The sequence below is a fragment of the Actinoplanes utahensis genome (genome assembly GCF_016862455.1).
In the GTDB taxonomy this organism is placed as follows: domain Bacteria; phylum Actinomycetota; class Actinomycetes; order Mycobacteriales; family Micromonosporaceae; genus Actinoplanes; species Actinoplanes utahensis.
Map to the genome: position 1 here is coordinate 54,609 of NZ_BOMZ01000047.1, position 46,674 is coordinate 101,282.

The 46,674-nt window shown below is 71.0% G+C and carries 40 protein-coding genes (1 of these 40 cut by a window edge); 17 read left to right on the forward strand and 23 right to left on the reverse strand.

What is annotated here, in order from left to right:
- On the reverse strand, positions 1 to 159 hold the 5' end (the start) of the coding sequence (locus Aut01nite_RS17740) for a CGNR zinc finger domain-containing protein (RefSeq protein WP_083998543.1). Its footprint begins 396 nt before the window's first position; the window shows 159 of its 555 coding nt (coding positions 1-159); the start codon lies at positions 157 to 159; its stop codon lies beyond the left edge, outside the window.
- A 69-nt stretch (positions 160 to 228) separates the two neighbouring features.
- On the opposite strand from Aut01nite_RS17740, the gene Aut01nite_RS17745 reads away from it, so the two are divergent.
- Positions 229 to 1,185, forward strand: coding sequence for an EamA family transporter (locus Aut01nite_RS17745; RefSeq protein ID WP_043523183.1), 957 nt, complete (start codon positions 229 to 231; stop codon positions 1,183 to 1,185).
- A gap of 41 nt (positions 1,186 to 1,226) precedes the next feature.
- On the opposite strand, the gene Aut01nite_RS17750 is transcribed toward Aut01nite_RS17745, so the two are convergent.
- On the reverse strand, positions 1,227 to 1,847 hold the full coding sequence (locus tag Aut01nite_RS17750) for a TetR/AcrR family transcriptional regulator (protein WP_043523184.1): 621 nt from the start codon (positions 1,845 to 1,847) through the stop codon (positions 1,227 to 1,229).
- 67 nt (positions 1,848 to 1,914) lie between these two features.
- Here Aut01nite_RS17750 and Aut01nite_RS17755 point away from each other — a divergent pair, with 67 nt between their 5' ends.
- The 3 genes from Aut01nite_RS17755 (at position 1,915) to Aut01nite_RS17765 (ending at position 5,609) form a co-directional block, all read left to right on the forward strand.
- The gene (locus tag Aut01nite_RS17755) at positions 1,915 to 2,394 is read left to right on the forward strand and encodes a hypothetical protein (RefSeq protein WP_043523186.1); all 480 of its coding nucleotides are present in this window, start codon (positions 1,915 to 1,917) and stop codon (positions 2,392 to 2,394) included.
- Between the two features lie 200 nt (positions 2,395 to 2,594).
- Complete coding sequence (locus Aut01nite_RS45125; RefSeq protein WP_507762681.1) at positions 2,595 to 4,670, forward strand: AAA family ATPase; 2,076 nt, start codon at positions 2,595 to 2,597, stop codon at positions 4,668 to 4,670.
- Positions 4,671 to 4,949: 279 nt separating this feature from the next.
- Positions 4,950 to 5,609, forward strand: coding sequence for a sensor domain-containing protein (locus Aut01nite_RS17765; protein WP_052163297.1), 660 nt, complete (start codon positions 4,950 to 4,952; stop codon positions 5,607 to 5,609).
- A 415-nt stretch (positions 5,610 to 6,024) separates the two neighbouring features.
- Here Aut01nite_RS17765 and Aut01nite_RS17770 read toward each other — a convergent pair whose 3' ends face one another.
- Together Aut01nite_RS17770 and Aut01nite_RS17775 are read right to left on the reverse strand one after the other, a co-directional pair.
- Positions 6,025 to 7,224, reverse strand: a complete 1,200-nt coding sequence (locus tag Aut01nite_RS17770; protein ID WP_043523187.1) for an RNA polymerase sigma factor — start codon at positions 7,222 to 7,224, stop codon at positions 6,025 to 6,027.
- A 3-nt stretch (positions 7,225 to 7,227) separates the two neighbouring features.
- The gene (locus Aut01nite_RS17775; protein WP_043523189.1) at positions 7,228 to 7,569 is read right to left on the reverse strand and encodes a YciI family protein; all 342 of its coding nucleotides are present in this window, start codon (positions 7,567 to 7,569) and stop codon (positions 7,228 to 7,230) included.
- A 638-nt stretch (positions 7,570 to 8,207) separates the two neighbouring features.
- On the opposite strand from Aut01nite_RS17775, the gene Aut01nite_RS17780 reads away from it, so the two are divergent.
- Positions 8,208 to 8,663, forward strand: a complete 456-nt coding sequence (locus Aut01nite_RS17780; RefSeq protein WP_236642556.1) for a GNAT family N-acetyltransferase — start codon at positions 8,208 to 8,210, stop codon at positions 8,661 to 8,663.
- Positions 8,664 to 9,030: 367 nt separating this feature from the next.
- Here the strand turns inward: Aut01nite_RS17780 and Aut01nite_RS17785 are convergent, their stop codons facing one another.
- From Aut01nite_RS17785 to Aut01nite_RS17835, 11 genes are all read right to left on the reverse strand, one after another.
- Positions 9,031 to 9,510: a cupin domain-containing protein gene (locus Aut01nite_RS17785; protein WP_043523191.1), complete on the reverse strand. Its 480-nt coding sequence runs from the start codon at positions 9,508 to 9,510 to the stop codon at positions 9,031 to 9,033.
- Positions 9,511 to 9,520: 10 nt separating this feature from the next.
- Entirely contained in the window at positions 9,521 to 10,561 is a 1,041-nt protein-coding gene (locus tag Aut01nite_RS17790; protein ID WP_043523341.1) for an NAD(P)-dependent alcohol dehydrogenase, read from the reverse strand.
- A 5-nt stretch (positions 10,562 to 10,566) separates the two neighbouring features.
- Positions 10,567 to 11,034, reverse strand: coding sequence for a DUF4334 domain-containing protein (locus Aut01nite_RS17795; protein WP_043523192.1), 468 nt, complete (start codon positions 11,032 to 11,034; stop codon positions 10,567 to 10,569).
- 72 nt (positions 11,035 to 11,106) lie between these two features.
- Positions 11,107 to 13,191, reverse strand: coding sequence for a rhamnogalacturonan lyase (locus Aut01nite_RS44325; protein WP_161790585.1), 2,085 nt, complete (start codon positions 13,189 to 13,191; stop codon positions 11,107 to 11,109).
- A 169-nt stretch (positions 13,192 to 13,360) separates the two neighbouring features.
- A complete protein-coding gene (locus Aut01nite_RS17805; RefSeq protein WP_043523194.1) occupies positions 13,361 to 14,671 on the reverse strand; it encodes an ABC transporter substrate-binding protein in 1,311 nt (436 codons plus the stop codon).
- A 17-nt stretch (positions 14,672 to 14,688) separates the two neighbouring features.
- Positions 14,689 to 15,585: a carbohydrate ABC transporter permease gene (locus Aut01nite_RS17810; protein ID WP_083998547.1), complete on the reverse strand. Its 897-nt coding sequence runs from the start codon at positions 15,583 to 15,585 to the stop codon at positions 14,689 to 14,691.
- Positions 15,578 to 16,504 (reverse strand): carbohydrate ABC transporter permease, encoded by a 927-nt coding sequence (locus Aut01nite_RS17815; protein WP_043523195.1) that lies wholly within the window; start codon positions 16,502 to 16,504, stop codon positions 15,578 to 15,580. The genes Aut01nite_RS17810 and Aut01nite_RS17815 overlap by 8 nt, the downstream gene beginning before the upstream one ends.
- Positions 16,505 to 16,904: 400 nt before the next feature.
- On the reverse strand, positions 16,905 to 17,936 hold the full coding sequence (locus tag Aut01nite_RS17820) for a maleylpyruvate isomerase family mycothiol-dependent enzyme (protein ID WP_043523196.1): 1,032 nt from the start codon (positions 17,934 to 17,936) through the stop codon (positions 16,905 to 16,907).
- Positions 17,933 to 18,529, reverse strand: a complete 597-nt coding sequence (locus Aut01nite_RS17825; RefSeq protein ID WP_063958723.1) for a sigma-70 family RNA polymerase sigma factor — start codon at positions 18,527 to 18,529, stop codon at positions 17,933 to 17,935. Before Aut01nite_RS17825 ends, Aut01nite_RS17820 begins: the two co-directional genes overlap by 4 nt.
- Positions 18,530 to 18,559: 30 nt before the next feature.
- Positions 18,560 to 18,994 (reverse strand): hypothetical protein, encoded by a 435-nt coding sequence (locus tag Aut01nite_RS17830; RefSeq protein WP_043523197.1) that lies wholly within the window; start codon positions 18,992 to 18,994, stop codon positions 18,560 to 18,562.
- Between the two features lie 52 nt (positions 18,995 to 19,046).
- Positions 19,047 to 20,456, reverse strand: coding sequence for a DUF4331 domain-containing protein (locus Aut01nite_RS17835; protein ID WP_236642557.1), 1,410 nt, complete (start codon positions 20,454 to 20,456; stop codon positions 19,047 to 19,049).
- 149 nt (positions 20,457 to 20,605) lie between these two features.
- Between Aut01nite_RS17835 and Aut01nite_RS17840 the strand changes: the two genes are divergently transcribed.
- The gene (locus Aut01nite_RS17840) at positions 20,606 to 21,877 is read left to right on the forward strand and encodes a tetratricopeptide repeat protein (RefSeq protein ID WP_063958717.1); all 1,272 of its coding nucleotides are present in this window, start codon (positions 20,606 to 20,608) and stop codon (positions 21,875 to 21,877) included.
- A gap of 224 nt (positions 21,878 to 22,101) precedes the next feature.
- Here Aut01nite_RS17840 and Aut01nite_RS17845 read toward each other — a convergent pair whose 3' ends face one another.
- Positions 22,102 to 23,118 (reverse strand): hypothetical protein, encoded by a 1,017-nt coding sequence (locus Aut01nite_RS17845; protein WP_052163300.1) that lies wholly within the window; start codon positions 23,116 to 23,118, stop codon positions 22,102 to 22,104.
- A 378-nt stretch (positions 23,119 to 23,496) separates the two neighbouring features.
- On the opposite strand from Aut01nite_RS17845, the gene Aut01nite_RS17850 reads away from it, so the two are divergent.
- Positions 23,497 to 24,030, forward strand: a complete 534-nt coding sequence (locus tag Aut01nite_RS17850) for a hypothetical protein (protein WP_052163301.1) — start codon at positions 23,497 to 23,499, stop codon at positions 24,028 to 24,030.
- A 678-nt stretch (positions 24,031 to 24,708) separates the two neighbouring features.
- Positions 24,709 to 26,721, forward strand: a complete 2,013-nt coding sequence (gene ligA, locus Aut01nite_RS17855) for an NAD-dependent DNA ligase LigA (RefSeq protein WP_052163302.1) — start codon at positions 24,709 to 24,711, stop codon at positions 26,719 to 26,721.
- Positions 26,722 to 27,808: 1,087 nt separating this feature from the next.
- Here the strand turns inward: ligA and Aut01nite_RS44330 are convergent.
- On the reverse strand, positions 27,809 to 28,870 hold the full coding sequence (locus Aut01nite_RS44330) for a DUF2867 domain-containing protein (protein WP_063958718.1): 1,062 nt from the start codon (positions 28,868 to 28,870) through the stop codon (positions 27,809 to 27,811).
- A gap of 54 nt (positions 28,871 to 28,924) precedes the next feature.
- On the opposite strand from Aut01nite_RS44330, the gene Aut01nite_RS17865 reads away from it, so the two are divergent.
- A complete protein-coding gene (locus tag Aut01nite_RS17865; protein ID WP_236642558.1) occupies positions 28,925 to 29,521 on the forward strand; it encodes a TetR/AcrR family transcriptional regulator in 597 nt (198 codons plus the stop codon).
- Positions 29,522 to 29,603: 82 nt separating this feature from the next.
- A complete protein-coding gene (locus Aut01nite_RS17870; protein WP_043523199.1) occupies positions 29,604 to 29,837 on the forward strand; it encodes a hypothetical protein in 234 nt (77 codons plus the stop codon).
- Positions 29,838 to 30,263: 426 nt separating this feature from the next.
- Here the strand turns inward: Aut01nite_RS17870 and Aut01nite_RS43570 are convergent, their stop codons facing one another.
- Positions 30,264 to 30,494 (reverse strand): hypothetical protein, encoded by a 231-nt coding sequence (locus Aut01nite_RS43570; RefSeq protein WP_236642559.1) that lies wholly within the window; start codon positions 30,492 to 30,494, stop codon positions 30,264 to 30,266.
- A 132-nt stretch (positions 30,495 to 30,626) separates the two neighbouring features.
- Here Aut01nite_RS43570 and Aut01nite_RS43575 point away from each other — a divergent pair, with 132 nt between their 5' ends.
- Complete coding sequence (locus Aut01nite_RS43575; RefSeq protein WP_052163304.1) at positions 30,627 to 31,241, forward strand: phosphotransferase; 615 nt, start codon at positions 30,627 to 30,629, stop codon at positions 31,239 to 31,241.
- Here the strand turns inward: Aut01nite_RS43575 and Aut01nite_RS43580 are convergent.
- From Aut01nite_RS43580 to Aut01nite_RS17890, 3 genes are all read right to left on the reverse strand, one after another.
- A complete protein-coding gene (locus tag Aut01nite_RS43580; protein ID WP_043523201.1) occupies positions 31,230 to 31,886 on the reverse strand; it encodes a hypothetical protein in 657 nt (218 codons plus the stop codon). The genes Aut01nite_RS43575 and Aut01nite_RS43580 overlap by 12 nt on opposite strands.
- Positions 31,887 to 31,888: 2 nt before the next feature.
- Complete coding sequence (locus tag Aut01nite_RS17885; RefSeq protein WP_043523202.1) at positions 31,889 to 32,377, reverse strand: SigE family RNA polymerase sigma factor; 489 nt, start codon at positions 32,375 to 32,377, stop codon at positions 31,889 to 31,891.
- A 110-nt stretch (positions 32,378 to 32,487) separates the two neighbouring features.
- Positions 32,488 to 33,540 carry an alpha/beta hydrolase gene (locus tag Aut01nite_RS17890; RefSeq protein ID WP_236642560.1) on the reverse strand — a complete coding sequence of 351 codons (1,053 nt, stop codon included), beginning with the start codon at positions 33,538 to 33,540 and terminating at the stop codon, positions 32,488 to 32,490.
- 133 nt (positions 33,541 to 33,673) lie between these two features.
- Between Aut01nite_RS17890 and Aut01nite_RS17895 the strand changes: the two genes are divergently transcribed.
- Together Aut01nite_RS17895 and Aut01nite_RS17900 are read left to right on the forward strand one after the other, a co-directional pair.
- Positions 33,674 to 34,891 carry a sensor histidine kinase gene (locus Aut01nite_RS17895; RefSeq protein ID WP_043523353.1) on the forward strand — a complete coding sequence of 406 codons (1,218 nt, stop codon included), beginning with the start codon at positions 33,674 to 33,676 and terminating at the stop codon, positions 34,889 to 34,891.
- A gap of 7 nt (positions 34,892 to 34,898) precedes the next feature.
- Positions 34,899 to 35,543: a response regulator transcription factor gene (locus Aut01nite_RS17900; protein ID WP_043523204.1), complete on the forward strand. Its 645-nt coding sequence runs from the start codon at positions 34,899 to 34,901 to the stop codon at positions 35,541 to 35,543.
- A gap of 57 nt (positions 35,544 to 35,600) precedes the next feature.
- Here the strand turns inward: Aut01nite_RS17900 and Aut01nite_RS17905 are convergent, their stop codons facing one another.
- Entirely contained in the window at positions 35,601 to 37,367 is a 1,767-nt protein-coding gene (locus tag Aut01nite_RS17905) for a hypothetical protein (RefSeq protein ID WP_043523205.1), read from the reverse strand.
- Positions 37,368 to 37,554: 187 nt separating this feature from the next.
- On the opposite strand from Aut01nite_RS17905, the gene Aut01nite_RS17910 reads away from it, so the two are divergent.
- From Aut01nite_RS17910 to Aut01nite_RS17920, 3 genes are all read left to right on the forward strand, one after another.
- Positions 37,555 to 38,403, forward strand: a complete 849-nt coding sequence (locus Aut01nite_RS17910) for an SAM-dependent methyltransferase (protein WP_052163306.1) — start codon at positions 37,555 to 37,557, stop codon at positions 38,401 to 38,403.
- A gap of 312 nt (positions 38,404 to 38,715) precedes the next feature.
- The gene (locus tag Aut01nite_RS17915; RefSeq protein WP_043523206.1) at positions 38,716 to 39,489 is read left to right on the forward strand and encodes a GGDEF domain-containing protein; all 774 of its coding nucleotides are present in this window, start codon (positions 38,716 to 38,718) and stop codon (positions 39,487 to 39,489) included.
- A complete protein-coding gene (locus tag Aut01nite_RS17920; protein ID WP_043523208.1) occupies positions 39,389 to 40,609 on the forward strand; it encodes a putative bifunctional diguanylate cyclase/phosphodiesterase in 1,221 nt (406 codons plus the stop codon). Before Aut01nite_RS17915 ends, Aut01nite_RS17920 begins: the two co-directional genes overlap by 101 nt.
- Before the next feature lie 57 nt (positions 40,610 to 40,666).
- Here Aut01nite_RS17920 and Aut01nite_RS17925 read toward each other — a convergent pair whose 3' ends face one another.
- Positions 40,667 to 46,069, reverse strand: coding sequence for an ATP-binding protein (locus tag Aut01nite_RS17925; RefSeq protein ID WP_043523210.1), 5,403 nt, complete (start codon positions 46,067 to 46,069; stop codon positions 40,667 to 40,669).
- A 335-nt stretch (positions 46,070 to 46,404) separates the two neighbouring features.
- Here Aut01nite_RS17925 and Aut01nite_RS17930 point away from each other — a divergent pair.
- Positions 46,405 to 46,674: MOSC N-terminal beta barrel domain-containing protein (locus Aut01nite_RS17930; protein WP_204037573.1), on the forward strand; the 270-nt coding region annotated here is incomplete at its 3' end.

Below are 46,674 nucleotides of genomic sequence, written 5' to 3' on the forward strand. Positions count from 1 at the left end.
GTGGTCGATGCGCCCGGAGTACGTGTACCCCCGGAGGAATTCGCCCAGGTCGGCGACGGTGGCCAGCTCGTCGTCGCCGGACCGGGAGGCGCCGGGGGCGGTGTTGGCGAGGGCGACGACGAAGTCCAGCGCCTCCTCCGTGTCAGGGGCAAAAAGCAAGTTGACTCCTTATCCGAGCCCGCCTAGCGTCAGGACTGTTCGGAGTTTAACCCCTGACTGGAGGATGTCGTGAAGTCGCTCTACACCGGGCTGGGCGCCGCGGTGACGTCGGCCGCGACGTTCGCCACGTCCGGCGCCTTCATCAAACCGCTGCTCGAAGCCGGCTGGTCGCCCGCTGCCGCGGTCACCGCCCGCGCCCTCACCGCCGGGATCCTGCTGCTGCCCTTCGTGCTGTTCTCGCTGCGCGGCCGCTGGGACGCGCTGTGGCGGGGCCGCTGGCGGGTGGTCGGGATGGGCGTCATCGCGGTCGCGTTCACCCAGCTCGCCTACTTCGCGGCGATCCGGCGCATCCCGGTGTCCACGGCCCTCCTGGTGGAATACCTGGCCCCGCTGCTGCTGGTCATCTGGGTCGCGGTGACCACCCGGCGGCTGCCCCGCCCGGCCGTGCTCGCCGGATCGGTGCTCGCCATCGGCGGCCTCGTGCTGGTCATCGGGCCGGGCGCGCTGAACGCCGTCGACCCGGTCGGCATCATGCTGGCCTTCGCGGCCGCGGTCGGCTGCGCCGTCTACTTCGTGGTCGCGGCCCGGCCCTCCGACGGCCTGCCGCCGGTGGCGCTCGCCGGTTTCGGGCTGCTGCTCGGCGGCCTCGCCCTGGCCGTCGCCGGGCTGACCGGGATCGTGCCGGTCAGCATGACGTTCGGTGACGTTGCCCTGCTCGGAACGCCGGTGCCGTGGTGGGTTCCACTGACGGTGGTGGCCGTTTTCGGGACCGCGATCGCGTACGCCGCAGGCATTTATGGTTCGGGCAAGCTCGGTTCCCGCCTGGCGTCCTTCGTCGGTCTCCTGGAAGTGGTGTTCGCCTCGATCCTGGCCTGGATCGTGGTGGGCGAGTCCCTGACCGTGCTGCAGATGGCCGGCGGAGTCCTGATCCTCGCCGGCATCGCCGCCATCCCCGCCGAGCCGCCCGCCCCGGCGGTCCCCGCCGAGCCGCCAGTGCCCGTCGAACCTGTTCCGGCCGACCGCTGAGGGTCAGTCGCCTTTCGCTTCGCTGCCGGGGGTCGGGGCGGTCAGGTCAGGGTTTCGATGTGGTAGCGGAGGATTCGCCGGAGATCGTCAGGGGCCGGCGGCTCGGCGGCGGTGACGGCGTGCAGGGCCAGGCCGTCCAGGAGGGCGCAGAGGCGGCGGGTCTCCTGATCGACCTCGACCTCCGGAGCCAGGCCGCCCGCGTTCCGCGCCTCGGACAGCACCCGGTGGACGATGCCGGCCATCGAGTCCCGCAGCGCGCGCGTCGGTGACCGCAGCTCGGGCCGGGTGCGGGCGGCGATCGCGAACGTGTGCCGCAACACCGCCTCCCGATGCCGCGCCTCGTCCAGCGGCAGCCACTCGGCCAGCAGATCCTCGCTCAGCCGCCGCCGCTCCGCCCGCCCACCGCCGGCGTCGAACGTCGCGATGATCGACTCCGCGTACGACCGGACCCGTTCGATCACCCGGCGATTCAGCTCCTGGGCAGCGAAGATGATCAGCTCTTCGTGCCCGTCGAAATAGTGCCGGACCGAACCGATCGCCAGCTTCGCCTCGTCCGCGACGTTGCGCAGGCTGGCCGCCTCGAGGCCGTGCCGGGCCACCACGGCGAGCACCGCGTCCGCGATCGCCGCCCGCCGCTGTCGCGGATCCACCACCTTGGGCATGTGGACTTTTTTAGCACGCGCATGCGACATTGATTTGGCAGGCTCGTGCTAAAAAACGGAGGTTCACATGACCCTGAGCGTGATCATCATCGTGGCGGTGCTCGCCGTGCTGGTCCGGCGCGTCATCGGCGAACCGCTCAACGCCCGCGACCTCTGGATCCCACCGATCGTCCTGACCGGAATCGGACTCTGGTCGCTGGTCGGAATCGACGGCCTCCGCCCTGCCGACTACGCCTGGCTCGCCGGCGGGTCACTGCTCGGCGTCGCCCTGGGCTACCTGCGCGGTCACTACGTCACCGTCTTCGAGAAGAGCGGCCACCTGTGGCAGCGATACACCGGACGGACCTTCGCCGCGGTCGGCCTGTCACTTGCGGTCATGCTGGGGTTCGGGCTGCTTGCGGCAAAACTGGGGGTACGCCCGGACGCCAGCCCGATCCAACTCGGCATCGGGCTGAGCTTCCTCGGCGAATCGCTCGCCGTCACCCGCCACGCCCTCACCCTGAACGCCCCCTTCGCCCCCGAACGCTCCAGCATCCTCCGGCGTTGACCTCCGGCGTTGACCTCCGGCGTTGACGAAGATCGATGACCCCGGGACGGCGGTGGTGACCGGCGGTCACCTAGAGTGGCCGAGTGGAACGGGGATGGCCTGGTCGGGGGCCGTGGGTGATCGCGGCCGTCTCGGCCGACGTCGACGGCAGATTCGCGGCGGCGGCGCTGGCGGCGGCATCCGAGGTGCCGGTGGCCGCGGTGCTGCTCGGCGGGACCGTCGGTGCCGGCGCCCCGATCCGGGCACACACCGCGGGCCTGCTCGAAGGCGCCGGCGAACTGGAACTCGACCGGGCGATACCGGTCATCGGGGCGCTGACCCGGGCGTACGACCTGGTGCTCGTCTCCGGCGCAGCCGGTCTCCTCGTCCCGGTCGGGCCGGCCGGCTGGACACTCGTCGACCTCGCGGTCGCCTTGAAAGCCCCGGTCGTGATCGTCACCGGCCCTGGCGACGATGCGGCGAACCACACCACGCTCGCCCTCGACGCCCTGGACGGCCGCGGCCTCACCGGCGCCGTCGTCACTATCGGCGACGTCGACCTCCCGGTTCCGGTCGCCGGCCGCATCCCCCTCGAGGCCCTGAACGGCACCGCACCCGCCGCAACCGCACCTGCTGCACCCGCCGCACCCGCACCTGCTGCGCCCGCGGCACCCGCACCCTCCGCGCCCGCGCCTGCCGCGTCCGAGGTGCCTGGCGTGCCTGCCGGGCCGGACGCGTCTGCCGCACCTGCCGGGCCCGCCGAGCCCGCGCCTGCCGCGCCCACTGGGCCCGCCGGGCCCGCCGGGCCCGCGCCCGCGCCTGCCGCGTCGAATGTGCCCGAAGTGCCTGAGGCGCCGGACGTGTCGTCCGCGCCCGCATCTCACGTACCCGCCGCGCCCGGAGGGTCATCAGCGCCTGAGGCGTCGCTTTCACCCGACAGGTCACCACCAGTCGGGGGGTCACTCTCACCCGAAGCCCTGCCGTCAGTTGAGACCGCACCGTCCACGGACTCCGCACCCTCGACCGGCGTCGCACCCTCGACCGGCGTCGCACCCTCGACCACCGCCGAATCCGAGGCGGCGCTTGAAAACGACGCTGAACCCGAGACGACATCCGGCAGGGATGCCATCTCGAAAACCGGCGAGTCGCCGGCGACAGCCGCGGGCGAGGCGGACGCGGATTCGAGGGCGGCCGGGACCACTGCGGCGTCTGCGGCCTCTGCGGCCGGAGGAGACGCGGGTGCTGGCGAGTCGACTGCGGCATCCGCGGCCGGCGGAGACGCAGAAGCGGGCGCGGTCCGGGCCGCGGCAGGGGCAGGCGGCGATACGGAAGGGGGCGAACCGCGGGCGGCGGCCGCGGCAGGGGATCGTCTTGCCGGTGCTGCGGGATGGTTCGACCCGATGCTGCGGGTCACGGCGACCCGGGTGCAGGCGGCGGCCGTGCCCGAGGCTGCTGACGCGGGTTCACGGCCGAGGCCCGTCGAGGGGAGACGGGTCGTCGGCGCGTTGCTCGGAATCTTCCTGATCATGGTGGTGATGGCCTGCGGGCTCGCCTGGTGCGACGGCGGCAGCACCGGCTACCACAGTTTCACGACGCTGGAGAAGGAGCCGGTCACACCCCGTTCGGAGCGGTCGTCGGCCTACGTCGCACCAGCTCCGACTCGTCCGGCGCGGCCGTCCACCGATGTCTGCCCGGAGTCGCGGGGCGCGTTCGCTCCGGTCCGGTCGAACGCCGCCACCACCGCCCGGGTCAACGCGGCCTGGCAGCGGATCGAGAAGTGGCTGGCCCGGAACGCCCCGAAGTCCGCCGCCTCACTGGGGCCGCCGGCGCCCGTACAAAAACTCGATGATCTTCAGCGGCGCATGTCGGTGCCCTTTCCGCCCGACCTGGTGGCCTCGCTGCGCCGGCATGACGGGGTGACCGGCATGCGGGGTTTCGCGTTCCCGCCGTTCTACAAGCCGATGTCGCTGACCGAGATCTTCTCGGATTGGCAGGGCAACTGCGATGTGATGGCCGACTTCGAGTTCTGGGGCGGCGAGGACGACTGGTGGCACCGGCAGTACGTGCCGTTCGGAATGGACGGCAGCGGCGGTGATCTGATCGTCGACCAGCGGCCCGGCCACCACGGGCGCGTCGGTGACACCGATCCGGAGGTCGGCGCCGACTTCGTGGAGTGGCCCGCCTCGGTCGCTGAACTGCTGGAGCAGACCGCGTCCGCGCTGGAGACCGGCCGTCCGTTCCAGGGCCACGCCTGGCCGGTGGTACGGGACGGGCTGCTCGACTGGGACTACCGTTGACCTCCTCGCCGGGCCGGCAGGTTCTGGTCCGGCTCGTCCTTCGCCGCGTCCGTCGGCGCCGCACCGCTGACGTCAGTACATCGAGTGGCAGAACCGTCCCGGCCAAGGCACTGCCCGGTCCTGGCACCCTCCCAGCGCGGGTCTTCACTCCGGCCGGAAGACTGGAGCACTGGCCGCATGCCGGAGCGGCGATCGCGCTCGAAGGGTAGTGCCAGCACCACCAAAAGAGTGGTGCTCGCCGTATCGGCAGGCCCGCTTTCCTTCAATAGCGTCGTGGGTATGACGACGACGCAGCTCGAACCGGCGACCTTCCTCGAGCCGGTTCTGACTCCCGCGCCCGCGGCCCGCATCCTGCCGAGGCTCGTCGCCGACAGCCGCTACGTCCTGACCGGCCTCCCGCTGGCCGTCGCCGCGATCCTGGTGCCGGTCACCGGTCTGGCCATCGGCCTCGGCCTGGCGGTTCTCTGGGTGGGTGTGCCGATCATGATGTTCGCCCTGATGCAGGCCCGTGGCTTCGCCGCCGCCGAACGCGAGCGGATCGCGGAGGTTCTGGGCCACGAGATCCAAAGCCCTTCTTATCGTACGGTGGAAGCCTCCCGTCTCCCCGCCAAGCTGATCGCCGTCCTGATCGACGCGCAGACCTGGCGGGACGTGGCACACGCGACCGTCCGATGGATCCCGAGCACGATCTCGTTCTCCCTCGTCGCGACCTGGTGGGCCGCCGTGATCGGTGGGCTGAGCTGGGGGCTGTGGGGCTGGGCGCTCCCGTCCGACGACATCGAGCTGCCCGAGCTGTTCGGCTTCGGCGACGCCTATCTGACCAATGTGGTCTTCAACGGCGCGCTGGCCCTCGTGTTCGCCCTCACCCTGCCGGTCGTCGCCCGTAAGGCGGCTCTCTTCGAGGCCCGTTTCGCCGCCAAGCTCCTGGCCGCCCACTGACCCGCCGACTCCACCCACCAGCGCTTTACCAATCCGCGCGTTGCGCCCGGTCTGCGTTTGGCCGCTCCGTGCGCTGGGCCCGGTCTGTGTTTGGCCGCTCCGTGCGTTGCGCCCGGCCAGCGCTTGGCCGCTCCGTGCGTTGCGCCCGGCCAGCGCTTGGCCGCTCCGCGCGTTGCGCCCGGCCAGTGCCTCGCCGCTCCGTTGCGCGTGCCGCGTCCGGCTACGGCTCGCCGCTCCGTTCCGCCTGCCGCGCTCGGCTACTGCTTGGCCGTTCCGTTCCGCGCGCCGCGTCGGCGCATGGCTGCTCCGCTGATCGGTGCCTGGCCGTTCCGCCAGCCGCGCTCGCCATCGCCTGGCCGTTCCGCCGTGCCTCTTCATCGGCCATCTCTCCCACTGTGTCGGGTGGCAGCGCGGTTCAATCGGCGTCGGTGAGGTCGTGGAGACGGCCCGTGAGGAAGTGCCGTTCCGCCTCGGTGGGGGCGAGTTCGAGGGCCTTGCGATAGCTGTCGGCTGCCTCAGGACCGCGACCGGCGCGTCGTAGCAGGTCGGCGCGGGTCGCGTGGAACAGGTGGTAGCCGTCGAGCCCGCTGATCTCCGCCACCAGAGGGAGTGCCGCCTCCGGTCCGGACGCCATGCTGACGGCGACGGCCCGGTTGAGGTCGACGATCGGACCGGGTGCGACCTGCCGCAGGTGGGTGTAGAGACCGACGATCTCCGGCCAGTCGGTGTCGTCGAGACCGGCCGCGCTCGCATGACAGGCCGCGATCGCTGCCTGGAGCTGGAACGGCCCGGCCCGGCCCCGGCGCAGGGCCCGCTCGCAGAGTGCCGCCCCCGCCTCGATCTGCTGCCGGTCCCACCGGGAACGGTCCTGCTCGTCCAGGGGCACCAGCGCACCGGAGGAATCGGTGCGGGAATCGCGGCGCGCGTCCTGCAGCAGCATCAGGGCGAGCAGTCCCAGCACCTCCGGTTCGTCCGGCATCAGTTCCGCCAGCACCCGCGCGATCCGGACCGCTTCCCGGCACAGCCGTGGATCACCCGAGTAGCCTTCGTTGAACAGCAGGTACAGCACGTGCAGCACGGCCGAGACCCGGTCCGGCAGCAGGTGCGCGGCGGGCATCCGGAGCGGGATGCCCGCCTGCTTGATCCGCTGCTTCGCCCGGAACAGGCGCTGCCCCATCGTCTTCTCCGGCACCAGGAAAGCCCGTGCGATCTCCGCGGTGCTCAGCCCGGCCACACTACGCAGTGTCAGCGCCACCTGGGATTCCTGGTTCAGCGCGGGATGACAGCAGGCGAAGATCAGTTCCAGGCGGTCGTCGGGGATCTCGCTGTCCCCGCTGTACGGCGGCGGCGCCGGTTCCATGGCCACCTCCCGCAGCCTGCTCTGTTCCACCCCGGCCCGGCGGATCACGTCGATCGCCCGGCGGCGGGCCGTCGTCGTCAGCCAGGCCAGCGGCTGATCGGGCACACCCACCTCCGGCCAGGTCCGCAGTGCCTGCGCGAACGCGTCCTGCGTGCTTTCCTCGGCCAGGCTCCAGTCACCGCCGGTGAACCGGATCATCGTGGCGACGATCCGGCTCCACCCGTCGGCGTAGATCTCCGCGATCCGGTCGTTCAAGTCCTAGTCCTCGCCCCACGGCCACACCGGCCGCAACTCGATCACACCGGCCCAGGCCATCGGATGTTTGGCCGCCACCTCGATCGCCTGGTCCAGGTCCTCGCACTCCAGCACGTCGAACCCGGCGATCAGATCCTTGGTCTCGGTGTACGGCCCATCGGTCACCAGCACTTCCCGGTTCCGTACCCGAACCGTCGTCGCCGCACTGCCCGGCCGGGTCCGGTCCCCGATCAGCCGGATTCCCTTGGCGTCCATCGTCGCCGCCCAGTCATCGGTCTCCGGCGAGCCGTTGTCCGCACCCGGGGTGTACTCCGGGTCCACACAGACCAGCATCAGATACTTCATCAGGCCACCTCGTCCTTCGTCATCGCACTGATCATCGTCATCGTGCCGCCGCGTTGTCCGCCCGGACACGCCCCGGAAAGAACCGGAACCGCAGCGCCCCGACATCCCGATGACGAACGGCCGACCCCTTCTACTACCGACCTCCCAGAAATTTTCCGGCCGATCTCCCGACGACCACGGCCACCAGCCACAAAACCCAGTTCACGACCCACCCGGCGGGCTGGTCGAACGGGAACTATCCGCGCGCAGCGGTGGATCTGCCCGGCTGGCTCTCAATGTTGTCTCCCGCCGCTTGAGACAGCGGTGACAGCCAGCCGGGGTTTTCCGGCTGGTCGTCACGGCTGTCTCGCCGACTCGGAGACAGCCGTGAGAGCCAGCCGGAAGTAACCCGGTGCCCGGCTTGCCCGCAGGCCGGCAGACAGTCCCGTCGAACGTGGTGACCTGGGGTGCGGATTGAACCGCGGGTCACCACAGTCCGGGTGGTCAGGGTCGGCTCGTTCCGGGCAAGACGGGAGAGACGGGCGAGCCGGGAGAGACGGGCGAGCCGGGAGAGACGGGCGAGCCGGGAGAGGCGGGTGGGCCGGGAGAGCCGCGGCCGGTGTGAGAATCGGCGTATGGCGGAGGTGACGGTTCGGCCGATGACCGAGGAGGAGTTCGAGGGCTGGCAGCACACGACGGCCGTGGACTTCGCGAACGCGCTGGTCGACGCCAGGGGCTGGGACTTCGGCGAGGCGTATGCCACGACGCGCCAGGGCAACGCTGAGCTTCTGCCGTACGGGCTGGACACGCCGGGCATGTTCCTGCTGGTCGGGCTGGCGGACGGCGGGGTGCCCATCGGGCGGCTCTGGATCGGTCTGGAGCATCCGCGTGGGGTTCCGAACTGCGCTTTCCTCTACGACATCGAGGTCGACGCGGCCCATCGTGGGCAGGGGCTGGGCCGGGAGCTGCTGGCGGCGGGCGAAGCGGTCGCGGCCGGGCACGGTGCGCGGGCCATCGAGTTGAACGTGTTCGGGTCGAACGCCACGGCGATCAGCCTCTACCAGCGTTCGGGTTATCGGGTCTCGACCCAGCAGATGATCAAGGATCTCGGCTGAGCCGGTCGGCGACCGCTCGGGTGTACAGCGGGCCAGGACCGAGAGGCGGCGTGGGGACAGAGCGGTGTGGGCCCGTGGACGGGCGGCGGGGCAGCAGGTCCGGGGGCGAGGTGCCGGAGGTCCTCGTCGATGCGGCGCGCGACGACCGTACCGAAGCGGCGGTTGATCTCGGAGAAGTCGAGATCAACCGCGACGTCGGCGGCGGAGCAGGCGCCGCGCCGATCGCCGGCCAGGCGGCGCCCGGTCGCCTGGTGGATCAGCGGGGCCGGCGCCGCCTAGCGGCGGACGATGTGCCGGCCCCGCACGGCGGCCTCGGTGCGGATCATCGGGACAAACTACCCCCGGGGTACGACAGGACCGGAGGAGATCAGAGCCAGATGTTGTCGTGTTCGAGGTAGAAGGCGGTGCGTTCGGCATCGGTCATCTCGCCGAGGTGGGCGAGACCCTCGAAGTAGGCCTCACGCGGGGCGCCGGGGGAGAAGTGCAGCAGCATCGACGCGGGTTCGCCGGAGCGGTTCTTGAAGCCGTGGATGCCGCCGATCGGCACGTGCACCCAGTCGCCCGGTTCGGTTTCGATCCACCGGTCGCCGTTGTAGATCGACATGACGCCAGACAGGATGTAGAACGACTCGCTGATCGTACGGTGGAAATGGGGGTCCGGTCCGGTCTCCCCGGGTCCGCACTCCCAGCGGTAGAGGCCGAAGAGGCCGCCGGTGGAGGCCCCGGTCGACAGGTAATGGACCTTGGTCCCGTTGGGGTAGACCAGCTCGGGTTCGGTGCCGGCCGGACGGTAGAGGGCGCTCTTCTCGCCGGAGTCCCCGTGATACAGCGGCGGTGGATAACTCATGGATACGTGTCTACCCGAAGGTCAGGACCGGTTTCACCACTTTTCCGCCGGCGGCGTCCCGGGCGGCCTGTTCGATGTCGGCGAACGGGTACTCGGTGATCAGTTTCTCGATCGGCAGCCGGCCGAGCCGGTGCAGGTCGACGAGCTGCGGCAGGAACGTCGCGGGCGACGCGTCACCTTCGACGACGCCGCGGATGCGGATGCCGTTGTACATCACCGTCATGATGTCGAATTCGGCCTTGCCGCCGAGGCCGACCAGGGCGAGCGTCCCACGCCGGCGCAGCGCCCCGATGGCCCGGGCGATCACCTCGGGGCGGCCGGTGGTGTCGATGGCGTGGTGGGCGTTCGTCAGTCCGGTGTCGGTGGCGCCGAGCTCGTGGGCGAGCGCCAGCCGGGCCGGGTTGGGGTCGACGGCGATCACGGTGCAGCCGAGGGAGACGGCGGCCATCACCGCGCTGAGGCCGACGCTGCCGGCGCCGAAGACGGCGACGGTGTCTCCGGGGGTGGGGCGCAGGACGTTGAGGACGGTTCCGGCGCCGGTCTGCACACTGCATCCGAGCGGTGCGGCGAGGACGGGCGACAGGGCGGACGGGATGGGTACGACGTTGCTCTCGTACGCCAGGGCATGGCTCGCGAAGCTCGACTGCCCGAAGAAGTTGCCGTGGACCCGCCGGCCCCCGGCTCGCAGCCCGCTGCTGCCGTCGGCTCGGGCGCCGCGCATGTTGAGTTCGCTGAGCAGGCAGTACGCCGGTTGGCCGCGCCGGCACTGCTCGCACTTTCCGCAACTGCGGTAGCTGAGCGCGACCGTGTCGCCGACGTTCCGAGAAGTGATCGAGGCGCCGACCGCGGCGACCACCCCGGCGCCCTCGTGCCCGAACACCATCGGCAGGGTGCGTTCCGGCCAGCGATCGCGCATGGCCAGGTCGGTGTGGCAGATCCCCGCCGCCGTGATCTCGACGAGGATCTCGTCCGGCCGCGGTTCCTCGATGTCGACGTCCCGGATGGTGAACGGCCCGCCGGTGGTCTCGATCAGGGCCGCCTGGATGCGCACCGGGCTCACTCCCGTTCGAGGACGAAATAGTAGTGCCGCCCGTCGTCCAGGACGCCCTTGCCGTTCATGACGCCGAGCAGGGTGCCGTCGTCGATGCGTTTGAAGTGGTCGAGCACGGGCTGGCCGTCGTACACCATGGTGGCCGTCACCTCGCCGCGGAACTCGACGGCCCAGAGGCTGGCGCCGCCCTTGGCCCGGTCCACGTCGTCGAACAGGCCGCCGTCGTCGTTGCGGCAGACCAGCGGCGCCACTTCGGTGCGCGAGTCGAAGCGTTTGCCGTGCCAGCGGATCCGCGGCAGGTAGCCCTCGAAGCGGTGGCCGGTGACGAACTCGCTGCCGCGCCAGGAGCCGAGGATCTCGTCGGGGCGCACCGGCGGCAGGGCGGCCCAGAATTTGTCGAGGTCATCGATGGTGGTCGTGCTGTCCGTGGTGCGGATGTCCGCGATCCTGCTGCGAGCGGTTGCGGCGTCCATGGACCCACCCCTCTGTCGGCGTGCAGCAAATATAAAATATATGGGCCCCGCCGTGGAGGCGGGGCCCACACGTCAGCGGGGCACCGTCGACCAGTCCGTGTCCGAGGCCAGATAGAAGCCCGGGTAGGACGGCTGGTTGTAGGTGGTCTGCTGCCGGGCCACCTCCGCCCGGTACTGCGGGTCGTGCATCAGCGTGTACAGCTTGTGGCTCGTCACCTCGGTGCTGGTGTGGATCCGGATCGCCGAGCTGTCGGCCGTGCGGACCAGCAGCTCCTCCCGCCAGTCGCCGAGGACGTCGGCGACCAGGCCCGGATTGCCCTTGGTGCCGTTGTTGGTCAGGGTGCCGTCGGCGGTGAGCAGCCGGCCCCGGTTCCAGTCGTCGATCGTCGGGGTGACGGTCTGCGCGCCGTTGACGATCTGCGTGGTGAGGTCGGCGGACCAGCGGATGCTCGAATTCGTACCGGGAATGGTGTTCGTCAGGATCTCGCCCTTGGCGCTGTGCAGGCCGAGTGCCTCGGAGCCGCCGGGCATGCTGGCCCACGACTCGATGCCGGGCGTGGCCGGCAGCACGTCACCGATCATCCCCCGGCCGGTGTCGCGCCCGGAGTACGTGCCGAACAGCACCTCGCCGGTCTTCGCGTCCCGCATCGCCATGCCGTACGGCGCGGAGGTCCCGCCCTCGTGCACCGTGAAGATCTCCAGCCCCGGACGGGCGGGATCGATGTCGGTCACGTGCATGGCGTCGCCGTGACCGAGCCGGGCCTCCTCTCCGGACGGCAGCGTGCCGAACGAGGAGTACAGCAGGTCGCCGTCGTGGTCGATGGTGGCCGCGCCGTAGACGATCTCCTGCTTGCCGTCGCCGTCCACGTCGGCGGCGCTCAGCGAGTGGAAGCCCTGCGTGGTGAGCTTGCCGTACACCGGATCGGTGCCGTCGCGGCCGTGCGGGGAGTCGTTGAACGGGTTCGTCATCGGCGCCCAGCCGGAGTCGACGTACCAGCCCTCCCGCAGGCGGTGGCCGTCCCAGCGGTAGGAGACCAGCGTGGTGCGGGTGTAGTAGCCGCGGGCGAACACCGCCGACGGGTTCCGGCCGTCCAGGTACGCCACCCCGGACAGGAACCGGTCCACCCGGTTGCCGGGCTCGATGCGGGCCATCGCGTAGTCGCCCCACATCAGGCCGTCGTCGTGACGTCCCGGCTTGTAGTCGATGGTCTGCAGCTCACGGCCGGTCGCGCCGTCGAAGACGGTCAGGTACTCCGGGCCGTCGACGATGAAACCCTCGAACGCGCGCAGGTTGTTGCGGGCGGAGCGGGCCGGGGCGTACACGTCCATGAAGTAGTCGGTGAGCTTCTCGGCGTCCGCGCGGCTCAGCGGGTACCGGTACTGCGGCGCGATGCCGAGCGCCTGCTCGATCGTTTTCGGCCAGCGCCCGGCGACGACCTCGGGATGCCTGTCCCAGCCCTGGAAGATGCCGACGACGTGCTGGTAGTAGTCGGCGGCGCTCATCCGGTGGTCGGCGTCCTTCTGGAAGCCGTTCTTGACGTACCGCTCCGTGCCGTTGCGGATCGTCTTCGTGCCGGGCGCGGTCTTCATCATCATCTCGGCGCGGCCGTCGCCGTCGAAGTCGTAGACCAGGAACTGGGTGTAGTGCGCGCCGGCCCGGATGTTCACGCCCAGGTCGATGCGGTGCAGCAGGGTGCCGTCGGCCCGATACGTGTCGATGTAGACCGGACCGGTGTACCCGACCTGCGACACGTCCTTGGAGTTCGACGGATCCCACTTGACGACGTACTCGTACACGCCGTCGCCGTCCACGTCGCCGACGCTCATGTCGTTGGCGGAGTAGGTGAAGACCTCACCGGCCGGGGTCACCCCGTCCGCCGGTCTGCGCAGCGGCAGCTCGGTGTAGCCGGCGTTCCACGGGGTCACCGTCTTCGAGCCGCTGACCCGGTACTTCGAGGCGGCCGTACCCTCCCGGTCCAGGAAGTTCGTGCTGTCCGTGACCGTCGCGATCCTCCTGCCGTCCCGGTAGACGTGGAAGTTCGCCCCGGTCAGCCCGGTCTTCGACGACCCGGTCACCTCGGTCTTCGACAACCGCCAGCTCAGGAACACGCCCTCGCTGGTCGGCGCCGCGATCAGCCCGCGGTCCAGGCGTTCCATCCGCGGGCCGTGCCGTCCCGCGAAGGCGGGCGCGGGGGATGCGGTGGCCAGGACGACTGCCGCGACGCCTGCCGTGAACCATTTTTCCGGTACGGGAATCCATCTGCGCTGTGCCTCTCCCTGGGGATGAACCGGCGCGGACACCGACCAGCGCCCGCGCCGGAGGGACTCACTTGGCCGCGTCGATCTCCGTCTGGAGCTCCTTGATGAACGCCTCGGCCGCCGCCTGCGGGGTCTGCCGCTCGAACAGGACCTCCTCGGTGTGCCGCTTGAGGATCGCCTCGATGCCGCTCGCGCCGTTCGGGGTGACCCGCGGCGCGGCGCCGACCTTGAGCGACCCCAGGTAGTCGGAGGCCGCCTTGTCGGTCTCGCCGAGCTTCGCGGTCACCGCGGTGCGGACGGTGCTGTTGGACGGCAGGCCGCGGTCGGTCTGCAGCACGTCACCGGCCTCGGTGGTGTTCAGTAGGAAGTCGACGAAGAGCGCGGCCTCGGCCGGGTGCTTCGACCGCGACGAGACGGACCAGAACATCGAGGGCTTGAGGTACGGCGCCTCCGCGCTCGCGGGCTGGCCGTTGCCGGGCACCTTGAGCAGCTTCAGCTTCTGGCCGCTGGCGGTCGCGAGGGACGTGAGCTGGGTGTTCCACCAGGTGCCGAACGCGGACGTGTTCGTCGCGGTGCCGGACTGGTCGAGCGGGGCGCCGGCCCGTTCCACGGTCACCGACGGTGCCGGGGCGATGCCCTGCTTCGCCAGGTCGAGCAGGTACTGCCAGTAGTCGGCGAGCACGGCCGGGGGGATCGCCACCTTGCCGGCGTCGTCGTAGAGGGCGGCGCCGGCCTGGCGCGCCCAGATGTTCACCCCGCCGGTCTCGAAACCCCAGGACTGGACGCCGGTGACCTTGCCGCCGCTGGCCTTGGAGACCTCCAGGCCGATCTTCTTCAGGTCGTCCCAGGTCCAGGTCGCGTCGTCGGGCAGAGCGATCTTGTACTGGTCGAGGACCGTGGTGTTGGCGACGATCGAGTACGCGGCGACGCCGGTCGGCACCGCGTACTGCTTGCCGTCCACCTTGCCGGTGTCCAGCGCGGCCGCGTCGACGGCGTCGGTCTTCAGGTGCTTCGCGGCGGTGCCCAGGTCGAGCAGGGCGCCGCGCTGGGCGTACGAGGCCAGGTAGAGCTCGTCCATCTGGATGATGTCCGGGGCGTCGTTGGCGGCGACCGTGGTGGCCAGGCTGTCCCAGTAACCGTTCCACTCCTTGAACTCGCCGGAGACGGTGATGTTCGGGTACTTCTTGGTGAACAGGTCGATCGCCTGCTGCGTCCGCTTGTGCCGTGCGTCCGAGCCCCACCAGGTGAAACGCAGCTTCACGGCCTCCGTGGAGATCTCGCCGCCGGCGTCGCCACCACTGCTGCCGCATGCGGCCAGTGCGGAGGCGGCGACGACTCCGGCGCCGAGACCGAGCATGTTCCTACGGCTGTAGCCCATGACGGGGTTCTCCTTGATCATTTGATGCCGGTGGTGGCGATGCCCTTGACCAGGTACCGCTGGCCGATGAGGAAGGCGAGGAAGATCGGCAGCAGGGAGACCACGCTCATCGCGAACATGGATCCCCAGCTCGTCGCCACGGTGGCGTCCACGAAGGAGCGCAGGGCGACCGGAACGGTGTACATCTCGGGGTCGGTCAGGTAGATCAGCTGGCTGAAGAAGTCGTTCCAGGTCCAGATGAACGTGAAGATCGTGGTGGTGGCCAGGGCCGGCAGCATCAGCGGCAGGATCACCCGCAGGAAGATTCGCGGGTGGCCGGCCCCGTCGATCCGGGCCGCCTCGTCGAGCTCCTTCGGCAGGCCGCGGATGAACTGGACCATCAGGAACACGAAGAACGCGTCGGTGGCCAGGAGTTTCGGCACGATCAGCGGCAGGAACGTGTTCACCCAGCCGAGGTTCGAGAACATGATGTACTGCGGCACGATGATCACGTGGATCGGCAGCATGATGGTGCCGAGCATCAGGCCGAACCACAGCTTCTTGGCGGTGAACTCGAGGCGGGCGAAGGCGTACGCCGCCATCGAGCAGGAGACCAGGTTGCCGATGATGCAGCCGAGCACCACGATCGCCGAGTTCGTCAGGAAGTGCCCGAACGGCGAGGACAGCGCGTCCCAGCCGTCGCTGTAGTTCCGCGCCTCGAAGCTGTCCAGGACCAGGCCAGGGGAGCGGAAGATCTCACTGCTCGGCCGCAGCGAGCTGACCACCATCCAGATCACCGGGTAGAGCATCACGATGGCCAGGACGACCAGGCCGAGGTGCTTGCCGGCGTCACGAACCGGCTGCGGCACCGTCCAGCGCGGCGGCGCGTCGCCCGTCGTGTCGATCGGCACGACGCGTTCCTTGAGATCAGTCATCGTAGAAAACCCACTTCTTGGCGGCCCAGAAGTTCACCGCGGTGAAGGCGGCGATGATCAGCAGGAGCAGCCACGCGAGCGCGGAGGCGTACCCCATGTCGAAGTTGTTGAAGCCCCGCTGATAGAGGTAGAGCGTGTAGAACAGCGTCGAGTCGGACGGTCCGCCGGTGCCGGCCGAGACCACGAAGGCCTGCGTGAACGACTGGAACGCGTGGATGATCTGCAACACCAGGTTGAAGAAGATGATCGGCGACAGCAGCGGCAGCGTGATCTTGCGGAACTGGGTGAACCTGCCCGCCCCGTCCACCGACGCCGCCTCGTAGTACATCGCCGGGATCTGCCGCAGACCGGCCAGGAAGATCACCATCGGGGCGCCGAAGGTCCACACGTTCAGCACGATCAGCGTGGACAGTGCGGTGTCCGGATCGGAGATCCAGCCCCGGCCCTGGATGCCGAACAGGTCCAGCAGCTGGTTGAGCAGGCCCTCCGCGCCGAAGATCTGCCGCCACAGCACCGCGATCGCCACACTGGAGCCGAGCAGGCTCGGCAGGTAGAACGCCGAACGGTAGAACGACAGGCCGCGCAGACCGCGGTCCAGCAGCATGGCCAGGCCCAGCGCCGCCGCGAGCTGGAGCGGCACGGAGATCAGCACGTACTTGAAGGTGACGAGGAGCGACTGGTGCAGCCGCTCGTCGCCGAGCATGCGGGTCCAGTTCTCCAGGCCGTTGAACTCGGGCGGCTGGAGCAGGTTGTAGTCCGTGAAACCGAGCAGCAGCGACGCCGCCACCGGCCCGGCGGTGATCAGCACCAGCCCGGCGAACCAGGGGAGCAGGAACAGGAAGGCGGCCTTGTTGTCCCTCTTGCGCGGGGGACTGCCCTTGGCGGCACTGAGGCGCTGGAGTTCGCCGATGGCGCTCACATGCTCCTCCTTCGCATCGACGAGCTAGAACGAAGCGCTCGCCTCGGCGGCTGCCCGGAGGTGTTGGATGCAGCAGGAGGAAAGCGCTTTCCACGGAGTCTGCATCGATGTGACGAAGTCGTCAACGGTTTCGCCGCGGTAAATTCTGGATCGTTTCAGAAACCTGGGAGCACATGGCATGGCCGGGAGGGGGATGATCATTTTTGAACCATTCAATGGAGGTTGCCCGTCCCCTGGTGGAGCCCGGTGTGGCTCCCGTCATTGACGTTCAAGAGGCGTTCCTCGATGCCCTGCGGCCCGGTGGCAGCCGCGTACGGCACGATCGCCATCGTCTCTGCAGCGCGGCAACGGCTGTCGGGATGACAGGGCCGTCATCGCCTGTGCGTGCGGCGGCGGTGTCTCAGGGCACGGTCGCCATCGACGGCAGGGCGTTCAGGAAGTCGCGTGCCAGGGCGGTGTCGCCCGCGAACCGGGCGGTCACCCGGGCCGGATCCTGCCGGTCCGCGGCCATCCGGCAGAACTCCACCAGGTCGACGGTCACCTCGGCGGCCGGGCGGGCGGTGGCCGGCACGACGGCCGCCAGGTCGAGCGGAACCGTCCAGATGCCGCCGCCCGGGCCGGTCAGATGAAGGCGGATCAGCCGGTCGTGCGGCGGCGCGATGTGCCGGGAGATGACGGCCGGCAGCACCCGGACGGCGAAGTCCGTCATCGGATGGATGTGCTCGGGCAGCGGAACCACGATCGGGCGCCCGGTCGCGGCGGCGATGTCCTCGGTGTGAATCCAGGTCTCGAAGGCCCGCGCCAGCACCGCGTCCACCAGCGGGAACGGCCGGCCCATCAGGACCGTCGCGGTGCCCGGCGACGATTGTCCCACCAGCGCGCGGCACAACTCGTCGGCCTGCGCGCGCCAGGCCCGCCGGGTCTCCTCGGGCGAGCGGGCCCGCTCCACGCGCAGCACCGCGGCGGTCCGCGCGGCCAGCCGCTGACCAGGCACGGCCGGCGGGTCGACCGGCAGCCCGATCCCGGCCGAGACCAGTCCGTCGGTGGCGCCCAGATGCGCGACCAGGTCGTGGACGGTCAGTTCGCCGTACGCGGCGACCCGGCTCCACTCCTCCCCGGTGAGCTGCGACAACAAGAGATCAAGAGCGGCGACCTGAGCGGCGTACGGCGCCGCGAACGGTGCCGTCGGCGTCACCGGCCGACGGGAACGGTGGACCGTCGCCCGCAGCCGGTCCAGCCCGCCGGGCGGTGGCCGCAGCCGCGTGTCGACGATGCCGGCGGCGGCCTCCCGCAGCCGGCGTGCCAGCCTCGCGCAGGAGGGGCAGGCGGCCAGATGGGCCTCGACGAACGCGTCCTCCGCGGGCGAGCAGGCATCCAATGCCCATGCCCCGATGAGTGGGACGACCGTCTCGTGGCTGTCCGTGTCGGTCATTTCTCCTCCTCACCGTCGATCTGGCCGGCATGCATCGTCGCGGCTAATCGGCGCAGGCCCTCGCGCAGGTGGGATTTCGCGGTGCCCTCCGGCAGGCCCAGTTCGGCGGCGACCTCCCGGTAGGTGCGGCCCTCCAGGTAGGCCAGGGCGATCGGGCGGCTCAAGTGCTCCGGCAGAGACTGCAACGCCGTACTCAGTCGCTGGGCCGTGTCGGCGTCGGTGACCTGGTCGGCGACCGGATCACCGTGGTTCAGCGACCCGGTGTAGAGCCGTCCGTCCAGCGCCGTCCGGCGCTGCGACTCCTCCCGCCGCACCAGGTCGACCGCGCGCCGGTGGGCCATCATCGCCAGCCAGGCGCGCAGGCTGCCCTTGGCCGGGTCGAAGACGAGCGGTCGCTGCCAGATCGCCAGGAACACCTCCTGGGTGATGTCCTCGGCGGCCCGCCGGTCCCGGGCGACCCGGGCGGCGATCGAGTAGACGAGCGACTCGAACTGTTCGTACATCTCCGTGAATGCGCTCTCATCGCCGAAGACGAGCCGGTCGCGCAGCCGCGCATCGTCACTGACTGTGCTGGTGGAACGCTGCTGGGACAAGGCGCTCACCCCCACCGGGACCCCCTCACCCTAGGCGCTGACACATGTCTTCTCCAGGAGAGAACGCGCCGTCTCCACCTCGGTCAGATACCGCGGTTCGGCGGTCCGGCTGTCCAGCCGCAGGCGGAGGTACCCCACCGTGACGATCACGGCATTCACCTGCTCGGCGACGCCCTCGTCGGCTCCCGGGGCGATCATCGCCAGCCGGTCCTGAACACGGCGCAGCTCCGCCCGGTCCGCCGCCGAGAGCTCGGTGACCTCACGGCCGTGGGTGAGCCGGGCCAGCGAGAGCACCGCATCGGCGGCGTCGCGGCAGGCGCCCGGCGCGAACCGGTCGACGGCGGGCAGCACCAGCGGCGGCTGTGCCGGCCGCGGCGGCGTGGGCTGCCGCGTCAGCACCAGACCGGCGGTGACGAGAGCGGCCGCGGTGGTCAGTCCGGCCGCCAGGATGATGGGACGCTTCACGATGCGCTCCTTTCCGGTGGCGCCGCGGGCGCGGCGCCACCGGGTAGTCCGGTCAGTTCTGGTTCACGGCGACCACGTTGGGCAGCGCCAGGTACGGGAACGCGCCCCGGAACGCCACCGCGTTGGCGTCGACCGCGTCGCCCAGGCCGTCGACCGCCGCCGGATGGTTCGGCAGCAGCACGCCCTCGGCCACCCGCAGGGTGACGTCGGTGACGTCGTCGGTGAGCCGCCGGCCGTTCGGGAACCCGGCGTTGTCGCCGCCGAGCACACCGAGACGGTTCGGTTTCGCCGCCGGCGGGATGGACATGTTCAGCCGCAGCTGCTCGCTCGGCATGAACGCGGCCGGGTCGGCGTCCTTGTTCAGCCGCTGCGAGTTCAGGTCCACCGCGACCGGCCCGCACGCCTTGCACAGCCCGGTCAGGAACACCTCGACCAGGTCCTGACGGGGCGTGGCCGGCGCCGGGATCTTGTAGATCTGCTGGACCAGGCGGGGCACCTCCGGGTTGGCGACGAACGGCGCGAACCTGGCGTCGTTGCGCGGCGCGGTCGCGTTGAACTCGTCCTTGCGGCCGACCGGGACGACCACCTCGTTCACCAGCGGCATGCCCAGCCGGGACACCTGCTGCCAGCCGCCGTACCGGTTCCGGTCGTTCAGCGTGTCCACGACCTCGATGCGCTGCCGGGACGTGGTGGACCAGATGCCGGCCACCGGGTTGCGGACGGCGTCACCCTTGAGCGCCAGCACGCTCTTGGGCACCTGGATCGCCAGGGTGTTGGTGTTGTAACCGCGTACGGTGTCCTGCCCGACCTCGGAGAAGTCCCCGCCGTACAGCAGGTCGAAGATCCGCAGGTCCAGGAAGAACGGGTCGTCGCCCTGCCCGGCGAAGGTCTTGCCGCCACCCGGCACCGGCGTGATCGCCGAGTCCGCCAGCTGCTGGTAGTTCGGCATCGACGCGTTGCCGACCCGGGACGGCGCCACCTTGCCGTTGCTGATCAGCGTGGTGGTTCCGGACGCGGTGATCGCCTCCAGCTTGTAGGTCTGCCGGAAGTTCAGATCCGGGTCGTCGAGCGAGGTCACCACGCCGGTGTTGTAGAGGAACGTGTTCTTGCTGCGGTAGCTGTCGGTGAACGTCCACCGGTAGATCAGGTCGGCGCGGGCGTCACCGTCGTTGTCGATGTTGATGTCGTAGGCGGCGTCGTTGGCGAACGGGTAGAAGTTCGGACCGCCGTTGGGCTCCTCGAACGGCACCCAGTTGGCGATCATCGTGACGGTGTCCGGCGCGTCGGGGCTGACGAACGCGTACACGTCGGTGTTGTCCAGCTGCGGCTCGCCGGCGACCAGCGGAGCCTCCCGGTGACTGGACGCCTGGCTGACCATCGGGGCCAGCGACGCCACGCAGGCCGCGGCGGCGATGGCCGCCACCGCCCCGAACGCCGTCCTACGTCGTGAATGTCGAAGCACTCGGCTCTCCCTTCTCGTTTCCGGTCGCCTCTCGTTCGCGGGCCGCGGAGACCTGGATGAGTCGAGTCGGCTTGGTGACATCGCGTCATCCACGCGGCTCCGGCGTGCGAATCCCTCCCTCGACGACATCCGCGTATCAAGGAGGCCGCATGCGTCGCGTAGTCGTGCTCATCGCTGTTCCGGTGCTCGGGCTCGCCCTGGTGGTCCTGGCCGGAGCGCTGCTCATCCCGAGGGGCGAACGCTCCCCGGCGAGTTCCGGCCCCGTCCGGGAGACCGATCCGATCGTGCTGGCCCAGCAGCGGCTCCAGCGGCTGCCGGACGACTGGACGACCTGGGCACAGCTCGGCATGGCGTACATCCAGCGGGCCCGGACCACCGGAGACCCCGCCGACCATCAGCTGGCGCGGCAGGCGCTCGACCGGTCCCTGGCGATCCGCCCGGAGAACAACGCGACAGCGCTCACCGGACTCGGCGCGCTCGCCGGCGCCCACCACGACTTCCCCGAAGCGCTGAAGCACGGGCGGGCCGCGCTCGAGGTGGACCCGTACCGGGCGGCCGCGCTCGGTGTCGTCGCCGATGCCCTCACCGAACTGGGCCGGTACGACGAGGCCTTCGCCACCGTCCAGAAAATGGTGGACCTGAAACCGGACGCCGCCTCGTACAGCCGCGCCTCGTACGCCTGGGAACTGCGCGGGGAGACCTCGCGGGCGACCGAGGCGATGGGGCGAGCCCTGGACGCCTCGTACCTTCCCGCCGACAGCGCGTTCGCCCGGCTGCAGCTCGGCCAGCTCGCCCTCGGCGCCGGCGACCCGGACACCGCGGAGCGGCATTTCGCCGAAGGACTGCGGCTGGTGCCGGGCCACCCGCCGCTGCGGGTGGGACTGGCCCGGGTACGTGCGGCACGCGGTGACCTGACCGGTGCGGCCGGCGAGTTCCGGGCCGTTCTCGCCGCCGTGCCGGAACCGGCGTACGTCGCCGAACTCGGTGATCTGCTCGCCGCCGCCGGGCAGCGGGCCGAAGCGGACCGCGAGTACACCCGGGCACGGCAGGCCTGGGCGGCGGAAACCGAGGGTGGCCACCCGCCGGAAGCGGACCCGGTGCTGTTCGCCGCCGACTACCGCGATCCGGGTGCCCTGGACGCCGCCCGCCGCCTCTACGACCGTCAGCCCGGCATCGGCGGTGCCGACGCGATGGGCTGGGCGTTACGGGCCGCCGGCCGCCCGGAGGAAGCCCTGCGGTACGCCGATCAAGCGCTCGCGCTGGGCACCCGCAACCCGCTGACGCACTACCACCGCGGCATGATCCTGTTCGATCTCGGCAGGGACGCGGACGCCCGCGCGGATCTGGAGACAGCTCTGCGGATCAACCCGCACTTCTCCGTCGTGCACGCCCCCGCTGCCCGCGCCGCCCTGAAACGCTGACCGCCGCATAGCGCCGCACTTCACACACCCGTCAAGCGGTGCCGCGTTTCAACTCGGCGCGCGAAGAGGGCCGCCCGGACCCGCCGCGCGAAGAGGCCGCCCCGATGGGGCGGCCTCTTTTCGTAGTTTCTTCGTCGATTTCGGTTTTCATGGTTCTCGTGAGTGAAGGACGGCTCTTGGTGAGTTTTGCGTGGGGTAGACGGCGTTTCGTGGCGCGGCGGCGATCAGACGGTCGCCGGGGTGGACTCGCGGGCAGCCGCCCCGGCCGGTGCCGGAAGCGGGCGGCGACGGGCACGCAGGCCCGCTGCCAGGCAGAGCAGCGCGCCGACGGCGAGCCAGCAGAGCAGGACGATGACCGGCTGGGTGGCGCCGGCGCCGTCGAAGAAGGCGGTCGAGCGCAGCAGCGAACCGCCCGCACCCGGCGGCAGGAACCCGCCGAGCACGCCGGACCAGCCGGGCAGCATCTCCGGCGCGGTGGAGACGCCGGACAGCGGGTTGCCGACCAGCATCATCAGGGCCGCGCCGAGACCGAGGCCGGCGGCGCCGAGCAGGGACTCCAGGCCGAGCAGGGTCAGGGCGGTGGCGCCGATGCTCAGCGCGATCGCTCCGGCGTTGGCAAGATAGTCGCCGTTCAGCGAGCCCAGCCAGAACTGCAGGATCGCCGCCATCGCCAGGCCACCGGTGACCGCGAACGCGCACGCGGCGACGACCTTGCGGCCGATGCCGCGGAGCCGGGCGGTGAGCAGGGCGGCGGCCAGGATGCCACCGAGCACCAGGGGGAGCGCGCCGGCGGCCAGGCCCGCGCCGCGAGGGTCGTCGGACGGCAGGGCGACGAGGTCCCGGACCGCCTTTCCGCCCTGCTCACCGCCCTGGCCGAGGGCGGCGCCGAGAGCGGTCAGGGTCTGGGTCACCGGGGCGCTGGCGGCGGAGGCGGTGATCACCTGCGGGGCGCCGGTGGAGAGGTCGATCGCGCCGTAGACCGCACGGTCGCGGATCAACTGCTCGGCGGCCGCGGTGTCGGCGACGGCGGTGATCTCGAAGCCGCCTGGCACGCGCTGCTCGAGGGCGGCGGTGACCTGCTGGACGGCCGGGGCGGGGCCGGCGACCGCGATCGGGATGTCGTGCACCGAGGACCGCACGGCCGGCCAGGCGAAGGCGGTGAGCAGCACGCTGATGATGACGCTGAGCAGCCCGACCACGGCGGCGACCTGCGGCCAGGGTGACGGCTTGTCGCTGGTCATGGGAACTCCTTAAAGAGAACGATTGTTCGTTTTTAAGCGTGCGCGCAGCCGTGGGCGTTTGTCAAGAACGATCGTTCGTTTTAGCGGGGGATGCACGTCACGCGTTTCCGCGTCACATCCGGCCGGGTGCCGCGCTCCTGCCACGCGACCCAGTTCCGCGTTGCTGCCACGCGACCCAGTTCCGCGCTCCTGCCACGCGACCCAGCGCCGCGCTCCTACCACGCGGCCCAGCTCCGCACTCCTGCCGCGCCCCGATCCGCGCCGCCGAGGGGTTCGGCAACACGTCGCCGGCCGGGCCTGCATTCGGTGACGGCCGCCGATCCCCGCGGCGGGCGCCGCCTACTATGTGGCCGGTCCGGAGAAACCGCTGGAGGCGCCGTGATCGACCCGTCACCGCCGGTCTGGCTGCTCGACGTCGACGGGGTTCTCAACGGGTCCCGTGCCGGCTGGTCGGCCCCGCCACGCAGCGTGCTGGTCTATTCCAAAGCTGATCAGTACTCGTACCGCATCCGCTACGAGCCCAAGCTGATCGCGGCGATCCGGCGACTGCATGGCTCCGGGACGGTCGACGTGACCTGGTGCACCACCTGGTGCAGCGATGCGGCGGCGCTGGAGAATCGGCTCGGGCTGCCGTCGTTGCCCCGTGCCTTCACCGAGCCGGTCACCACCGAAGCCGCCTGCGTGGCCAAGTGGGCAGCCGCGCAACGGGTGATCGAATCCGGTCGCCGCCTGATCTGGACCGACGACGTCGAAGTCGACCACCATGCCGCACAGTCGTCGTCCTGGGAGACGGACGGCCTGGCGCTGCTGATCGCCCCCAACGAGAGCCGCGGCCTCCGCCCGAACCATCTTCGCCGCATCGAGGAGTTCCTGCAAAACCCTTCTCCGGTACGGGCCACGCAGGTCCCGTGACTCCCGCGGCCGCGGCAGGCGTCCCCTCGCGATCGTCCCCCGGTGCCACTCATGCATGCCCCGCACGGTCACCCCGATCCGTCTCCGAGGCAGAGAAGTGGCCTGCCCGTGCTGTCGCCGAGTCGTCCGGGCCTGTCGGGGTCGTGGCGGTCTTCGCGGTAGGGAGGTGGCCGTCCTGTCCCCGAGCCGTCTGGACCCGTTGGGGTCGTGGCGGTCTTCAGTTAGGAAGGGGCGAAGCGGTCGTGCTGTCGCCGAACTATCCGGACCCCCTCGAGGTTGTGGCGGTCCTCGCGGTAGGGAAGTGGCCGAGCCGTTCGAGGTTGTGGTGGTCCTCGCGGTAGGGAAGTGGCCGGGCTGTGGCCGAGCCGTTCGAGGTTGTGGCGGTCCTCGCGGTAGGGAAGTGGCCGCGCTGTGGCCGAGCCGTTCGAGGTTGTGGCGGTCCTCGCGGTAGGGAAGTGGCCGCGCTGTGGCCGAGCCGTTCGAGGTTGTGGCGGTCCTCGCGGTAGGGAAGTGGCCGCGCTGTGGCGGAGCCGTTCAAGGTTGTGGCGATCTTCGCAGTAGGGAAATAGCCGTGCTGTCGCTGAACTGATCGAGGACGTGGCGGTGCCGGTTTCCCGGTGGGTGTACCTGGTAGCGGATGCGCCGAATTTTGTCGGACCCTCGCCGTACCCTCTCGGCATGGTCAATCGTTCACCGGAAATCGACGTCTCCGTTTTCGCCGACCGCACCGCGTTCGACGAGGCGGTGCAGCGCGCGCGGCATGCCGCCACGGCGTATTACGACACCGGCGACGCGGTCATGACCGATGCCGATTACGACGCGCTCGCCGACCGGATCGCCGCGTCGATCGCGGCCCGCCCGGAGTGGGACGACCAGGGTGTCACCACCGCGGTGGCCGCGGGGGCCTCCGCCGGTGGCGACGTCCGGCACCCCACCGCGATGCTCTCCCTCGACAAGATCAAGACGCCGGAGGAGGTGGCGGCGTTCGTCGCCACCCTCGGTGGCGACGCCTGCCTGGTCGAGGTGAAACTCGACGGCCTCGCCATCCGCGCGGAATATGTCGACGGCCGGCTCGTGCTGGCCGCGCTGCGCGGTGACGGCACCACCGGTGAGGATGTCACCGCCCAGGTGCGGCGGGGTGTCGCCGGGCTGCCCTCCGAGCTGGCCACGCCCTGGACCGGTGAGGTGCGCGGCGAGGTCTACATGACCGTCGAGGACTTCGAGGCCGCCAGCGCCAACCGGGTCGCCGCCGGCGGCAAGGCGTTCGTCAACTCGCGCGGTGCCGTCGCCGGGGCGATCCGCAGCATCGACCGGGCCTATGCGGCGCCGATGACGTTCGCGACCTACGAGATCGTCGGCGACGGCGTCGACGCGTCGGGCACCCATCTCGCCCGGATGGACCGGGCCGAGGAGCTCGGCTTCCCGGCAGCGTGCCGCCTGATCCCCGAGGTCGCCGGCGAATGCTTCACCGCCGAGCAGGTGACCGCCGCGATCGACCTGATCGGCGCCCGCCGCTCCACCCTGGTGTTCCCGATCGACGGCGCGGTCATCAAGGCCGACGCGGAGGCCACCCGGCGGCGGCTCGGGCTGGCCAGCCGCACGCCGTACTGGGCGGTCGCCTTCAAATACCCGCCGGACACCGCGTCGACCGTGCTGCGCGACATCGAGGTGCGGGTCGGCCGCACCGGGCGGATCAGCCTGCGCGCCGTCATCGACCCGGTCCATGTCAGCGGCACCACCGTCACCAAGGCCACCCTGCACAACCCGCAGTGGGTCGCCGAGCAGGGCCTGGCCATCGGGCAGACCGTGGCGGTGTGGCGGGCCGGCGACGTGATTCCCCGCGTCACCTCACCGATCGGCGAGCAGCCACACGGCCTGACCCCGTGGGTGGCGCCCGAGGTGTGCCCGCAGTGCGGCGAGCCGTGGGACAAGTCGAGCCTGCTGTGGCGCTGTCACACCGCCTCGTGCGCCGCCGCCAATGCCCTCGCTTATTGGTGCAGCCGGGAGGCGCTCGACGTGGACGGGGCCGGCGACTCGTTCTGTGACGCGGTGATCGAGGCCGGGCTGGCCCGCAACGTCGCCGACCTCTACGCGCTGACCGTCGACGACATCGCCGAGTTGCCGGTCGGCAAGACCACTGCCGGTGGCACCGTGATGCTCGGCCGGTCCAACGCCGAGCGGATCATCGCCGGGTTGGAGGCGAGCAAGCAGCAGCCGTTCAACCGGGTCGTCACCGGCCTCGGCATCCGGATGACCGGCCGCAGCGTCGGGCGCTGGCTGGCGGCCCGGTTCAAGTCGATGACCGCGCTGCGCGCCGCCACCGTCGAGGAGATCGCCGAGATCGACAAGATGGGTCTGATCAAGGCACAGCACGTGGTCGACGGCCTCGTCGCGATGAGTGATGTCATCGACCGGCTGGCCGGTTACGGCCTCACCATGGAAGTCGTCGACGACGGCGGCGCGAAACCGCTCGCCGGCCAGACCTACGTGGTGTCCGGGTCGGTGCCGGGTTACACGCGGACGACGGTCAGCGAGCGGATCGAAGCCCTCGGCGGCTCCGCCAGCAGCAGCGTGTCGGCGAAGACGACAGCCCTGGTGACAGCCGAGACCACGACCGCCAAGGCGAAGAAGGCGGCCCAGCTCGGCATCCCCGTGATCGCCCCGGAGGAGTTCGCCCACATGCTGTCCTGACCCCAGCCGGGGTTCGCCGGTCGCATATCGCCGCCACCGCCGTGGCTTCGGCCACGGCCGCGGGTCGGCCGCGGGTCGGCCGCGCAATTTAGTCCGAGTTGCTGCCACCGATCGTCCCCAGCATCGCGTCGCCTCGGATTCCTCCCCGTTGGGGCTGTCTGTCCTGAAGCTGGCGAGCCCGGCACCGATCGCTTCCGGCTGGTCACCAGTGCTGACCCTGCTCGCCGATTCGCCACTCGTTTGTCGATCGTGGAGATTGCGCTGTCCGTGCCACCACGCGCTCACCGGATCCAACCCAGCGGACGAAGACCCGTCCGCCCGCGACGGATTCACCCTTTCCACCCTTACGCGCGAGATCTAGTGAGTTTCCGGCGAACCGGTTCACCACAACCTTCCAAGATCGACAACCGGCGGGCAAGCGATCGGCCAGCAGGGTCAGCGCTGTCTCGAAGCCGGTGAGACAGCAGTGGTGATCAGCCCGGAACACCGGCTGGCTCTCACTGCCGACTCGAAAGTTGGCCATCACCGCAGCTGATGCCTTGGTCGGAGACGTTATGTCAACCGGGCCCAGCGGCCGACTTTCACGCACGGCAGGGGTGTCCCAAGGACACGGATGGCTGTCTCAACCGCGCGGGAGACAGCTGGTGCGGCGCGCATCGGTCCGGTGCAAACACCGGTGACCAACCGGAAAGCCCCGGCTGGTTGTCGCTGCTCTCTCCAGGAGCGGGAGACAGCGCTGAGAGCCAGCCGGACAAGGTCCGTCGCTGCACGGACAGTCCTCGCTGTTGCGCTGGTTCGGTTCTTGTCGTGCGGCGCCGCCACGGATGCCTTCGCGGATGTGATGCCTCGGTTCTTGTCGCGGCTGCGCTGCTCTGGCTGGCATCGGTGCTGTTCGGGTCTTCTTCGCGGTTGCCGTCCCTACGGGGGCTCGGCAGCGGAAACGACCCGTTTGCCGTCCCTGCGGCCGCTCGGTGGTGGAAGCGTTCCGTTGCCGGTAAGGGCGGCGTTGACGACGCGCTGGAAGAGAACCGTGGCCCTCCGAGGCGAGCGGTGAGCAGGGCCCGGCGGCGGGACGGGCGGTCGTCGGTCAGGGTGTCGCCCCGGGGGCGATGGAGGCGGCTGGCTCCGTGAGGGCCGGGGCGGTCGTCGAGAACGGGCTCTCGGCTGCGAGGGTCGGGATACGGGCGGGCGTGGCGGTTGTGGTGGGGGAGGTGGCGCGGCGGGCGGCGCGCCGCAGCATCGCTTTGACGATGGTGGGGTGGGCCAGGCGGACCAGGGCGAGATAGGCGCGGCCGGTGCGGGAGCGGGCGGTGGCGTGGGTGGAGACGGTCACGGTGGTGCCGTCGGGGCCGGGGGCGACCAGGATGCCGGCGCGGAAGTCGAGGTGGCCGGCGTCGGTGCCGAGGACCAGTTCGGGGCCGTCGCGGTCGATCGTGTCGAAGGCGGAATGGTCGCCGCGCTCGATGCCGAACGGGGCCACCAGGGCGTTGCGCAGGCGCAGCAGGGCGATGACCACGGCGGGCGGATCGCGGAAGACGCGGTCGGCCCACTCCTGCGGGTCGGTGCTGGTGCCGGGCGGGACGTGGACCGAGAAGGCGTCGGCCAGGTCCGGGTGGGGGAGGGCGGCGTGCAGCAGGGCCGCGCGGGACGGGACCGGGACGGAACGGACCCGGCCGTTGCTGAGGGCGACGGCGAGGCGGGCGCGGAGCGGGTAACGGAACGGGCGGGCGACGGTGCCGGTCGCGGCCCGTTCGGCGTTGTCCAGCAGGTGCTCCAGCACGGCGTCGTGGCAGGACCGGACGATCGCCGGCCAGAGGAACCGCATCGCGCCGTGGAGGCGGGCCGAGATCCGGTGTCGAACGAGGCACGCGCCGGGACCGTGGTCGACGACCTCGAAGGTGTGCGAACCGATCAGGCCGATGCGTGGGTCGAAGGTGCACTCCACGAGACGGCCGGGCCGGTAGGCGGTGACGTGGTAGCGGATGCTGTCGTGTCCGCCGTCGGCGCCGACACCGAGCGGGCGGTCGAAACGGACCGGTGCCCAGGTGGGACTGGGCCACAGGGGATCGTCGGCGGAGGCCAGACGGTCGAGCAGGCGGCCGACCTCGGCGGCCGGGGCTGCGAGCACGCGCTCGTGGACGTTCTCCATGCGGATCACCCTTCCATACGCTGCCGTATGTTTTCCGTACTGTAGCGTATGGAGATGCCTCCGCGTCGTACCGAGAAGCAGACAGCGACCCGGCTCACAGCCGACGACTGGACACTCGCCGCGCTGGACGCCATCGGCCGGGGCGGGCTCGCGGCGGTCGCGGTCGAACCGCTGGCCGCCCGGCTGGGCGCGACCAAGGGCAGCTTCTACTGGCACTTCGCCAACCGGGACGCGCTGATCGAGGCGGCACTGAAACGGTGGGAGACCGACCACACCGACGCCGTCATCGCGATGGTCGAGATCGAGACCGACCCGCTCGCCCGGCTACGGCTGCTGATCGGCATGGTCATGGAGTCGACCGCCGGTCAGGAGGCCGACTCGATCGAGCTGGCCATGCTGGCGACGGCCGGGCATCCGCACGTGGCGCCGGTGCTGGCTCGGGTGACGGAGCGGCGGATCGCGTACACGGCGGGGTTGTTCCTTGCCCTGGGGTTGAGCCGGGTGGAGGCGGAGCGGCGTGCCCTTCTCGCGGTCAGCGCCTATCTCGGGCATGCGCAGCTGGCGCACGCCGCGCCGCAGGTGGTCCCGGGGAACGCAGCGCAGCGGCGTGCCTATGTGGACCGGATCATCGAGCTCCTCACCGCGCCGTGACGACCGGGTCAGGCATGGCGCAACCGCCTCCTGGGTAGACGGACGGGTGCCAGCTTCCGGCGAACCGGGGAGGAAACCCGAAATGTCCTATCCGGCCCGCGGCCGTTCCGGCGCCCGCATCTGCACCATCATCGGCTTCGTCTGCGCGGTTCTCGCCGTTCTGGTCTATCCCGTCGCCTTCGGGCTCCTGGCCGTCGCGCTCGGGCTGGCCGGGGGTTTCCTCGGCGACCGTCCGCTGGGCTGGTACGCCGCGGCAGCCGGCGCCGGTGGCGCCGTCCTGGGTCTGATTCTCGCCGCCGCCGTCCTCGGCAGCTGACCGTCCCGGTTCGTCGGCGCGCCACCTTCGCCGGCCGGCCGTTCCGGTTCCACACCGCGCCGGGCTCCACCGGTGCGCGGCGCCGTCATGCACCGGCGCCATCACCCTCCGCTCGACTCGGTGCCCATGGTCGCCTCTGGTTCCGCAGTTCGGCGGCAGGGAGGCGGCTTCCCGCCGATCAGCGCGGAACCGTCTCGGGGAGCACGGTCCTTCCTCTCCCGGATCGTGGCGGTCCCTGCCCTCCCCGGGGCGGAGAGGACCGGTCTTAGGCTGGCGCCCGTGCAGAACGAAGGACGGCCGCTGCTCGCTGAGGCTCCGGAGCGGGTGCGGGCTGCCGTCATCGCGATGCTGGGGGAGCCGGTCGTTGCGGAGCGCCCGGCTGCGGCGGGGTTCACACCGTCAATCGCTTCGGTCGTGATCGGGCGGTCAGGTGCCCGGTTGTTCGTCAAAGCGGCTGCCCACGAACTGGGTGCGGCGGTCGAGGCCGGGGCGGTCCTCGCGGACGCGGTGGGTGATCTGGGGCCGCGCCTGACCGGGTTCGCGGTCGTCGCGAGCGAGGGCGTCTCCACCGCCGCCGAGACCGGCGGCGGTGCCGGCCGGGCGGGGCATGAGGCTGCCGGCCGGGTGGGGCGTGGGCGTGACGGTCGGGCGTGGCATGAGGCTGCCGGCCGGGCGGGGCGTGGGTCTGCCAGCCGGGCGGAGTGTGGGTCTGACGGTCGGGCGGAGTGTGGGTCTGACGGCTGGGCACAACGTGGGCCTGTTGGGCGTGCGGGGTTCGGGGATTGGCGGGTGGCGGCGTACGAGGTGGTGGAAGGTGAGACGGTCAGCGGGTGGACCGCGGCGGATGTGAGTGGGCTGCTGGCGGTGGCCGAGCGGATGCGGGAACGGCTGGAGCCGTGCCCGATCGAGGGCGTCACCCCGTACGCCGCGGATTTCGTGCCCCTGCTGGGGGATTGGCGGCGTCTGGGGGAACGGCGGCCGCCGCCGTACGGGCTGCCGGTGGAACTGCTCGCTGAACTGGAGAGTCGCTGGACGGCCGTGCTCGTGCCGGGAACCGCGCTGCACCACGGGGATCTGCGGCGCGACAACGTGATCCGGGAGCCGGGCGGCCGGTTGCGGATCGTCGACTGGACGCATCTGTGGACCGCGCCCGGCTGGATGGATCTGATCCGTCTGCTTCCGGATGTCGCGGCCTGCGGGATCGACCCGGAGGCGGTGCTGCGGCGGTCCTGCTGGCGGGAAGTGCCGGACGAGCACGTGAACGTCGCGTTGGCCGGTCTCGCCGGGCGGGCGTGGCGCGACTGTGTGCTGCCCGGCGAGCGGCGCCTGCGGCGGATGCAGGCCGAACAGGCCGACGGTCTGCTGGCCTGGCTGTCCGCGCGGCTCGGCGGCTCAGGCGGGTAGCAGACCGACCGCGACGGCCCGCAGCTCGCTTTCCGGCACCCGGGCGTTGCCGCCGATCGAGATCACGGTCCCGTCGGGGACGGTGATCAGCACGTCGTACGCGGCCGTCCTGCCTCCCGGGATGGTCTGCATCGTTCTGATCAGCTTCGCCGTCCCGGCGGGCACGGTGAAGGTGTCGACCACCTCGGCACCGAGCGCCTGAGTGCCCAGCAGGTGCTGGGGGAGAACCCCCCGGTCGAGCGGGAGCGGCCGCAGCACCGTGATCCACAGATAGGACCCGCCGTCGGCTTGTGCGAGCCGGCGCACCGAGGCCGTCGCCCCGGTCTCACCCGGTGACGGCGCCCGGTCAGCAGCCCCGGAGGGGGTGTCCGCGACGATGGAGTTGCTCAGTTTCGGGTCGATCCGGACCTCGTGGGGGACATAGGTGATCCGGAACCGGTCCACATCGGCCGCTGTCGCGCCGGCCGAGGCGGCCGGCAGCGGTGGATGCGACGGCGACGGCCAGCCGGCGAGAGCGACCGCGGACAGGCCGAGGACCGTGCCGCCGACGGCGACGGTCCGCAGCGTCCGGCGCCGGCGCACGCCGCGCCGCACGCGGGTCAGGAACTCCTCGGTGACGGGCAGGTCGAAGTCGGTCGGATGCATGCTCATCCCTCCGTTCGGGGGGTCGTCATTCGTCCGCGCAGGGTGGCCAGGCCGCGGGACAGGTGGGTCCGGACGGTCCCGGGACCGCACCCGAGGATCTCGGCGATCTGCTCGTCCGGCAGGTCGGCCAGATAGCGCAGCGCGATCGCGGCCCGCTGTTGCGCCGGCAGACCGGCGAGGATCTGCCGGACCGCCGCGGTGTCGTGCACCTCGGCCAGCGCAGCGTCCTCCCGTGCCTGTTCGGGGACTTCGGCCACCGGGACCGGCCGGCGGCGGCGCCGCTCGTTCAAGAACAGGTTGACCATGGTGCGCTGCGCGTAGCCCACCGGGTTGCCGTCCTGGCGGACCCGGGACCAGGACAGGCCCACCCGGATCAGGGTCTCCTGGGCGAGATCCTCGGCGCCTTGCGGATCCAGGGCCAGGGCGTTGCCCAGACGCAGCAGCGCGGGCGCGCTCTGCCGCAGAAACGTCTCGAACGCCGCACCCCTCATACCTATGAATACACGTGCGGGGGCCGGATTCGTTGACACCCGCCGGACCGGTAGTTCGGCCGGGATCGGCGGCCGGCCCCAGCGGGCGAGGATCTCGAAGTCGTCCACCGTCATCGTGGGTCCTGCCCGGAGCGCGGCCGGGCGATGTCCGCCATGGCGCCCAGCGCGGTGGTGCCGGGCACGAAGTAGCCGTCGTGCCCGTCGACGTCGTCGCACGGCAACGGCCGCGCGCCGAAACCGGGGTCGGAGGGCAACCGCCCGTGCCCGACGCCGAGCACCCGCAGCCCGGGAACCCGGCGGATCCAGTCGTCCGGAGCGGCGCAGGCCCACACCTCGGCGCCGGTGCGCAGGCCGGCACGGCCGGTGACGCCCATGCCGGGGCTGCCGATCGCGACCAGATCGGTGACCTGCGAGCTCAGCCCGGGTGCGGCGAGCCCGGCGACCGTGGAGCCGTAACTGTGGCCGACCACGGCGACCGACCGGTCCGGCCGCCCGAGCACCAGACCGTCGACGAAACGATCCAGCGCGGCGGCGCCGGCGGCGGCCCGGTCCTCACGGAGGGTGGCGCGGCCCATGCCCTCGGGAGGGTCGTAGCCGAGCCAGGCCACCACGGCGACCCGGGCGCCGGGATCGGCGGCGAGGACCCGGTCGAACAGCTGCCGGGCCTGCCAGCCGGTGGCCCGCCGCTGCACGCCGCCGAGCCCGGTGTCGAAGTCGGCCAGCCGGGTGTCCACCCCCGGCACCAGGACCGTCACCCGGTCCGCTGTCTCCAGATCGCCCAGGACCTCGGTGATCAGACCGTCGCCACGGTCGTCGAAGGCGAGGATCTGCCGGCCGGCCGACTGCGGGAACCGGGCCTGGTTGGCGGTGTATCGCGAGGCGAGGGGAGCTCCGTCGAGATTGCCGACGATCGCCGGATAGCGCGTGGTGTAGGCCGCCGCCTGAGCCGGCGTGAGCCGGGTGAAGAAGGCGGCCACCTGCGCCGGTGTGCCGGTGCGGGGATCGGGCGGGGACAACGGCTCGGCGAGCCAACCGGACAGGCCCGGGACGTCGGCCGCCGGTGCCGGCCGCGTCGGGCCCAGCAGGAGACCACCGAGCAGGCCGACTCCGGTGAGGACGGTCGCCACCAGGGCGCGACGGGACGTGACCATGACGTTCGGCATGCCATTGAGCCTGGTCAACGCGGCGTTCCGGCACAGTGGTGCAGGCACTCGAACGATGGTGGGGTTATCCGAACCCGGGAGGGTGTGCTGGCACCCTCGCGGCGGCCCGGCCGGACAGGAGATGCTGTCCGCGATGAAGAAGATGTTCACCGTTCTGTTCGGGCCCCGATCCCGGCGTGGGCTGGCATACCTGTCGCTCGTGCTCCCGATCGACCTGCTGAGCGCGCTTCTGCTGCTGCTGGGCGGCCTGGCCGGCACCATCCTGCTGCTGACGCCGCTCGGCGCCTGGCTGCTCGCCGCGATCCTGCGGGCCGCGATCGCCCTGGGCGCGAAGCGGCGAGGGCTCGCCGCCCGGATGCTCGGCCACCAGGTCCCGGATCCGGTGCGGTCGCCCGCCGACCGGGGGGCCTTCGGCTGGCGGCGGGCCGTCCTCAGCGACCCGGTCAGCTGGCGGATGCTGGCGTACGTGGTGGTCAAACCACCGGTGGCGGTCCTGTCGCTGGGGCTGGCCGGCGGCTTCTACGCGTACGCCCTGATCGCGCTGATCTACCTGCCGTTCTACCCCGGCCCGTTCGACAACGAGTCGCTGGCGATCATGGTGACCAGCGTCATCCTGCTGCTGCTCGGCCCATGGATGCTGCGTGCCGTGCTGACGCTGGAGCGGCTGCTGATCCGCGGACTGCTCGGTCCGACCCGGTCCAGCCAGCGGATACGGGACCTGCGGGATTCCCGGGACCGTGCGGTGATCGACGCCGACGTCACCCTGCGGCGCATCGAGCGCGACCTGCACGACGGCGCCCAGGCGCGGCTGATCGGCGTCGGGATGCATCTGGCGATGGTTCGCGAGCTGGTCTCCGCGCAGGCGCCGCCGCACCAGGTGGTGGCGGCCGTCGACACGGCACAGCACACCCTCGCCACCGCGGTCGCCGAGCTGCGCGACCTGGTGCGGGGCATCCATCCGCCGGTGCTGGACAACGGGCTGGAGGCGGCGCTGGCCACCGTCTCGGCGGGCAGCCCCGTGCCGGTGACCGTGGAGATCGACCTGCCCCGCCGGCCCCCGCCGGCGTTGGAGAGCATCGCCTACTTCACGGTGTGCGAGCTGCTCACCAACGCGGGGCGGCACAGCGGGGCGAGCCGGGCTACGATCCGTGTCGATCTTCGTGACGAGGTTCTGTGCCTGCGGGTCGGCGACGACGGGCGGGGCGGCGCTCACCAGCGTGCCGGTGGGGGACTGGCCGGTCTGACCGAGCGGATCCGGGTGGTCGACGGGGAGTTGTCGATCGACAGCCCACCGGGCGGCCCGACCTCCGTCACGGTCGAGATCCCGTGCCCGGCACCGGAGAGGCCCTGACCGACACATGCGCATCGTCATCGCCGAGGACTCCGCGATCCTCCGCGAAGGTCTCGCCCAGCTGCTCACCGTCCGCGGGCACGAGGTGCTGGCCGCCGTCGTGGACGTGCCGGCGCTGTTCGAGGCGGTCACCGCCGATCCGCCGGACGTGGCGATCGTCGACATCCGGTTGCCGCCGAGCCACCGCGACGAGGGACTGCGGGCGGCGGTCCGGCTGCGCCGGGAGTTTCCCGGCACCGGGGTGATGATCTTCTCGCAGTACGTGGAGACGGCCTTCGTCGCCGAGTTGCTCGCCGGTGGCTCCGAGGGGGTGGGTTACCTGCTCAAGGAACGGGTGGTCCAGCTCGACGACTTCATCGACGCGCTGCACCGGGTGGCGGCCGGCGGCACCGCCCTGGACCCGGACGTGGTCACCCAGCTGTTCGGCCGCAGCCGGCACCGCGACCTGCTCGCCGAGCTCACCCCGCGGGAGCGCGAGGTGCTGGCCCTGATGGCGCAGGGCCGCACCAACACGGCGATCGCCGGAGCGATCCGGGTGTCCGAGCGGGCGGTGGAGAAGCACATCGGCAACATCTTCACGAAGTTCGACCTGCCGCCGTCCGACGCCGACCACCGCCGGGTACTGGCCGTGATCCGTTACCTGCAGAACTGAGGTCGCCCGCCGCGCGGAGGGCGGTTCAGCCGGTGGTGTCGCCGCGCGGAGGGCGGTTCAGCGGCGGGTCGCCTCGCGGACGTTGACCAGCAGCACCAGCAGGGCGGAGGCGAAGAAGGTGAAGGTCAGCACGTAGAGGCCGTCGAGCCAGAGGAACGCCAGCGCCAGCACGGCGACGCAGGCCAGCAGCAGGCGCAGCATGACGGCCAGCAGTTTGCCCCGGACGAAACCCTCCACAAGCAGCAGGACCAGCAGCAGCCCCAGGGCGGTCTCCTGGCCGGAGAAGGACAGCCCGGAGAACGACCGCGGCGACACCACCGCACCGATCGCCAGCAGGATCAGCGGGGTGCTCAGCACCGACCACCACGACCGGGCCCGGCCGAGGAAACCGGCGGTCTGTTCCAGCGGCAGGCGGCGATGCAACAGGTGGGTGTGCGGGTGCTGCGGAGGCAGGGGTACGGCGTTGGCCGCGCGATGCAGCTCGTCGGCCAGCCGGGTGCGTTCCATCCGCAGGTCGAGCAGCTTCTCCTCCTGTGGGGCGAGGGCGCGTACCTCCGGGGACGAGGCGGGCAGGCCGGCCGCCGCCACCGTCAGGTCCTGGCGCAGCTCGGCGATCTCGGTGTCCAGCCGGGCGAGGAGGTCGCGGTCCTTCTGGGTACGCAGTTCGACGAGCCGCTGTTCGGCGGCGGTGTCGGGGACGACCTTCGCCAGCCCGGCCCAGCCCACCGGATCGGCCCACGCCTGCCGGACCGTGCCGTCCCGGCCGTATCGGGGCCCGGCCGGTCCGCGTTCGCCGCCGAGCCGGTCCCTGGTGTCGCGTCCCCACAGCCCGCGGTAGTCGCGTACCCAGGGTGTCTCGTCGTCGATGAGCACCGGATTCCATTGCTCGGGTTGTCCCGGGCCGACCGCGCGGCCGTCGCCGCGGGCGTAGTCCACGTACGGGATCCCGACGATCCGCTGGTCCTCCGCGGACCACGGAGCCAGCAGCCGCGCCGACCAGCGCAGCGCGTCGACCAGCCCGCGCAGCCGCGGCGGCCGGACCGTGATCAGGTAGTCGCCGGGCAGGTACGCCCCGGAGTGCGAGCCCGCGCCCACGAACACCACCGGATGCCGGCCGCCGTCCACGGTCAGGTCCGGGTCGTCCCACCGCCGCCGCAGGTCGTCGCCGACCTCGTCGTGGGCGGAGAACACCACCCAGGACGGCGCCGGCAGCCGGCCGTCGGTGAACCCGTTGGCGTCGACGAAGACGGTCACCTGCTCCCAGTCGCCCTCGTGCTCGTTGACCCCGCCGAACGCCGACCGCCAGTTGTTGAAGCTGTAGAAGAACCAGTACTGGCAGACGATCCACGGGTCGTCGCGCAGCACCCGCCCGTAGTAGGTGGGTCGGGGCGTGTCGAGGTGGTCGCGCTGGAGCAGGAACGACCGGGCCGCGCTGCCGCCCGGGACACTGCCCCGGAACAGCAGCGAGAACCGGTTGAGCGTGTCGACGAGCCGGGCGGTGAGACCGACCGACGCCAGCCGGCTGGACCGTTTGAGGTGGGGCGGACGGTCCCGCAGCGGGATGTGCGCGTGTTTCTCGCCGGTCCCGATGCCGGACAGCGAGAAGCCCAGGCCCTGCTCGGCCCCCCCGGCCGCGGCGAGCGTGTCCAGGCACAGGTCACCGGGCCCGGCGACCTGGAGCGGGCTGGAGCCGGGGTCGTTGCGCCACAGGCTGGCGTGCCGCACATAGTGTTCGACCGAGACGGGAAAGAAGTACTCACCCTCGGTGAATCTGGCCACCGGCTCGTACGCGCGCAGCAACCGCAGGTCGTCTCCGCTTCCCACCGCCCGCTGCATCCTTCCCGCGCCCCCGTCCGATACGTGGCGTGAGCCGAGATTATCCGGATCGGTCATCTCACTCGCCGGGTGTATGGACGTCAGCTTGGCTGGTGACTATAGTCGAGTGCGGGGCGCCTCGTTCGGTGCAAGTTGCAGTTTCAGGCTTCCCTCCGGCCCCGGGGGGATACATAGGATGCAAGCCGAAGCGGTGGAGGTGACGGTGGCGGAGTCGGGCGCGTGGGTGCCGGAGGGCGTCGACATCACCGTGCCGAACGCCTCGCGGGTCTACGACTACGCCCTGGGTGGCGTGCACAACTTCACCGTCGACCGTGAGTTCTGGCATCAGACCGAGCGGGTGTTCCCCGAGGCCCGCATGGTCGCCCGGGCGAACCGGGCCTTCCTGGGCCGGGCCGTCCGGTGGTTGATGGAGGAGCGGGGTGTCACCCAGTTCCTGGACATCGGCTCCGGCATCCCGACCCTGGGCAACGTGCACGAGGCCGCCCAGGAGATCGACCCGCGGGCCCGGGTGGTCTATGTCGACATCGACCCGATCGCGGTGGAGCAGAGCCGGAGCCTGCTGCGCGGCAACCCCGGCGCCCGGGCGGTTCGCGGCGATCTGCGGGAGCCGGAGGTGCTCCTCTCCGACTCGCGCCTGCAGGATTTCCTGGATTTCTCCCGGCCGATCGGGGTGCTGATGGTGGCGGTGCTGCAGTTCGTGCCGGACGCCGCCGACCCTCGATCGATCATCTCGCGGATCGGGGCCGCGCTGGCGTCCGGCAGCCACCTGGTGCTGTCGCACACGGGTCCGGAGACGACCGCGGAGAGGCGAGAGCGGCAGGAGCGGGTGCGACAGCTGTATGAGCAGACGCCGACCCCGCTGGTCATTCGTGACCGGCGGCGACTGCTGGACCTGATCGACGACTCGTTCGAGGTGGTCGAGCCGGGTGTGGTCACCGCCGAGCAGTGGCGGCCCGACTCGGAGGAGGCCGCCGAGATCCCTCCGCAGCCGACCGCTCTGGCGGTGGTGGCCCGCCGCGTCTGAGCCCTCTGTGGTGGCGCCTCTCCGGGCCGACGAGTCACTCGAGCGGGTGGATTTTCGTGTCCCCGTAACTTTCTCCGTCGTGATCCGTTGCCGGGCCGAGCTGCGCATATCGTGTAGATGATCTTGAACGTATACCGTAGCGACGGCGGCGCTTCAAGCCGTGGCGGCGGCACACCTTCAGGGGGCACAGTTTTCGACGGCTCGCCACACCGGGTGCGCGGCCGTGGACTGTGAGGGGACCGCCTCATGACACACGCGGTCAGCAGTACCGACGAACCATCATTGAACGCGCTGGCCCAGAGGTTGCTGCGAGTGATCGCGGAAGCCGGCTGGGTGCCCGGGCGACGGGACCGGCCGCTCGCCGCGGTACGGGACGTGCTGCGGCAACTCGTGTGCGCTGTCGAGTCCGAGCCGTTCGAGCCCGAGCCCGGCCGGCGCGCCGGGGTGCAGCTGGTCAAGGTCCGGATGGCGGATCCGCGCGTGCTCGGCGCCGCGGTCCGGCTGCTCGCCGACCGGCTCCCGGCCCTGTTCCCGAGTGACGGCTCCACGAGCGGCCGAGAACGTGACGGCTCCACGAGCGGCCGGCAACGTGACGGCTTCGCGAGCGGCCGGCAACGTGACGGCTCCACGAGCGGCCGGCAAGGTGACGGCTCCACGAGCGGCCGAGAACGTGACGGCTCCACGGGCGACCGGCAACGTGACGGCTTCGTGGGCGACCGGGGAGCCGTCACCGAGCGGGTGCTGCGGGTGCTGGAACAGATGATCAACGGGTTCGGGGCGGCGCTGCGCGACACCGCGATGCGCGCCGGTGACGACATGCACCGGGCGATACGCCTGGCCTGGGAGAACGAGAAGGCGATGCTGGAGATCGAGCTGCAGCACGCGCGGCTGCACGACCCGGTCACCCATCTGCCGAACCGCAACTACCTGCGCGAGCAGTTGCGCCGGACCATCGAGGCCGCCGGGGGACACGCAGCGGATCGGGATGGTCCTGTTGCGGGTCGACGACTTCACCGATCTCAACGACGCGCTCGGCCACGCCCACGGCGACGACATGTTGGCCGCGATCGGCGCCCGCCTGCGTGAACTCGTCCGGGAGTGGACCGTCCCGGTCCCGCCACGCCGCGCGGAGCTGGGTGAGGGCGGCGGCCGCCACCTGCTCGCCCATCTCGGCGGGGAGCAGTTCGTGCTGGTGGTGACCGGCACCGACGCCGACGAGATGCGCAAGATCGCGGAGCGGGCCCGGCAGGTGCTGCGGACCGTGGTGCTGCCCTCCGTGGACGGTTATGAGCTGCGAATCCGTACCAGCGCCGGGATCGTCGAAGGGTCCGCCGGCAGCCGGACCGGCCCGGACGCGTGGCTGTGCGACGCGCATCGGGCGCTGGCCTGGGCGCACCGGGACCAGCGGGGCGCGGTGGTCTTCGACGAGCGGCGGGCGGGTCAGGACATCGTCCGGCACCGGCTGGCCGCGGCGATGCCCGCCGCCCTGGAACGCGGCGAGTTCGAGCCGTACTTCCAGCCGATCGTGCGGATGAGCGAGGGCGCGGTGATTGGTGTGGAGGCGCTGGCCCGCTGGTGGCGTCCCGGAATCGGCCTGGTCAACCCGCAGGAGTTCATCACCCCGGCGGAGAAGACCGGACTGATCGTTCCGCTGGACCGCACCATGCTGGAGCAGGCCTGCCGGCAGGGCGCCGCCTGGCGCCGGCAGGGTCACGACCTGCTGATCAGCGCGAACGTCTCCGGTTTTCATCTCGGCGATCCGGGGCTGACCGCGGTGGTCACCGCGCTGCTCGACGACACCGGACTGCCCGCGGAGTCCCTGCAACTGGAGATCACCGAGAGCGCGGACGTCGATCAGCACCTCGCCGTGCTGGCGGAGCTCGACGAGATGGACATCCGGCTGGCACTCGACGACTTCGGCACCGGCTACGCCGGCCTCGCCTCGCTGTCGGCCCTGCCCGTGACCACCGTCAAACTGGCCGCGAAGTTGGTCCGGGCCCTGGACGACCCCGACGACGCGGCGGCCGCCGCGGTCGTCAAGCACATGATCAAGCTGTGTCACGAGCTGAACATCACCGTCGTCGCCGAGGGCGTCGAGACCGAGCGGCAGGACGAGCAGCTGAACCGGATGGGCTGCGACTACGGGCAGGGATTCCTGTACGGCCGCCCCGACCCGGCCGATGTCGTCACCCGGCGGCGGCTGTAGCCGTACCACCGGCAAAAGGAGGCGGCCCGCAAGCGGACCGCCTCCCGTGCGGATCGTCTAGCTCTTCAGGCCGTGCTCGATCGCCTCGATGATGCGGGGCCGCAGCTCGGCGGCGCTGACGATGGCGTCGACCGAACCGACCTCCACCGCCCGCTGGATGCTGTGCACCCGATCGAATTCGGCCGCCACCTCACCCAGCTTCTCCGCCCGCACCGACGACTGGACCTCGGCGAGGTGGGTGCTGAGCGCGGCCCGCTCCGCGCCACCGGCCGCCGCGACCCGCGCCTGCAACTCGGCGACCCGTGGGTCGTTGGCGGTCCGGTTGTTGACCTCGCCGGCGAACACGACGGCCGCCGCGGGCGCGCCGCCGAGCACCGACGCGAACGAGCCCTCCAGGGCGAGAACGGTCATGTTCGGGTTGAGCGCCTTCGAGAAGACCACGAACGCGCCGCCGTGATAGCGGGAGATCACGCAGAACACGATCGGGCCCTCGAAGTTGACGATCGCCCGGCCGATCTCCGCGCCGTACTCCAGCTGAAGGTTCCGCATGGACTCCGGAGAACCATCGAAACCGGACAGATTCGCGAGTACGACCAACGGACGGTTCCCCGACGCGGCGTTGATCGCCCGTGCCGTCTTCTTCGACGAGCGCGGGAACAGCGTGCCCGCCGTGTAGGTGTCCGGGCCGTCGGTGGGCGGGAATCCCCGGCGGGGCACCGAACGGGACTCGATGCCGAGCAGGCAGACCGGCCGGCCGCCGATGTGCGCGTCCTGCACGACCGAGGTGTCGGCGTCCGCCATGCCCGCCCACCGCTCCAGGACCGGGTGATCCTGATCGGACACGGCACGCATGACCGTACGGATGTCGAAAGCCTTCTTGCGGTCCGGGTTGTGCGTCGTCGAGAAGATCTCACCGACCGTGGCGAAGTCGCTGCCGGCCACCGTGTGCGGGTAACCGGAGATGTCCCGGTCGACCGGGTCGGTGGAGGGCGCCGGCCGCGGGCCGGTCTCGCCGGGCACCACATAGGTGTGGTCGTAATGCGCCATCAGCACGTCGCGGGCGGCCGGAAGCGACGGCGCCCAGTACTGCGCCTGACCGTTCGGTCCCATCACCCGGTCGTACCCGCCGATGCCGAAGTTGTCCTCGGCCGAGACACCGCCGGAGAAGTCCAGGGACTGCTTGCCGGTCAGCACCATCGCCGAGTCCGGCGTCATCACCAGGATGCCCTTGGTGTGCATGAGCATGGTGGCTTCGGCGTTCCAGTACGGCTGCGCGCCCACGTTGATCCCCGCCACCACGACGTTGATCTCGCCGCCGGCCTGGGTGAACGTGACGATCCGCTTGAGCGCGGCGGCCACCCAGTCCATGTTCTCGGTGCCGGAGGTCATCGAGATCCGGGCGCCGGCGGACAGCGCGAACCATTCCAGGGGTACCCGCATCGACGAAGCCAGGTCCAGGGCCGCGATGACCCGCGCGCACTCCGGCTCCGACAGCGCGCCCAGCGACTTGGTCGGGTCGCCGAGCAGCACCACCCGGGTGATGCCCTCCGGGTAACGGTCGGTGACCGTGGTGACCACACCGGCGACGATGGCGGCCGAGTTCCTGCCCTTGGGCCGGTCGACCGGCTCGAGCGCCCCGTCGACCAGGTCGTACTCGGTGAAGTCGCCGAGCAGAGCGGTCAGCTCGTACGGGTACACCGTGCCCCGCCGGGCCGCCCGCAGCACCTTCTGCCGGTAGTCGTCGAGCGGCTGCACCGGGTCGGTCGACGGCTCACCGACGTGCAGGTGGGCGCCGTTGCCCGGCTCCAGGGTGATCGTCACCGCCACCTCGGTCAGCTCCCCGCTGGAGCGGCGCTGCCGGGCGATGAACTGCACCTCCTCCAGGCCCGCGCCGCTCGCGGTCGGCAGGATGCGCTGGACCAGGGCGTTGAGTTCCTCGATCGACAGTTCGGTGACCGGCCAGACGTACATCATGATCCGGTTGGTGTCGAACCGCTTGTTCTGCGGGCGCTGCGCCTGGATGTTGCGGATCGCGTCCAGGGCGAGCGTGACCGCCTCCTCCAGCGCGGGCAGCGCGACCAGGCGGCCGTCGGTCTCGCGCAGGGCGGTCAGGTCGCGGACCTGGTACATCGCGACGAGGCGCTCGTCGGAGGGGTTGCTCTTGGCGACCGCCGTGAAGAGGTACATCTCCTCGTCGGTGGAGGGCAGCCGGGTGAGGTCGAACTCGCGGAGCCGTTCGATCTGCAGCCGCTGGGCGATCTGCGGGTGAAGTCCGCGGATCAGCCGATCCTCGGCGAAACGTCCGGACTCATCGGCACGGAAGGTGAAGTGGTGGTGCATCGTCGCGCCGCTGACACCAGCGATCGTCGTGGTGACCCGCCGGACCCCCGGCACGGACACGTCGGCGAACAGCGCACTGAGATGGGCCGCCATCTCGTCGGCGGACGGCTGGTCCTCCCAGGAGACGTAGATGTCGGAGACATCCGCCTCAGTCGTCCCCAGCGCCGTGAGCGATGCCGACAAGTCGGAGATGTCGACGGCGGTGGCGGCGATGCGGGTGACGCTCTCCCCACTGTGGGTCGTCGTCATGAACCGGATGTCACCCACCGACAGGGCCGACGGCGTGGAGAGACCACGGTTGTCGTAGTACCGGCGGGTCAGCACCTCCAGCAGCGGGATGTGATCCCGCCCCGGCCGCCCGATCCGCTGCCCCAGCAGCCGGACCAGCGGCTCCGAACACGCCACCATGCTCTGGATCCGCTCGGCACGGTCCGGCGTGTCCGGGTGGTGGTCGAGATGCCGCAGGTGGGCCCGCACCGAGGCATAGACCTCCGCCCGGGTACGCCGCAGCAGCGGCTGGGCGAACCACCGGAACACGATGCCCCGGGCCAGGTCCGACACCGACGGGAACCGGATCTGGGTCGCCTCGATCACGTGCTCCAGCGCGATCCCGGCCCGTTCGGCGAGCGGCTCCTGCGGCGGGTTCCCGGCGATCCACAGGCGCAGGATCTCCGAGACGACACCCACGTTCGCCGCCGACCGCTGCAGCGCCAGGAAGATCCGGAAGACCGCGTCCTCGAGTTCCCGGGTCCGGTCCAGGCTGGTCACGCCGTAGTGCCCGAGCACCTGGGTGAGCCGCGTCTGGAACGCCGGCGTGACACCGGCCCGCTCCACGTCGAGGCTCTGCAGGTAGGCGTGGAAGTACTCGCGGGGGCTGTGCACCGCGTTGCCCGGCTCGGTCTTCCAGTCGTCGCCGGGCTTGTTGCGGCTGAGTTCGAGCAGGTCGGCGCAGATCGTCAGCAGTTCGATCTCACCGGCGCCGGGGCGGCGGCCGTGCCCGGCCAGGTACGCCTTGACCACGCTCGGGTCGACGTCGTACCCGAGCAGCAGCGCCCGCAGATCGTCCGGACCGTGGTCGGCGGACTCACCGGCGGGCAGGTCGATCTCGATGGGCGCGTTCTCCTCCGGAGCGTCGTCCACGGCGTCCCCGATGGGCTCCAGGCGCATCAGCGGCGCGCCGGTCTCCACCTGGCTGCCGACGGCGACCGGGCATTCCCGTACCCGGGCCTTGAACGGCGCCCGCAGCACGTTCTCCATCTTCATGCTCTCCAGCACGAGGATCGGCGCGCCCGCCTCGACCTCGTCGCCGACCGCGAGAGGAGTGGCCACCACCAGGGCGGGCGCGGGCGAGCGGACCACGCCGCCCTCGTCCCGGCTGACCCGGTGCGTGACACCGTCCACCTCGATCGTGTGGATCGGGCCGTGCGTGGCGGTGACCAGGCGGAACCGGTGGCCGTTGACGAACATCTGCTGGCTGTGCTCGTCGAACCGTTCGCTGATCACGTCGGCGTACCCGAACGATCCACCGGAGAAGATCCCGACCCGGAAGCGGTTGCGGCCCAGCCGGGACACCTGCACCCGGTAGCCGACGCCGCGCAGCTTCAGGTCGAGCGGACGGCCGGAGTCGTGCTGCACCTGCGGGCGGCCGCCGTGCGCGGTGGTGAGCAGGCGCTGCCGGGAGATCTCCTCCTCATCCTGGTACGCCTCGATGCCGGCGGCGGCCAGGGCGATGCCGGAGTGCCGGTGGCTGATGAGGCGGCCCTCGGCGCGGACCCGGTCGATCCAGCCGGTGTCGGCGGAGCCGTCGACGACCTCGGGCTGGTCGAGCAGGTCCAGGACGAAGCTCTTGTTGGTGGAGCCGCCCTCGATGATGACGGTGGTTTCGGCCATGGCCCGGCGCAGGCGCCCGAGGGCCTCGTCGCGGTTCCGGCCGTACGCGATGATCTTGGCGATCATCGAGTCGAAGGCCGCCGGAATGCTGTCGCCCTCGCTCACCCCGGTGTCCACCCGGATGCCGGGCCCGGCCGGCAGCGCGAGCCGCGCGATGCGTCCCGGTGACGGAGCGAAGTCGCGGTCCGGGTCCTCGGCGTTCAGCCGCGCCTCCACCGCGTGTCCCTGCTCGGCCGGGGGCGGACCGTCCAGCCGCCCGCCGGCCGCCACGTGCAGCTGGAGTTTGACCAGGTCGGTGCCCGTGGTGATCTCGGTGATCGGGTGCTCGACCTGCAGTCGCGTGTTCACCTCGAGGAAGGCGAACAGCTTCTCACCCGGGTGGTACAGGAACTCGACGGTGCCCGCGCCCCGGTAACCCACCGCGAGCGCCAGCCGGACCGCCGACTCCTTGAGCTCGGCCGCCTGCTCCGGCGCCATCACGACCGAGGACGACTCCTCGATGATCTTCTGGTTGCGCCGCTGGACCGAACAGTCCCGGACGCCCAGCGCCCACGCGCCGCCCTGCCCGTCCGCGATCATCTGCACTTCGACGTGCCGCGCGCCGGTGACCAGGCGCTCCAGGAACACCACGCCCGAGCCGAACGCCCGCAGCGCCTCCTGGCTGGTCCGCTCGTAGGCGTCGGTGAGATCAGCGGCCGAGTCGACGCGCCGGATGCCGCGCCCGCCACCGCCGGCGGTCGCCTTCAGCATCAGCGGATAGCCGATCTCGTCGCCGGCCCGCAACGCGTCCTCGAGCGTCGCCACCTCGCCGCGGCTCCACGGCGCGACCGGAACACCGACCTCCTCGGCGATCAGCTTCGAGCCGATCTTGTCACCGAGTTTGCGCATCGCCTCCGCGCTGGGCCCGACGAACGTCACCCCGACCCGGTCGCACAGCTCTGCGAACACCGGGTCCTCGGCGACGAAACCCCAGCCCACCCAGGCCGCGTCCGCGCCGGTCTCGCGCAGCGCCTGCTCCAGCAGCGCGTGGTTGAGGTAGGGCCGGGCGGCGGCCGGGCCGAGCGGATACGTCAGATCCGCCTCACGGACGAACGTCGACGTGCGGTCCTCGTCGGTGTAGAGGGCGACCGTCTCGATCCGGGTCCCGGTCTCCGCGGACAGATCCCGCACGGCGTGGATGAGCCGCATGGCGGCTTCCCCACGGTTGATGATCGCGACACGCCTGAACACTTGCCGAGCCTCCCGATTGCCCCGTCAGCTTTCTCCTCCTCCACCCTCTCGGCTACCGTCCGGTCGAGCCATACGCCGGATCATGCATGTCGGGCACCGTTGTTTGTAGGAATCCTCCAATCGGCGTTGTCCCCGACGGCCAGAGGGTCACGGCGAGTGATCTTGGGAGCAAAAACCACAATCCCAGATTCCGTACGACATAGGGCCGTCCCCGCCACATCGATCCCGTCCCGTCACCCCCACGCGACGTGGCGATCCCCGCACGGCCGACACGCGGCCGCCGGGCTGGATGCGGGCCTTACGGGCTGTCGCCTCCCGCATCTACTGTCAGCCCCATGCAGATCACCGAGATCCGCCGCTACCCGGTGAAATCCATGCTCGGCGAGCAGATCCCCGCCGCCGTCCTGGGCGCCCGCGGCCTCACCGGCGACCGGCTGTGGGCCGTCCGTGACGCCGACGGCAAGTTCGGCAGCGGGAAGAACACCCGCCGCTTCCGCCGTATCCCGTCACCGCCGGCGACACCTGCTCCTGGCTCGATCCCACCCCGTCTCACGGCTGAGCCCCTGCCGTCTCCCGGATCCGTCCCACCTGTCCCGTGCCTGAAG

Excerpts from the sequence above, each read along its gene's own strand:
- Aut01nite_RS17885 (WP_043523202.1), bottom strand. The coding sequence starts at position 32,377 with ATGAGGGGTGCGGCGTTCGAGACGTTTCTGCGGCAGAGCGCGCCCGCG.
- Aut01nite_RS17765 (WP_052163297.1), top strand. The coding sequence starts at position 4,950 with ATGACGACGACGCAGCTCGAACCGGCGACCTTCCTCGAGCCGGTTCTG.
- Aut01nite_RS17750 (WP_043523184.1), bottom strand. The coding sequence starts at position 1,847 with ATGCCCAAGGTGGTGGATCCGCGACAGCGGCGGGCGGCGATCGCGGAC.
- Aut01nite_RS17865 (WP_236642558.1), top strand. The coding sequence starts at position 28,925 with ATGCCTCCGCGTCGTACCGAGAAGCAGACAGCGACCCGGCTCACAGCC.
- Aut01nite_RS17780 (WP_236642556.1), top strand. The coding sequence starts at position 8,208 with ATGACCGAGGAGGAGTTCGAGGGCTGGCAGCACACGACGGCCGTGGAC.
- Aut01nite_RS17890 (WP_236642560.1), bottom strand. The coding sequence starts at position 33,540 with ATGCCGAACGTCATGGTCACGTCCCGTCGCGCCCTGGTGGCGACCGTC.
- Aut01nite_RS17795 (WP_043523192.1), bottom strand. The coding sequence starts at position 11,034 with ATGGACGCCGCAACCGCTCGCAGCAGGATCGCGGACATCCGCACCACG.
- ligA (WP_052163302.1), top strand. The coding sequence starts at position 24,709 with ATGGTCAATCGTTCACCGGAAATCGACGTCTCCGTTTTCGCCGACCGC.
- Aut01nite_RS17910 (WP_052163306.1), top strand. The coding sequence starts at position 37,555 with ATGCAAGCCGAAGCGGTGGAGGTGACGGTGGCGGAGTCGGGCGCGTGG.
- Aut01nite_RS17820 (WP_043523196.1), bottom strand. The coding sequence starts at position 17,936 with ATGACCGACACGGACAGCCACGAGACGGTCGTCCCACTCATCGGGGCA.
- Aut01nite_RS17810 (WP_083998547.1), bottom strand. The coding sequence starts at position 15,585 with ATGACTGATCTCAAGGAACGCGTCGTGCCGATCGACACGACGGGCGAC.
- Aut01nite_RS17920 (WP_043523208.1), top strand. The coding sequence starts at position 39,389 with ATGGTCCTGTTGCGGGTCGACGACTTCACCGATCTCAACGACGCGCTC.
- Aut01nite_RS17775 (WP_043523189.1), bottom strand. The coding sequence starts at position 7,569 with ATGAAGTATCTGATGCTGGTCTGTGTGGACCCGGAGTACACCCCGGGT.
- Aut01nite_RS17900 (WP_043523204.1), top strand. The coding sequence starts at position 34,899 with ATGCGCATCGTCATCGCCGAGGACTCCGCGATCCTCCGCGAAGGTCTC.
- Aut01nite_RS17845 (WP_052163300.1), bottom strand. The coding sequence starts at position 23,118 with ATGACCAGCGACAAGCCGTCACCCTGGCCGCAGGTCGCCGCCGTGGTC.
- Aut01nite_RS44330 (WP_063958718.1), bottom strand. The coding sequence starts at position 28,870 with ATGGAGAACGTCCACGAGCGCGTGCTCGCAGCCCCGGCCGCCGAGGTC.
- Aut01nite_RS17895 (WP_043523353.1), top strand. The coding sequence starts at position 33,674 with ATGAAGAAGATGTTCACCGTTCTGTTCGGGCCCCGATCCCGGCGTGGG.
- Aut01nite_RS17785 (WP_043523191.1), bottom strand. The coding sequence starts at position 9,510 with ATGAGTTATCCACCGCCGCTGTATCACGGGGACTCCGGCGAGAAGAGC.
- Aut01nite_RS44325 (WP_161790585.1), bottom strand. The coding sequence starts at position 13,191 with ATGGAACGCCTGGACCGCGGGCTGATCGCGGCGCCGACCAGCGAGGGC.
- Aut01nite_RS43580 (WP_043523201.1), bottom strand. The coding sequence starts at position 31,886 with ATGCATCCGACCGACTTCGACCTGCCCGTCACCGAGGAGTTCCTGACC.
- Aut01nite_RS17870 (WP_043523199.1), top strand. The coding sequence starts at position 29,604 with ATGTCCTATCCGGCCCGCGGCCGTTCCGGCGCCCGCATCTGCACCATC.
- Aut01nite_RS17755 (WP_043523186.1), top strand. The coding sequence starts at position 1,915 with ATGACCCTGAGCGTGATCATCATCGTGGCGGTGCTCGCCGTGCTGGTC.
- Aut01nite_RS17840 (WP_063958717.1), top strand. The coding sequence starts at position 20,606 with ATGCGTCGCGTAGTCGTGCTCATCGCTGTTCCGGTGCTCGGGCTCGCC.
- Aut01nite_RS43570 (WP_236642559.1), bottom strand. The coding sequence starts at position 30,494 with ATGCCACGCCCGACCGTCACGCCCACGCCCCACCCGGCCGGCAGCCTC.
- Aut01nite_RS17805 (WP_043523194.1), bottom strand. The coding sequence starts at position 14,671 with ATGGGCTACAGCCGTAGGAACATGCTCGGTCTCGGCGCCGGAGTCGTC.